The organism is Foliimonas ilicis, from assembly GCF_039939195.1.
GTDB lineage: Bacteria > Pseudomonadota > Alphaproteobacteria > Rhizobiales > Rhizobiaceae > Foliimonas > Foliimonas ilicis.
This window is the reverse complement of record NZ_JBDUUH010000004.1, coordinates 1-56145: the sequence shown is the minus strand read 5'-3', so window position 1 is coordinate 56145 and position 56145 is coordinate 1. Positions and strand designations below refer to the sequence as shown.

54 protein-coding genes and 1 tRNA gene (1 of these 55 only partly in view) are annotated in these 56145 nt (G+C 58.4%); 31 read left to right on the top strand and 24 right to left on the bottom strand.

All coding sequences use genetic code 11. From position 1 onward, the window contains the following. The 6 genes from ABFT80_RS10645 to dusA all read left to right on the top strand — a co-directional run. Nucleotides 1–528, top strand: partial view of an alpha-hydroxy-acid oxidizing protein gene (locus ABFT80_RS10645; RefSeq protein ID WP_347971889.1) — the final stretch only. 756 nt of this gene lie to the left of the window's left edge; only the last 528 of its 1284 coding nucleotides appear in the window; its start codon lies off the left edge, out of view; the stop codon is at nt 526–528. A 60-nt stretch (nt 529–588) separates the two neighbouring features. Beyond that, nucleotides 589–1080 carry a MaoC family dehydratase gene (locus ABFT80_RS10640; protein ID WP_347971888.1) on the top strand — a complete coding sequence of 164 codons (492 nt, stop codon included), beginning with the start codon at nt 589–591 and terminating at the stop codon, nt 1078–1080. Nucleotides 1081–1256: 176 nt separating this feature from the next. Further along, nucleotides 1257–1766 (top strand): (2Fe-2S)-binding protein, encoded by a 510-nt coding sequence (locus tag ABFT80_RS10635; protein WP_347971887.1) that lies wholly within the window; start codon nt 1257–1259, stop codon nt 1764–1766. A 142-nt stretch (nt 1767–1908) separates the two neighbouring features. Next, on the top strand, nt 1909–4260 hold the full coding sequence (locus ABFT80_RS10630; protein ID WP_347971886.1) for a xanthine dehydrogenase family protein molybdopterin-binding subunit: 2352 nt from the start codon (nt 1909–1911) through the stop codon (nt 4258–4260). Nucleotides 4261–4272: 12 nt separating this feature from the next. Next, on the top strand, nt 4273–5070 hold the full coding sequence (locus ABFT80_RS10625; protein WP_347971885.1) for an FAD binding domain-containing protein: 798 nt from the start codon (nt 4273–4275) through the stop codon (nt 5068–5070). A 266-nt stretch (nt 5071–5336) separates the two neighbouring features. Next, a complete protein-coding gene (gene dusA, locus ABFT80_RS10620; protein WP_347971884.1) occupies nt 5337–6329 on the top strand; it encodes a tRNA dihydrouridine(20/20a) synthase DusA in 993 nt (330 codons plus the stop codon). Here the strand turns inward: dusA and ABFT80_RS10615 are convergent. Together ABFT80_RS10615 and ABFT80_RS10610 are read right to left on the bottom strand one after the other, a co-directional pair. Continuing rightward, nucleotides 6326–7030, bottom strand: coding sequence for a TIGR02281 family clan AA aspartic protease (locus tag ABFT80_RS10615; RefSeq protein ID WP_347971883.1), 705 nt, complete (start codon nt 7028–7030; stop codon nt 6326–6328). The two genes, dusA and ABFT80_RS10615, sit on opposite strands and share 4 nt — an antisense overlap. 16 nt (nt 7031–7046) lie before the next feature. Then, nucleotides 7047–7280: a DUF1289 domain-containing protein gene (locus ABFT80_RS10610; protein WP_347971882.1), complete on the bottom strand. Its 234-nt coding sequence runs from the start codon at nt 7278–7280 to the stop codon at nt 7047–7049. 156 nt (nt 7281–7436) lie between these two features. On the opposite strand from ABFT80_RS10610, the gene ABFT80_RS10605 reads away from it, so the two are divergent. Then, nucleotides 7437–8432, top strand: a complete 996-nt coding sequence (locus ABFT80_RS10605; protein WP_347971881.1) for a nicotinate-nucleotide--dimethylbenzimidazole phosphoribosyltransferase — start codon at nt 7437–7439, stop codon at nt 8430–8432. Here the strand turns inward: ABFT80_RS10605 and ABFT80_RS10600 are convergent, their stop codons facing one another. Beyond that, nucleotides 8433–9950 carry a sensor histidine kinase gene (locus ABFT80_RS10600; RefSeq protein WP_347971880.1) on the bottom strand — a complete coding sequence of 506 codons (1518 nt, stop codon included), beginning with the start codon at nt 9948–9950 and terminating at the stop codon, nt 8433–8435. Nucleotides 9951–10090: 140 nt separating this feature from the next. Between ABFT80_RS10600 and ABFT80_RS10595 the strand changes: the two genes are divergently transcribed. The 4 genes from ABFT80_RS10595 (at nt 10091) to ABFT80_RS10580 (ending at nt 12497) form a co-directional block, all read left to right on the top strand. Then, a complete protein-coding gene (locus ABFT80_RS10595; RefSeq protein WP_347971879.1) occupies nt 10091–10648 on the top strand; it encodes a thermonuclease family protein in 558 nt (185 codons plus the stop codon). Between the two features lie 35 nt (nt 10649–10683). After that, nucleotides 10684–11295, top strand: a complete 612-nt coding sequence (locus ABFT80_RS10590; protein WP_347971878.1) for a glutathione S-transferase family protein — start codon at nt 10684–10686, stop codon at nt 11293–11295. After that, nucleotides 11264–11905, top strand: coding sequence for a uracil-DNA glycosylase family protein (locus ABFT80_RS10585; protein WP_347971877.1), 642 nt, complete (start codon nt 11264–11266; stop codon nt 11903–11905). Before ABFT80_RS10590 ends, ABFT80_RS10585 begins: the two co-directional genes overlap by 32 nt. Nucleotides 11906–12005: 100 nt before the next feature. Further along, entirely contained in the window at nt 12006–12497 is a 492-nt protein-coding gene (locus ABFT80_RS10580) for an Lrp/AsnC family transcriptional regulator (RefSeq protein WP_347971876.1), read from the top strand. A gap of 38 nt (nt 12498–12535) precedes the next feature. Here the strand turns inward: ABFT80_RS10580 and ABFT80_RS10575 are convergent, their stop codons facing one another. The 11 genes from ABFT80_RS10575 to moaA all read right to left on the bottom strand — a co-directional run bounded on the left by ABFT80_RS10575 (nt 12536) and on the right by moaA (nt 21408). Continuing rightward, nucleotides 12536–12919: a hypothetical protein gene (locus ABFT80_RS10575; protein ID WP_347971875.1), complete on the bottom strand. Its 384-nt coding sequence runs from the start codon at nt 12917–12919 to the stop codon at nt 12536–12538. 120 nt (nt 12920–13039) lie between these two features. Continuing rightward, a complete protein-coding gene (locus ABFT80_RS10570; protein ID WP_347971874.1) occupies nt 13040–13909 on the bottom strand; it encodes an NAD(P)-dependent oxidoreductase in 870 nt (289 codons plus the stop codon). Between the two features lie 75 nt (nt 13910–13984). Continuing rightward, entirely contained in the window at nt 13985–14812 is an 828-nt protein-coding gene (locus tag ABFT80_RS10565; protein WP_347971873.1) for an ABC transporter permease, read from the bottom strand. Continuing rightward, on the bottom strand, nt 14809–15522 hold the full coding sequence (locus ABFT80_RS10560) for an ABC transporter permease (protein WP_347971872.1): 714 nt from the start codon (nt 15520–15522) through the stop codon (nt 14809–14811). The genes ABFT80_RS10565 and ABFT80_RS10560 overlap by 4 nt, the downstream gene beginning before the upstream one ends. A 96-nt stretch (nt 15523–15618) precedes the next feature. Further along, nucleotides 15619–16395: an ABC transporter substrate-binding protein gene (locus ABFT80_RS10555; RefSeq protein ID WP_347971871.1), complete on the bottom strand. Its 777-nt coding sequence runs from the start codon at nt 16393–16395 to the stop codon at nt 15619–15621. A 168-nt stretch (nt 16396–16563) separates the two neighbouring features. Further along, nucleotides 16564–17076: a molybdopterin-guanine dinucleotide biosynthesis protein B gene (gene mobB, locus ABFT80_RS10550; protein ID WP_347971870.1), complete on the bottom strand. Its 513-nt coding sequence runs from the start codon at nt 17074–17076 to the stop codon at nt 16564–16566. Beyond that, nucleotides 17073–17705: a molybdenum cofactor guanylyltransferase MobA gene (gene mobA / locus ABFT80_RS10545; RefSeq protein WP_347971869.1), complete on the bottom strand. Its 633-nt coding sequence runs from the start codon at nt 17703–17705 to the stop codon at nt 17073–17075. The genes mobB and mobA overlap by 4 nt, the downstream gene beginning before the upstream one ends. A 3-nt stretch (nt 17706–17708) precedes the next feature. After that, nucleotides 17709–18917, bottom strand: a complete 1209-nt coding sequence (locus ABFT80_RS10540; RefSeq protein ID WP_347971868.1) for a multidrug effflux MFS transporter — start codon at nt 18915–18917, stop codon at nt 17709–17711. Continuing rightward, the gene (locus ABFT80_RS10535) at nt 18917–19837 is read right to left on the bottom strand and encodes a DMT family transporter (RefSeq protein ID WP_347972204.1); all 921 of its coding nucleotides are present in this window, start codon (nt 19835–19837) and stop codon (nt 18917–18919) included. The genes ABFT80_RS10540 and ABFT80_RS10535 overlap by 1 nt, the downstream gene beginning before the upstream one ends. A gap of 84 nt (nt 19838–19921) precedes the next feature. After that, entirely contained in the window at nt 19922–20416 is a 495-nt protein-coding gene (locus ABFT80_RS10530) for a hypothetical protein (protein ID WP_347971867.1), read from the bottom strand. Beyond that, nucleotides 20413–21408 carry a GTP 3',8-cyclase MoaA gene (moaA, locus tag ABFT80_RS10525; RefSeq protein WP_347971866.1) on the bottom strand — a complete coding sequence of 332 codons (996 nt, stop codon included), beginning with the start codon at nt 21406–21408 and terminating at the stop codon, nt 20413–20415. Before moaA ends, ABFT80_RS10530 begins: the two co-directional genes overlap by 4 nt. Nucleotides 21409–21611: 203 nt before the next feature. Between moaA and ABFT80_RS10520 the strand changes: the two genes are divergently transcribed. From ABFT80_RS10520 to ABFT80_RS10510, 3 genes are all read left to right on the top strand, one after another. Beyond that, nucleotides 21612–21965 carry a DUF971 domain-containing protein gene (locus tag ABFT80_RS10520; protein ID WP_347971865.1) on the top strand — a complete coding sequence of 118 codons (354 nt, stop codon included), beginning with the start codon at nt 21612–21614 and terminating at the stop codon, nt 21963–21965. 76 nt (nt 21966–22041) lie between these two features. Continuing rightward, nucleotides 22042–22905 (top strand): protein-methionine-sulfoxide reductase heme-binding subunit MsrQ, encoded by an 864-nt coding sequence (locus ABFT80_RS10515; RefSeq protein WP_347971864.1) that lies wholly within the window; start codon nt 22042–22044, stop codon nt 22903–22905. A 162-nt stretch (nt 22906–23067) separates the two neighbouring features. Next, the gene (locus ABFT80_RS10510; RefSeq protein ID WP_347971863.1) at nt 23068–24996 is read left to right on the top strand and encodes a L,D-transpeptidase family protein; all 1929 of its coding nucleotides are present in this window, start codon (nt 23068–23070) and stop codon (nt 24994–24996) included. On the opposite strand, the gene ABFT80_RS10505 is transcribed toward ABFT80_RS10510, so the two are convergent. Both ABFT80_RS10505 and ABFT80_RS10500 read right to left on the bottom strand, forming a co-directional pair. Next, nucleotides 24975–25049 (bottom strand) — tRNA-Val (locus tag ABFT80_RS10505). The genes ABFT80_RS10510 and ABFT80_RS10505 overlap by 22 nt on opposite strands. Nucleotides 25050–25124: 75 nt before the next feature. Beyond that, entirely contained in the window at nt 25125–25808 is a 684-nt protein-coding gene (locus tag ABFT80_RS10500) for a phosphoglycolate phosphatase (RefSeq protein ID WP_347971862.1), read from the bottom strand. A gap of 130 nt (nt 25809–25938) precedes the next feature. Here ABFT80_RS10500 and rpiA point away from each other — a divergent pair, with 130 nt between their 5' ends. From rpiA to ABFT80_RS10480, 4 genes are all read left to right on the top strand, one after another. Continuing rightward, a complete protein-coding gene (gene rpiA / locus ABFT80_RS10495; RefSeq protein ID WP_347971861.1) occupies nt 25939–26637 on the top strand; it encodes a ribose-5-phosphate isomerase RpiA in 699 nt (232 codons plus the stop codon). Between the two features lie 19 nt (nt 26638–26656). Continuing rightward, nucleotides 26657–27217 (top strand): DUF2059 domain-containing protein, encoded by a 561-nt coding sequence (locus ABFT80_RS10490; RefSeq protein ID WP_347971860.1) that lies wholly within the window; start codon nt 26657–26659, stop codon nt 27215–27217. Nucleotides 27218–27325: 108 nt separating this feature from the next. Continuing rightward, nucleotides 27326–28723, top strand: coding sequence for a glutathione-disulfide reductase (gene gor / locus ABFT80_RS10485; protein WP_347971859.1), 1398 nt, complete (start codon nt 27326–27328; stop codon nt 28721–28723). 110 nt (nt 28724–28833) lie between these two features. Continuing rightward, nucleotides 28834–30207: a class II 3-deoxy-7-phosphoheptulonate synthase gene (locus ABFT80_RS10480; protein WP_347971858.1), complete on the top strand. Its 1374-nt coding sequence runs from the start codon at nt 28834–28836 to the stop codon at nt 30205–30207. An 89-nt stretch (nt 30208–30296) separates the two neighbouring features. Here the strand turns inward: ABFT80_RS10480 and ABFT80_RS10475 are convergent, their stop codons facing one another. After that, a complete protein-coding gene (locus tag ABFT80_RS10475) occupies nt 30297–31364 on the bottom strand; it encodes a GGDEF domain-containing protein (protein WP_347971857.1) in 1068 nt (355 codons plus the stop codon). 306 nt (nt 31365–31670) lie between these two features. Here ABFT80_RS10475 and ABFT80_RS10470 point away from each other — a divergent pair, with 306 nt between their 5' ends. Together ABFT80_RS10470 and ABFT80_RS10465 are read left to right on the top strand one after the other, a co-directional pair. Next, complete coding sequence (locus ABFT80_RS10470; RefSeq protein ID WP_347971856.1) at nt 31671–32090, top strand: GFA family protein; 420 nt, start codon at nt 31671–31673, stop codon at nt 32088–32090. Nucleotides 32091–32172: 82 nt separating this feature from the next. Next, nucleotides 32173–32532: a diacylglycerol kinase gene (locus ABFT80_RS10465; RefSeq protein WP_347971855.1), complete on the top strand. Its 360-nt coding sequence runs from the start codon at nt 32173–32175 to the stop codon at nt 32530–32532. Nucleotides 32533–32535: 3 nt separating this feature from the next. On the opposite strand, the gene ABFT80_RS10460 is transcribed toward ABFT80_RS10465, so the two are convergent. After that, the gene (locus ABFT80_RS10460) at nt 32536–33114 is read right to left on the bottom strand and encodes a DedA family protein (RefSeq protein WP_347971854.1); all 579 of its coding nucleotides are present in this window, start codon (nt 33112–33114) and stop codon (nt 32536–32538) included. Further along, nucleotides 33111–33674 (bottom strand): DUF1003 domain-containing protein, encoded by a 564-nt coding sequence (locus ABFT80_RS10455; RefSeq protein ID WP_455189924.1) that lies wholly within the window; start codon nt 33672–33674, stop codon nt 33111–33113. Before ABFT80_RS10455 ends, ABFT80_RS10460 begins: the two co-directional genes overlap by 4 nt. 155 nt (nt 33675–33829) lie before the next feature. Here ABFT80_RS10455 and ABFT80_RS10450 point away from each other — a divergent pair, with 155 nt between their 5' ends. The 4 genes from ABFT80_RS10450 to gltX all read left to right on the top strand — a co-directional run bounded on the left by ABFT80_RS10450 (nt 33830) and on the right by gltX (nt 38621). Continuing rightward, entirely contained in the window at nt 33830–35515 is a 1686-nt protein-coding gene (locus tag ABFT80_RS10450; RefSeq protein ID WP_347971852.1) for an NAD+ synthase, read from the top strand. Between the two features lie 20 nt (nt 35516–35535). Continuing rightward, complete coding sequence (locus ABFT80_RS10445) at nt 35536–35949, top strand: GNAT family N-acetyltransferase (protein WP_347971851.1); 414 nt, start codon at nt 35536–35538, stop codon at nt 35947–35949. After that, nucleotides 35946–37181 (top strand): MFS transporter, encoded by a 1236-nt coding sequence (locus tag ABFT80_RS10440; RefSeq protein WP_347971850.1) that lies wholly within the window; start codon nt 35946–35948, stop codon nt 37179–37181. The genes ABFT80_RS10445 and ABFT80_RS10440 overlap by 4 nt, the downstream gene beginning before the upstream one ends. A 66-nt stretch (nt 37182–37247) precedes the next feature. Next, on the top strand, nt 37248–38621 hold the full coding sequence (gene gltX / locus ABFT80_RS10435) for a glutamate--tRNA ligase (protein ID WP_347971849.1): 1374 nt from the start codon (nt 37248–37250) through the stop codon (nt 38619–38621). Between the two features lie 17 nt (nt 38622–38638). Here the strand turns inward: gltX and ABFT80_RS10430 are convergent, their stop codons facing one another. From ABFT80_RS10430 to ABFT80_RS10420, 3 genes are all read right to left on the bottom strand, one after another. Next, nucleotides 38639–39316, bottom strand: coding sequence for a hypothetical protein (locus tag ABFT80_RS10430; protein WP_347971848.1), 678 nt, complete (start codon nt 39314–39316; stop codon nt 38639–38641). An 84-nt stretch (nt 39317–39400) separates the two neighbouring features. After that, nucleotides 39401–41740 carry an NADP-dependent malic enzyme gene (locus ABFT80_RS10425; RefSeq protein WP_347971847.1) on the bottom strand — a complete coding sequence of 780 codons (2340 nt, stop codon included), beginning with the start codon at nt 41738–41740 and terminating at the stop codon, nt 39401–39403. A gap of 108 nt (nt 41741–41848) precedes the next feature. Next, nucleotides 41849–42613 (bottom strand): SDR family oxidoreductase, encoded by a 765-nt coding sequence (locus ABFT80_RS10420; RefSeq protein WP_347971846.1) that lies wholly within the window; start codon nt 42611–42613, stop codon nt 41849–41851. Between the two features lie 118 nt (nt 42614–42731). Here ABFT80_RS10420 and ABFT80_RS10415 point away from each other — a divergent pair, with 118 nt between their 5' ends. Further along, nucleotides 42732–43553, top strand: coding sequence for a UDP-2,3-diacylglucosamine diphosphatase (locus ABFT80_RS10415; protein ID WP_347971845.1), 822 nt, complete (start codon nt 42732–42734; stop codon nt 43551–43553). On the opposite strand, the gene dgcA is transcribed toward ABFT80_RS10415, so the two are convergent. Then, nucleotides 43550–44530, bottom strand: coding sequence for an N-acetyl-D-Glu racemase DgcA (gene dgcA, locus ABFT80_RS10410; RefSeq protein ID WP_347971844.1), 981 nt, complete (start codon nt 44528–44530; stop codon nt 43550–43552). The two genes, ABFT80_RS10415 and dgcA, sit on opposite strands and share 4 nt — an antisense overlap. A 78-nt stretch (nt 44531–44608) precedes the next feature. On the opposite strand from dgcA, the gene ABFT80_RS10405 reads away from it, so the two are divergent. The 4 genes from ABFT80_RS10405 to ABFT80_RS10390 all read left to right on the top strand — a co-directional run bounded on the left by ABFT80_RS10405 (nt 44609) and on the right by ABFT80_RS10390 (nt 48679). Beyond that, nucleotides 44609–45796 carry an ABC transporter permease gene (locus ABFT80_RS10405; RefSeq protein WP_347971843.1) on the top strand — a complete coding sequence of 396 codons (1188 nt, stop codon included), beginning with the start codon at nt 44609–44611 and terminating at the stop codon, nt 45794–45796. A gap of 1 nt (nt 45797) precedes the next feature. Beyond that, a complete protein-coding gene (locus tag ABFT80_RS10400; protein WP_347971842.1) occupies nt 45798–46619 on the top strand; it encodes an ABC transporter ATP-binding protein in 822 nt (273 codons plus the stop codon). Between the two features lie 13 nt (nt 46620–46632). Continuing rightward, a complete protein-coding gene (locus ABFT80_RS10395; protein WP_347971841.1) occupies nt 46633–48006 on the top strand; it encodes an MlaD family protein in 1374 nt (457 codons plus the stop codon). Between the two features lie 112 nt (nt 48007–48118). Continuing rightward, nucleotides 48119–48679 (top strand): ABC-type transport auxiliary lipoprotein family protein, encoded by a 561-nt coding sequence (locus ABFT80_RS10390; protein ID WP_347972203.1) that lies wholly within the window; start codon nt 48119–48121, stop codon nt 48677–48679. 175 nt (nt 48680–48854) lie between these two features. Here the strand turns inward: ABFT80_RS10390 and ABFT80_RS10385 are convergent, their stop codons facing one another. After that, the gene (locus tag ABFT80_RS10385) at nt 48855–54962 is read right to left on the bottom strand and encodes a kinesin (RefSeq protein WP_347971840.1); all 6108 of its coding nucleotides are present in this window, start codon (nt 54960–54962) and stop codon (nt 48855–48857) included. A 286-nt stretch (nt 54963–55248) separates the two neighbouring features. Between ABFT80_RS10385 and ABFT80_RS10380 the strand changes: the two genes are divergently transcribed. Next, nucleotides 55249–55620 carry an Hpt domain-containing protein gene (locus tag ABFT80_RS10380; RefSeq protein ID WP_347972202.1) on the top strand — a complete coding sequence of 124 codons (372 nt, stop codon included), beginning with the start codon at nt 55249–55251 and terminating at the stop codon, nt 55618–55620. A 174-nt stretch (nt 55621–55794) separates the two neighbouring features. Continuing rightward, nucleotides 55795–56115: a 2Fe-2S iron-sulfur cluster-binding protein gene (locus ABFT80_RS10375; RefSeq protein ID WP_347971839.1), complete on the top strand. Its 321-nt coding sequence runs from the start codon at nt 55795–55797 to the stop codon at nt 56113–56115. Nucleotides 56116–56145 lie beyond the last annotated feature (30 nt).

Genomic DNA, 56145 nt, shown 5'->3' with positions numbered 1-56145 from the left:
TTCGGCCTGTCGCTGAATCAGATGCGCGCAGCGGTTGCCCATTTCACCGCGACCTATTCGCGGCCCGATCTGAACTGGACGGACATTGAGCGGCTTCGAACGATGACCAAGCTGCCGATACTGCTGAAAGGTATAAGGCACCCGGACGATGCGAAGCTGGCGCATTCGCACGGCGTCGATGGCATCGTCGTTTCAAACCATGGCGGACGTCAGGTGGATGGAGAGGCAGCCACGCTCGACATGCTGCCGTCGATCGTTGCTGCGGCGGGCGACATGCCGGTGCTGCTGGATTCGGGAGTTCGTGGCGGCAGCGATGTTTTCAAGGCGCTGGCGCTCGGTGCGAAAGCGGTGCTGATCGGACGGCCTTACGTTTATGGGCTGACGATTGCGGGAGAGGCAGGCGTTCGCGAGGTCATCCGCAACATCGTGGCTGAATTCGATCTGACATTGGCGCTTGCGGGGCTGGGTCGCTCTACCGAAATCGGCCAAGGTTGCCTCATGGCGCAAGACCGGGTTAGACCATTGTAACCGGGGTGAATATTTCGTGATCCGTTTCCCCGTATTCCATTATTTTCGGAGATCATGCGCATGGCCGATCCGGGTCTTACATTCGAAGGGCTAAAAGCCAAGGTCGGGCAGGAACTTGGTGTGTCTCGCTGGCTGACTGTCGATCAGGAGCGCATCGACCGGTTTGCCGAATGCACCGAAGATCACCAGTGGATTCACGTCGACATCGAGCGGACGAAGAAGGAAAGCCCGTTCAGGGCGCCGATCGCACATGGTTGTCTCACGCTGTCGCTGGTTCCGGCGCTGGCGCTTGAACTCGATGTTTTGCCGGAGAACACCAAGGCGGCATTCAACTACGGGCTGGACCGTGTGCGCTTCGTAACACCGGTCATAGTCGGCGCACGGGTGAGGTTGCGTGCTACGCTTACCGAACTCGATGAGGTCGGCCCCGGCCAGTATATGATGAAGGCCTCCAACACGATCGAGATCGAGGGCGTGGAAAAACCGGCGCTCGTCGCCGACACGCTCATCATGATCTACGAAGACCGAAAGAAGCGATGCAAGGAAGCCTGACCGCGTTCGTGGCGAGCGGCATTCGGCCTGTCGCAACATGGCCTTTCGGATGATCCAACCAAAAGGACACTATACACCGGCAAAACTCGACGGCATTATCCCGGTGGTCGCGTTCGGAATGGTCGCTTCGATATTGACCGATGACCCGGACGGCCTGACGCGAAAAGGGAGGTTTCATGTCGGACGTATCGCTTGTCGTGAATGGACGCAAAGTCAGTGGCTCGGTCGAGGACCGCACGCTGCTGGTGCAATTTCTACGAGAAAATCTCGGACTTACCGGTACGCATGTCGGCTGCGACACGTCCCAGTGCGGGGCTTGCGTCGTTCATGTGAACGGACAGGCGGTAAAATCCTGCACCATGCTGGCCGTGCAAGCGTCCGGCTCGACGGTCGTCACGATCGAAGGTCTGGCCAATGGCACCGATCTGCATCCGGTGCAGGCGGCATTCAAGGAACATCACGGTCTACAATGCGGCTTCTGTACGCCAGGCATGATCATGGCGGCGACCGATATCATCAACCGCCACCCGGAAGGGCTGGATGAAAAGACGGTTCGCGCCGAGCTCGACGGAAACATCTGCCGCTGCACCGGCTATCACAACATCGTGAAAGCCGTTCTTGCTGCGTCCAAGACGATGTCGAAGAGCAAGGGCAAAATTGCTGGCAAGACGAAGAAGGCCGCGTGAGAAGAGAGCGAATAGGGAGTAGCGAATAGCGAATAGGGGGTTCGTATTCGCCGCTGCTCTGGTCGGTTTTTTCTATTCGCTATTCGCTATTCGCTATTCGCTAAAACTTTCGCTTCTGGAAATTCGTGGAGGAGTTTCTGCAATGGGCATTGAAGGCATCGGCGCAAGTGTAGTGCGCAAGGAAGACAAAAGATTCATCACCGGCGCCGGACGCTATGTCGACGACATGGTCGTGCCGGGTATGAAACACGCTTTTTTCGTGCGCTCGCCCTATGCCCACGCAGACATCAAGAAGATCGACGTGAAGGCCGCACTTGCGATGCCGGGCGTCATCGATGTTCTGAGCGGCAAGCAGTTGAAGGCTGACGGCATCGGCAATTTGATCTGCGGATGGATGGTCCATTCCAAGGACGGCTCACCGATGAAGATGGGCGCATGGTCGCCGCTGGCGGTGGACCGGGTGCGCTATGTGGGCGATGCGGTGGCAATCGTCGTGGCCGATACGAAAGGCCAGGCGCGCGACGCCGCCGAGGCTGTCGAGATCACCTATAAGGAGCGCAAGGCCGTCACCAGCGCCGTCGATGCGGTGAAAAAGGGCGCGCCGCAGATTCATCCCGAAGCCGACAACAATCTGATTTTCGACTGGGACCTGGGCGACGAAGCCGCAACCGACAAGGCTTTCTCGAAAGCCGCCCATGTCGTGAAGCTCGACATTGTGAACAACCGGCTGGTTCCCAACGCGATGGAGCCACGCGCCGCACTTGGCCATTACGACAAGGCCGAGGACCATTACACCTGCTGGACCACCAGCCAGAACCCGCATGTCGCGCGTCTGGTGATGAGCGCGTTCTACAATGTCGCGCCGGAAAACAAGCTGCGTGTCATTGCGCCAGATGTCGGCGGCGGCTTCGGCTCAAAAATCTACATCTACCCGGAAGAGATCGTCTGCCTGTGGGCGTCGAAGAAGACCGGCGTGCCGGTCAAATGGGTCGGCGATCGCACGGAAAGCTTCCTGACGGATGCGCATGGCCGTGATCACGATACGCATGCGGAAATGGCTTTCGACAAGAACCACAAGATCATCGGCCTCAAGGTTCAGACCAAGGCCAATCTCGGCGCATATATGTCGCTGTTTTCATCCGCGACGCCGACCTATCTCTATGCCACGCTGCTTTCCGGGCAGTATGACATTCCAGCCATCCACGCCAATGTGAAGGCGATCTATACCAATACTGCGCCGGTCGACGCATATCGCGGTGCAGGACGGCCGGAAGCGACCTTCGTGATGGAGCGCCTGATGGAGACGGCGGCGCGCGAATTCGGCGTTTCGCCTGCCGAACTCCGGCGCAAGAATTTCATCAAATCCTTCCCGCATCAGACACCGGTCATCATGTGCTACGACGCGGGCGATTTTGCGGTGTCGCTCGATGCAGCGCTTAAAGCCTCCGACTATGCAGGCTTTGAAAAGCGTCGAACCAAGGCGAAGAAAGCCGGCAAGCTGCGCGGCATCGGCATGAGCTGTTACATCGAAGCGTGCGGCATCGCACCGTCCGCTGCTGTTGGCTCGCTGGGCGCAGGCGTCGGCCTTTGGGAATCTGCCGAGGTGCGGGTCAATGCAGTCGGCACGATCGAAGTTCTGACCGGTTCGCACAGCCACGGGCAGGGCCACGAAACCACGTTCGCCCAGCTTGTCTCGGGCCGTTTCGGTCTGCCGATGGAGCAGATTTCCATCATTCATGGCGATACCGACAAGGTGCAGATGGGCATGGGAACCTACGGATCGCGCTCCGGTGCGGTCGGCATGAGCGCCATCGTGAAGGCGCTCGACAAGGTCGAGGCCAAGGCGAAAAAAATCGCCGCGCATGTTCTCGAAGCCGACGAAAAAGATATCGTCATCGAAAACGGCACGCTGAAAGTCGCGGGCACCGATAAGACAGTTCCGTGGTTCCAGATGGCGCTGGCCGCCTACACTGCGCACAATCTTCCGGCGGGAATGGAGCCGGGTCTGAAGGAAGGCGCATTCTACGATCCTGCCAACTTCACCTTCCCCGCAGGCTGCTACATCTGCGAGGTCGAGGTCGATCCGGAAACCGGCCACACCAGCATCGTGCAATTCGTTGCAGCAGATGATTTCGGCAACATCATCAATCCGATGATCGTCGAGGGGCAGGTGCATGGCGGTGTTGCGCAGGGTATCGGCCAGGCGCTGCTGGAAGGCGCGTTCTACGATCCCGATACGGGGCAGCTTCTGACTGCGAGCTATATGGATTACACCATGCCGCGCGCCGAAGATCTGCCGTCGTTCCAGATATCGACCAGCGTCACGCCGAGCCCATCCAACCCGCTCGGCATCAAGGGCTGCGGCGAGGCAGGTGCGATCGGATCACCGCCCGCCGTCATCAACGCAATCACGGACGCTATCGGAACCAACGAACTGACCATGCCCGCCACGCCGCAAAAGGTGTGGGCGGCGTGCCGGTCGGTCAAGAATTGAAGGAGACGCGATATGTACTCGGTCAATTATCACCGCGCCACATCGGTTGCCGATGCAGTCAAACTGGCGAAGCAGGGTGATGCGAAGTTCCTGTCGGGCGGGATGACGCTCATTCCGGCCATGAAGACGCGGCTCGCAGCCCCTTCCGATCTGGTCGATCTCGGGCACATCAAAGAGCTCAAGGGCGTCAAGATTTCGGGAAAGACGGTCACGATCGGAGCCGGAACCACGCATTATGAGATCGCAAACGACGAGAAACTGAAAAAGGCGTTTCCGGCCTTTGCCTATCTCGCCGGACATATCGGCGATCCGCATGTGCGCTACAAGGGCACGATCGGCGGCTCCGTTGCCAACAACGATCCGGCGGCGGATTACCCGGCAGCACTTCTGGCGCTCGGCGCGACCATCGTGACCAACAAGCGTGAGCTCGCGGCAGAGAAATTCTTCACCGGGCTTTTTGAGACCGCGCTGAAGGACGGCGAAATCGTAACCGGCGTTTCCTTCACCGTCCCTGCAAAATCCGGCTACGACAAATTCCGCAATCCGGCTTCGCGTTACGCCATGACGGGCGTTTTCGTGGTGCAGGGCAAGGATGGCGTGAAAGTCGGTGTGACAGGTGCAGGCGACGATGGCGTGTTCCGCTCGAAGGAAATCGAGGCAGCATTGGCGAAGTCGTTCAATGCCGCTGCACTTGAGGGCGTGACGGTGCCGTCCGGGGCTTTGATGAGCGACATGCACGCCTCGTCGGAGTATCGCGCAAATCTGGTTGTGGTTATGGCGAAGAGGGCAGTGACTGCGGCGAACGGCTGAGGTGTTTGTTGGGTTGTGCGTCCTTCGAGGCTCACTACGTTCGCACCTCAGGATGAGGGATGTCGCGATTGGATATGAGATCACTGGGGCTCGAAATTCGGTTCCAGCCGGCCTTTCTCGCTCTGAATTGGCTTCACCTCCCTCATCCTGAGGTGCGAGTGAAGCGAGCCTCGAAGGACGCACAATCTACCTCGCCCCAAAAGCCAGACTTTGACTTAAAAGGCGGTCATCGCTAAATAACCGCCTTTCAAGCAATTGGCCGAACCGTGAGCGCTTACGAATCAAAATTCGCCGTCGCACCTATGATCGACTGGACTGACCGGCATTGCCGCTTCTTCCATCGGCAGCTAAGCGCGCGCGCTTTGCTCTATACGGAGATGGTGGTTGCGGATGCGATTATTCATGGCCCGCGCGATCGGTTGCTTGGCTTCGACGCCGTTGAACATCCCGTAGCCCTGCAATTAGGCGGCTCGGACCCTGCCAAGCTGGCGGAGGCGGCGCGCATCGGCGCGGGCTTCGGCTATGGCGAAATCAATCTGAATGTCGGCTGTCCGTCGGATCGCGTGCAATCGGGTACGTTCGGCGCCTGCTTGATGAAGATGCCGGATGTTGTCGCCAATTGCGTTGCTGCGATGAAGGAAGTGGTTTCGGTTCCTGTGACGGTGAAATGCCGCATCGGCGTGGACGAGCAGGACACGCAGATCGCGCTCGATACGCTGTCCCAAGCCGTGTTTTCGGCTGGTGCCGATGCGCTGTGGGTTCATGCGCGCAAGGCATGGCTGCAAGGGCTGAGCCCGAAGGAAAACCGCGATATTCCGCCTCTGGATTACGACCGCGTTTATCGGCTCAAATCCGAAAACCAGAATCGATTCATAGGTATCAATGGCGGCATTCAGACATTGGACGAGGCATCGGCGCATCTTGTCCATGTCGATGGGGTGATGCTCGGACGCGTGGCCTATCAAACGCCCGCAATTCTCGCCGAGGTCGATGCCGCATTCTATGGTGACGAAAAGCGCGATGCCGACTGGAGCGCCTTAATCGACACGATGGCCGACTATGCCGCGCGCCACATTGCGAATGGCGGGCGCCTGCCGCATGTCACGCGGCATATGGTCGGGCTGTTTCACGGATTGCCGGGTGCGCGGCGCTATCGCCAGATTTTGTCCACGGATGCCGCGCGTCCGGGTGCCGGCCCGGAAGTTCTCCGGCAGGCATTCGAGGCAGTCGATCTGTCCGAAGGTAGCCGCGCGGCTTAATCCCTCAATATCATCCGGTCGCCGCGCACGTCGAAGCCCGACAGCGTGCCGATGAAATTCATGCCCAGAAGGCTTTCCTGAAGCATGCCGTCATTGGCAACCAGCAAAGGCACATTCCGGCGCGTGATGTTGCCGACGCTCAGCTCCGTGGCTGTTGCGCGGGCTGCCTGCGCGATGCCATTGGCGGTGGAAATGGGGATGTTGAAATTCAGATCGGCCGGGTCGAAGCCAACGCGTATCGCATCGGCGCGGCTGAGAACCGTGCTGGTCGCGCCCGTATCGACCATCGCGTTGACCTGGGTTCCATTGACGACCATGCGCGTGCCGAAATGGCCGTTGGACAGTTTTTCGAGCGTAACGGTGGTGCGGCCATCGCTGTCCGTCAGCGATAGCGGGCTGCCAGGCACAAGGCCGACCGTGACGCGGCTCGCGACGTCCTGCAACTCGTAGCGGTACTGATAGCCAGCGACCAGCACCAGAATAATAAGCGCCCAGAATGCCAGATTGCGCGCGACATCACCGAAGCGGTGGCCTGAGCCCAATATGCCTGCCGCCACGACCGCGCCGAATATGCCGAGATAGAGCGTGCGCCCGAACATATCGTTTTCGATGCCGAATGTTTCGCCGCTGTCATTGTTCACGAAGAGGAAAATCAGCCCGACGCCCATCACGGCGAGGACGATCCAGTAAAGCCGGCTCATCGATGTGCCCCCGTTCTCAAAGGGCAGTGCCCCGCTCTCGCGCCATGCGCGTTCGCCGCGTTTCGCGGCGTGGCCTGCGTTCCATCGTTTCCAGTCGCGCAGGCAGTTCTGCCATGACGTTGCGGCGCGTTTCCGGCGTCATGCCGATCCAGCCGCCGATCTCTTCTCGCGTGCGCCCGCAACCGAAGCAATAGCCGGTTTTCATGTCCATCGAGCAGACGAGAATGCAGGGCGATTCGATTGCCGTCATGGTCCTTTCCGTTCACCTTTTCCAGATGGGACAAGCTGCGTGGCATTGCAAGCCTAGGCTTGCCCGCCCCACGCGGATTTGATGCCAGCCCATTGTGCCATGAGCCTATCGCGTTTATGCCGCTGCGAAACGACCTTTGCGGCAGGCTTTAACGACATGATGAATATGCTTCCCTTCGATGATTTCAGAAATCTTCTGAACCAGCTTCCGGATGGCGACGAACAGGCCGACGCACGCGTGCGCACATTGTTCGCGAAGGCGCAGAAACCTGCCCATTCGCTGGGACGCATCGAAAACATTGCAGCCTGGCTTGCGACTTGGAGTGGGCGTGCGCCGCCTGCAATCAACCGTCCGCTGCTGGCGATCTTTGCGGGCAATCACGGCGTCGCCACCTCGCATAAGATTTCGCCGCGCACGCAAAGCGCCACGGCGCAGGAAGTCGAAATGACGGCTGCGGGCGGGGCGGCGATCAACCAGATTTGCCTTGCCTATGATCTCGGCCTGAAAGCCTTCGATCTGGCGCTTCATCTTCCGACGGAAGATATTACGCGCGACGCGGCGCTCGACGAGCGCGGATGCGCGGCAACCATCGCCTTCGGCATGGAAGCGATTGCGGATGGCACAGACCTTTTGTGCATCGGTGATCTCGGCGTTGGAAACTCCACCATCGCGGCGGTGATTTCCGCTGCGCTGTTTGGCGGTACGGGCGCGGATTGGGTCGGTCCCGGTTCCGGCGCAAATGCGCAGATGATTGCCGCTAAAGCCGCAGCCGTCGATGAGGCGCTGGCGTTTCATGCGGGCAATCTGAAAGACCCGCTGGAAGTGCTGCGGCGCGTCGGCGGGCGTGAGTTTGCGGCGATTGCGGGCGCAATCATCGCTGCGCGCATGGAGAAAATTCCGGTCATCATCGACGGTTTCGCGGCAACCGCATCGGCGGCTGTTCTTTATGCGATGAACCCCAGCGCGCTCGACCATTGCCTGTTGGCGCAAGTCTCGCCTGAACCGGGTCATGCCAAGCTCGTCGCGAAACTTGGCCTCAATCCGGTGCTCGATCTCGGCATGAGCCATGCAGAAGGTGTAGGGGCAGGGCTTGCCGCAGGACTTGTGAAAGCTGCGGCCCTTTGCAGCTCAGGTATGGCGAAGGCGGTCTGATTAAGCGTACAGCGCAACCTTATCGACGGGCAGGGCGGGCAATTCTTCCATAACGCGGCTGACCGGGAATATTGCGATCGCCTCGGTGCCTTCGCGAAGCTTCGAATGCAGTTCGAATTCGCCATCGTGCAGCGAAAGCAGGTTCTGGACGATCGGCAGGCCAAGCCCGGTGCCTTGTTCTGCGCTTTTGATGGCGATGGAACCCTGACCGAATGCCGAAAGCACGACCGGGATTTCGTCTTCAGGGATGCCCGGCCCGTTGTCCTTGATCGAAAGATACTGCCCGCCACCCGCAGTCCAGCCGACGCGGACGAGTATTTCGCCGCCGCTTCCTGTGAATTTTATCGCGTTCGACAGCAGATTGAGCGCGATCTGCCGCACCGCGCGCTGATCGGCCAGCAGGCGGGGCAGAACGCTTTCGAAATTCTGGATGATGCGAATGTTCCGGTGCCGGGCCTTCAACTCCATCAGATGGCAGCATTCCTCCACGATCTGCAGAAGGTAGACCGGCTCGTCCTGAAGCTCGTAGCGGCCCGCCTCGATGCGCGACAGGTCGAGTATCTCGTTGATGAGTTCGAGCAGATGCTGGCCGGAATCATGGATGTCGCGCGAATATTCGCGGTATGTCTCGTTGCGGATCGGTCCGAGAACCTCTTTTGACATGACTTCGGAAAAGCCGAGAATGGCATTCAAGGGCGTACGCAATTCGTGGCTCATCGAGGCCAGAAAGCGTGATTTTGCCAGATTTGCCTCTTCGGCGCGCCGTCTTGCCTCGTCCGACATGGATTTGGCCGTTTCGAGTTCGACGATCAGCCCTTCCTTTTCGCTTCTAAACGACAGCAGCATGATGGAGGATTTGTTCAGATGGCTGGCGACATAGGTGAAGAATGGCAGTGAAGCGGCCAGCAATCCCGTCATTATCGCTTCGGTCGAGGTCCATTCGCCGCTGCCGACTATGCCATAGGTCAAAACCGGAATGGCGAAAGTCGCGACCAATGCACCCTGCAATGAGGACGTGATGATCGCGGTCGCCGCAATCGCCATCAGCAACGCCAGGGCCTTTATGATCGGGAATTGCGAAATGCCGCATTGGGTGCATTCCAGAGCGGCGAAATAGGCCCAGCCCAGCCCGCTGATCAGATGCGCGATGAAGAATGCGCGCCGTGTTTTGCCAATGTTGATTTTTCCGGTCGGTGTTTTTTCGATACGCCGCGCGGTCACAAGGAGGGTGGCGTAACAGGCAATCGTCACACAGGCCCAGATCAGCATATGGCCGCCGATGCCGGTGAAAATTGCGGCTATTGCGACCAGAAGCACAAGGAATGGAATGACCGCAGCGCTGCCCAGCATCGCATGCGCGTGCAGCGTGAGCATTTCACGGTCGAATACGACATTGCCGGATTGCTGCGACAAGCGCTCACGCGTTTTGCGCACCGCGCGCGCCACATCGGTATTGCGATGCGGTTTTCTGCGGTCCACAATAATCTTGTCAGTCGTGCTTTCGCCTTGAAACCGCATCCACTAATTCAATTCGAACGTCTAGTCGCAACTTCCTCTCAAGCCTAACCGCCAAACTTTAAGAGATCGTTTGCCATATGAGGAGAAATCCGCGTCCGGCTCCCTACAGACGACGGTATGCCAGGCGAAGGGTTTCGACGGTGCGCAAAATCCTGGATTACGGGCTTGCATTCGCCATTCTCGGCCTGCTCCTTCTCGTTGTGGCACGGCTGGATCAGGTGGAAACGCGCGAGCAAAAAGGCATCGCGGTGGTCAATGATGGCGATACGATCACGCTTGGCGAACAGCGAATACGGCTGCGCGGCATCGATGCGCCCGAATACACTCAAATCTGCCAGCGAAACGGCCAGAACTACGAATGCGGAAAACAATCGCGAACAGCGCTTGTGCGTCTCATCGGCGGTAAGCCAATATCCTGCAGCGGCTGGGAAAAGGACAAATACGACCGGCTTCTCGCCGTCTGCAAATCCGGCGATGTCGATCTCAATGGTGCATTGGTCGCGGCAGGCTGGGCTATCTCATACGGCGATTACCGGCGCGAGGAGGCGGCGGCCAGAGAGGCCGGTGTCGGGCTTTGGGCCGGCACATTCGACCGGCCGCGCGATTGGCGTGTCAACCATGGTGAAATGATCGATAGCACGCATGATTATCTCGGAAGCCTGTGGAACTGGCTTCGTGAAATTTTTCGTATTTCGTGAGTTTGGCTCTATTTTCAGGTGAGGAGAAAATCGGAATGAAGCTTTATGACGGGGGCCGCGCGCCCAATCCGCGTCGTGTACGCGTGTTTCTCGCGGAAAAAGGCATCGAGGTTCCGCTCGTGCCTGTCGATATGGGAAAAATGGAACATAAGAGCGATGCGGTCGGCGCGCTGAACCCGTTGAAGCGGCTTCCCGTTCTCGAACTGGATGACGGCACGGTCATTACCGAAACTGTCGCGATTTGCCGCTATTTCGAAGAATTGCATCCCGAACCGGCTTTGTTTGGACGAACAGCGCTCGAAAAAGCGTTGGTCGAGATGTGGCAGAGACGGGTCGAGCTATCCTTTATGTATGCGGTTCAGCAGGCGTTCCGGCATCTGCATCCGGCGATGAAGGAGTGGGAAACTCCGCAGGTTCCCGAATGGGGCGAGGTCAACAAGCCAAAGGCCGTGGAATTCATTCGTTTTCTCGATGGGGAGCTTGCCGGGCGCCCATTCATTGCCGGGCAGAATTACTCGATTGCCGACATTACATGCATGATCACGGTCGATTTCATGAAGCCTTCCCGGATCGAAATGCCTGCCGATCTCGTAAACCTTCGGCGGTGGCACGGTGATGTCTCGGCGCGGCCAAGTGCTTCTGCCTGAGGCGGTCGCCGGCGAAATACGCGCTTGCCGCATCTGCGTCGAGCGCCCGGTCGGCAAACCCTTGCCGCATGAGCCGCGCCCGGTCGTCGTTGCTTCAAATACAGCCCGAATATTGATTGCAGGGCAGGCGCCTGGAACGAAGGTTCACGCGACCGGCATACCCTTCAATGATGCGTCGGGCGACCGCTTGCGCGATTGGCTCGGCGTCTCGCGAGAGCAGTTTTACGATTCCGATCTGTTTGCCATCGCACCTATGGGGTTCTGTTTTCCGGGGCAGGATTCCAAGGGCGGGGATTTGCCGCCACGCAGGGAATGCGCACCCGCCTGGCGCGAGCGCCTTATGGAGTCCATGCCGCAGATCAATCTGGTCCTGACGATCGGGATTTACGCGCAGGCCTGGCATCTCGGCCGTTTGCGCGCAAAGAGCCTGACCGAAACCGTAATGGGGTGGCGCGGATATGCAGAGGCAGTCACAAACGGGCCGATGATCCTCCCGCTGCCGCATCCTTCATGGCGCAATACGGGATGGATCAAAAAGAATCCGTGGTTCGAAACAGATTTGCTCCCTTTCCTGAAAGCGGAAATCCACAAACGTATCGATCCGAATTAGAAGAAATTGTTACCCTGTTAAGTGGGTTTTCGAAGAATTTCTTTCTTGAAAACCCCCATATTTGCGTGACAATAGCGAAACTTTTCTAACGGAGAACATCATGGATCGTCTGGACCGCAAGATCCTTCGCCTGCTTCAGGAGGATGCAACGCTGGCTGTGGCCGATGTTGCAAAGAAGGTGGGCCTTTCGACGACGCCGTGCTGGCGCCGTATTCAGAAGCTTGAGGAAGAGGGCGTCATTCGCCGCCGCGTAGCCGTTCTCGATCCGGTCAAGATCAATGCGCGCGTGACGGTGTTCGTCTCGATCCGCACGAATTCGCACAGCCACGAATGGCTGCGCCGCTTCTCGGAAGTCATTCAGGAATTCCCGGAAGTCATTGAATTCTATCGCATGAGCGGCGATGTCGATTATCTTCTGCGCGTGGTCGTTCCGGATATTGCGGCTTACGATGCGTTCTACAAGCGCCTCATTGCCAAGATCGAAATCCGCGATGTTTCGTCTTCATTCGCCATGGAGCAGATCAAATACACGACGGAATTGCCGCTCGATTACATGACGCTGGACAAGGAATCGAATTCCAACGCGGCGTAAAACTTTCGTGGGTCAGGCTGCAAACGGTGTCCTGGATGTTATCGGTGCTGTCTCCAGACATCGCGGGCTCGTAGAACAGCCCAAGCCTGACTGACGAAGCAAAGGGCCGCCGCTGCCGCTATGCCAAGCAGCGCAATCGAATGGATGCCTACCCCCTCCATTCCCGGTTCGCCCCAAGTACCAGCTAGAGCAAACAAGCCACCGAACCCGGTAAATAAACCGAAAAGCAGCATGAAACCGACCATGGGGCCGGCCAGTATTGCAGCGGCGATAACCAAACTAACGACCAGTCCGGCAATACATCGATTCCGAACTCTCAAGGCGATCAAAGAGGCGAGAAAACCAAAGGTCATGCCGAGCGTTGGGCCGTTCTCGAATTCAAGATTAAGGCCACGCGATCCCAATACCAGCATAGAGACCATGGCTAGAACGCAGAGTAGGAAAATAGTCAGAGGAAATTCGGGGCGGGACAAACGCAAAGGCCCAATTTCTCGTTGATCTCGATCGTTGTTACAGCCTGACGCGAATTTGGCGTAGCGAAACTACTTCTCCAACCTCGCAAGCAGCGAGGACGTATCCCAGCGTTGCCCGCCCATGCGCTGCACATCCTTGTAGAATTGATCGACCAGGGCGGTGACGGGCAGGGAAGCGCCGTTGCGGTCTGCTTCGGAGAGGCAGATTTCGAGGTCTTTGCGCATCCAGTCGACGGCGAAGCCGAAATCATACTTGCTGGCATTCATCGTCTTGTGACGGTTTTCCATCTGCCAGGAGCCTGCGGCGCCCTTTGAAATCACGTCGATGACTTTTTCGATGTCGAGCCCGGCTTTCTTGCCGAAATGGACGCCTTCCGCGAGGCCCTGAACCAGACCTGCGATGCAGATCTGGTTGATCATCTTGGTAAGCTGGCCTGCGCCGGATTCGCCCATATGGCCGACCATGCGCGCGAAGGAATCGATGACGGGCTTGGCCGTCTCGAACGCTTTTTCATCGCCGCCGGCCATGACGGTCAGCACACCGTTTTCCGCGCCTGCCTGACCGCCCGATACTGGTGCGTCGAGGAAGGAAAACCCCTTGGACTGGGCTTCCTTCGACAGTTCGCGCGCGACTTCGGCTGATGCCGTCGTGTTGTCGATGAAGATCGCGCCCTTTTTCATGGATTGGAATGCGCCATCCTCGCCAATGGTCACGGAGCGCAGATCGTCGTCATTTCCCACGCACGCGAAGACGAAATCCTTGTCTTTAGCGGCGTCCGCAGGCGTTGACGCATGGCTTCCGCCGAATTCGGAAACCCATTTCTGCGCCTTGGCGGCAGTGCGGTTGTAGACGGTGACATCGTGGCCACCCTTTTTCGCCAGATGGCCAGCCATTGGATAGCCCATCACGCCAAGACCCAGAAACGCTACTTTCGCCATTCTTTTCTCCATCCGCATTCTGCTTTGCAGCCGGTTTAGCCTATCTCGTCTTCCTGGTGAACCGGCACAGTGAAATCAGCGTTTGAGATGGCGCGTAATCCGGCGTTCGATCCATTCGACGCCGTGCCGAAGCGTCTCCACAAGCGCCAGATAGATGATTGCCGCCCAGAGATAAGTCTGGAAGTCGAAGGTGCGCGAATAAGCACGCCGCGTCTCGCCCATCAAATCATAGACCGTAATGATCGCAACGATGGCCGAGCCCTTGATCATCAGGATGATTTCATTGCCATAGGGGCGCAGCGCGACGATGAGGGCCTGCGGCAGGATGATCTTGCGCAGCGTGGCATATTTCGACAGGCCGAGTGCGGCTGCACCCTCCCATTGGCCGCGCCCGACGCTCTGGATTGCGCCGCGCAGGATTTCGGCCTGATAGGCGGCGGTGTTCAACGCGAAGGCAAACAGGGCGCAGTTCCACGCATCGCGGAAAAAGGTCCAGAGACCGACAGATTCAAGCTGCGGACGAAACGAGCCAAGGCCGTAATAGATCAGGAACGTCTGCGCCAGAAGCGGTGTACCACGGAAGAAATAGACATAGGCATAGGCGAACGCGCCCAGAATCCTGCTTTTCGACATACGCGCATAGGCGATGGGGATCGAAAGCACCGCACCAATGACAATGGAGCAGCCGACCAGCGTAATGGTGACGCCGAGGCCCGAAAGGTAGGACGGCGCATAACGCGCGAAGAGTTCGGGATCCCACGCATTGATGAGGAAAAGCGCCAGCACAAGGCCGAGAAGCGACCACAGGACCAGAAGCACGGTGCCGATGATGCGATCACGCGGCCAGCCGCGCGCGGCATCCGGCGGGCGCTCTACATGCGTCTGGTCGGACGCGATACTCATCGGCGCACTTCCTGACGGTTAACACTGCGCTCGATCATTCCAATGCCGAAGGAGGAGATGATCGCCAGCACAAGATAGATCAGGCAGGCGGTGCCGAAGAACAGGAATGCCTCTTTCGTGACGCGCGCTGCAATTCCGGTCTGCCGCAGAATGTCCGACAGGCCGATCGCCGAGACGAGGGCGGTGTCTTTCAGAAGGATCAGCCAGAGATTGGAGAGTCCGGGCAGGGCGATGCGCACAAGCTGCGGCAGGACGACGAGGCGCATCGTCTGGCCGTTGGAAAGGCCGATCGAATAGCCGCCCTCATACTGCCCGTGCGGGATCGCGCGGAATGCCGAGAGAAACACCTCGCTGGCATAGGAGGAGAAAACGGCGCCCAAGGCCACCATACCGGCGACGAAGCTGTTGATCTCGATAGTGGTGCCGGGGCTGATCGTCTGGACGAGTTTTTGTATGCCGATCTGCGCGCCGTAAAATACCAGAAACAGCGTCAGGAGTTCAGGCAGGCCGCGAAAGATCGTCGTGTAGATGTTGCCGGCGAGGCGGAGTGTCCTGTCTTCCGAGCGCTTTGCGAGTGCGACCAGAAAGCCGACGAACAGACCGAGCGGCAGGGTGGCAAGCGCCAGCGACACGGTGATGAAGACGCCATTGGCGATGCTGCCTCCCCAGCCGCCGGAACCGAAACTCAATAATGTCCAGTATTTTTCCATCGGTCAGACCGCTATCCGAGGAACTCGAAGACGATTAAACGAACGGCGGGAATCGCTCCCGCCGTTCGTTTTCTCAGCTCTTCGAAGGGGCTGGCATCAGCCACCATACACGTCGAATTTGAAGTACTTGTCGTTGATTTCCTTGTACTTTCCGTTGGCGCGGATAGCGTCGATGGCGGCATTGAACTTTTCAGCCAGTTCTGTGTCGCCCTTGCGGATCGCGACGCCTGCGCCCGGACCGTGGATCGATTCGACAGGCTCGATCGTGCCGACCAGCTTGCAGCATTCGCCTTCTGCCGAATCCAGCCACTGCTGAAGCACCACGACGTCGTCATTGACTGCGTCGAGACGGCCATTCTGGATATCCAGCTTGTATTCGTCAGCCGTCGGGTAAAGCTTCACGGTGCTGTCGGTGTAGGTCGCTTCGGAATAGTTCGAATGCGTGGTCGAGCCCTGAACGCCGATCGTCTTGCCGGCGAGGTCTTCCTTGGTCACGCCCTTGATGTCGGAATCCTTCGGCACGGCGATGCCGGGCGGGGTATTGTAATATTTGTTGGTGAAATCGACCTGCTTCTTGCGTTCGTCGGTGATCGACATGGATGCGATGATCGCATCGAACTTGCTGGCCTGAAGAGCAGGGATGATGCCATCCCAATCCTGGGTAATGAATTCGCACTTCACTTTCATTTCGTCGCAGAGTGCGTTTGCGATGTCGATGTCGAAGCCTTCCAGCTTTCCATCGGCGGTCAGATTGTTGAAGGGGGGATAAGCGCCTTCAGTTCCGATCTTCAACGTGGCTTCCTGTGCCTGGGCAGCGCCCATGGCCAAAGCAAAGATCGAACCGGCAAGCCCCAGCCGTGTCAAAATACGCATTAAAGTTCCTCTCTGTTTTCAATCGGCCGCCCTGTTACCCGAACGCGCCATCTGAGGACATCTCCCGTCCCGCAGCTAGAGGGATATTCCCATTGTTTGAAACGAAAAAGCAACCGCAAAACCAAGCCGGGAAATGACCATACGTCACATCCCGAATGCGACTATAGGCTAGGGTTTTGCAAGATTCGTGGTCTTTTCGACGAAATCGGCGATGGCCGAAATGTCGTCGATGGCAAAAAACGGCAGGTGGTTTTGCGAAATTTCATGGTCGGCTGCGATGGCAACGATCCTGTCGTCATCGTCCGAAAGCGGGGCCGTATCCCTGGCTTGAATGCGCCTTACTTCCAGTTTCAGGTGATCGTTACGTTTGTAACCTTCGACCAGAACGAGATCGCAGGGCGACAATCGCGCGAGTATCGCTTCCAAGGAAGGCTCGTTTTCCTCGCGCAATTCGTGGATGACGGCCCAGCGCCGGTCCGAGACGATTGCGACCTCGCTGGCGCCCGCCGCGCGGTGGCGAAAACTGTCGGTGCCTTCCTTGTCTATATCGAAGTCGTGATGGGCATGTTTGACGGTCGAAATTTTCCAGCCGCGCTTCGTGAGTTCGGTCACGAGCCGCTCTGTCATCGTGGTTTTGCCGGAATTCTTCCATCCGGTAATGCCGAATACGCGCTGCTTCATTGCTCAAGCGCCTTTGCATATCGTTCGGCTGTCGCCAGATCGTCCGGCGTGTTCACGTTGAAGAACGGGTCCATCGTTTCTCCGGCCAGGCCCAGATCGGGGAAACTGCACTCGACCATGCCGTGACGCTTGATAAAAGCCATAACGCTTAGCGATTTCCCTTCGTTCATGAAGGTTTTGAGGTCGTGTCTGAGATCGATGTCCCAAAGCGCAAAGACCGGATGCAGCCTGCCTCGCGAACTGGCAACCGCGATTTTTCTCTCACTGCCGGTCAGCTCTTGTGAAAGGACTGCGACAAGATCCTTCGGGAAGAACGGAGTGTCGACGGCAACGCTGGCGATGCGGTTTCCGCTGCCGGTGCGGGCCGCCCATTCCATGCAGGCGAGGATGCCGGCCAGCGGCGCGGCGGGCTGTTCGCATAAATCCGGTATCACCGGAAAATCGAAGGATGAAAAAAGGGCAGGGTGGCTGTTGGCGCTGATTGCGATCGTGTCCACCTGCGGCAAGAGACGTGCGAGCACGCGCGAAAGCATCGAGCGGCCCGCAAGCTGCAACAGGCCCTTGTCGCCTCCGCCCATTCTCGACGAAAGTCCGCCCGATAAAACGATGCCGGCAATTCCCTGCTTCATATTCTAGCGAACCGCGCCAACCTCTCTGGACACACGCATAACATAGGCCGTGCAGAGCAACGCTGCACTGGAAGAAAGCAGCATGACCCATAGCAGCGGATAAGGTCCAGTATCGGGGCCAAGAAGATGCCCTGCAACCACCGAAAGGATCGCTCCGCCGCCGATCTGCATTGCACCGCCAAGGCCGGAAGCCGAGCCTGCAAGGTCGGACCTCACACTGACAATGCCCGCGATCGCGTTGGGCAGCGTTACACCGTTTCCGATGCCGGTAAATGCGGCAGGTCCGAACAATGCCAGCGGGTGATTGTAGCCCAGCGTGAACAGCACGATCGAAAGCACCATGCCGACGCTGCTTATGATGTTTCCCATAAGCATCATGCGATTGATGCCTATGCGATAGGAAAGCTGGCCGGAGCAGAAGTTTCCGATGAGATAGCCGACGGAAAGGAGTCCGAAGTAGAATCCATATTGAGAGGGGCTTAATCCCAGCAATTCGGTCGCGACATAGGGGCCACCGCCGAGAAACGCGAAAAACGCGCCGGAAGTAAAAGCTGCGGTCAGCGTGTAGCCCCAGAAACGGCGCGATGTGAGCAGTTTCGGATAGGCTTTGAACTGCTCTGAAAAGCTGGAAGAGGTAGCGCGATTTGTTTCTCCGAGATCGAGATAGATCACGAGAAACGCCAAAAGACCGAATGCCAGCATCAGCAGGAATGTCGATTGCCATCCGAACCATTCGTCGAGGAAACCGCCGATCACCGGGCCGATCATCGGCACGATGCTCATGCCCATTGTGACGTAGCCGATCTTGCTGGCCGAATGCACGGCATCCGTGGTGTCGCGAATGACGGCGCGGGAAAGCACCATGCCGGCTGCCGCGAATGACTGGAATGTTCGGCAGACGAGCAACATCTCGATCGTCGGGGCATAGACCGCTGCAACCGTGCCGCCAAGGAAGATGGCGAAGCAGGCGAGCATGACGGGTCGGCGACCGAAGCGATCCGATGCCGGGCCGATGAATATCTGCAACAGAGCTGTCGAGACGAGATAGAGCGACACCGTCAACTGCACGGTGGCGTAGTCCGTCTCGAAGAATTTCGCCATGCCGGGCAGCGAAGGCAGGAAGATGTTCATTGGCAGCGCACTGAGCGAGGCTGCCAGAACCAGCGTCATTATGTGTGGCGGCGTCTTTTTATTGAGAAAGCGTCGTGACATCAGATCCCGTCCGGCGCCATGTTCGGGCCAGTGCTTTCCGATGCGGCCTTGCTGCGGCCGACGACCCGGTCGCGGTAGAGCGTGTAGAGGCCCGAGCCGACGATGATGATGGAGCCGATGATCATGGCCGCGTCTGGAAGGTCTCCGAAAATCAGGTATCCGAGGAAAATCGCCCACAGCAGCGCGGTGTATCGAAACGGTGCGACCGCGGATATTTCACCCACCCGCATCGCCATGATGATGAACTGATAGCCAACGACTACGAGTACCGCAGCCATCGCATTGAGGCCAACGGCTTCGGTGTTCATCGGCACCCAGCCGCCCAGCGGTATAATCAGGAAGGCACCGGCTATCGTCACCATGATCGCAGTCACGGCTGAAACCAGAAGCGAGGGAATGTGATCGGGAATACGTTTTGTCGCCAGATCGCGAATTGCGCAAAAGACTACCGATATCAGAACCAGAAGTGCGAAAACGTTGAAGCCTTCGGCACCGGGCCGCACGATAATCATGACGCCGGTGAAGCCCGCAGCGATCGCCAGCCATCGCCGCCAGCCGACCGTTTCACCGAAAAACAGTGCTGCCGCCATCGTCACCGCAAGCGGCAGCGCCTGCAGGATCGCTGAAACATTGGCCAGCGGCAGACGGGAAAGGGCTGCGAGGAAGAAAAGTGTCGCGCCGAGCTCGCCGATAATGCGCAGGCCAACTATCGGATGCATTATGTCTCGCCAATTGGCGAAAGCGCTATGATACCAGCCCAGAAGTCCGATCAGTACAGTCGCGAACATGCCGCGCACGAACATCACCTGTCCGAAGCTCATATGCTCCGTGGCCAGCTTCACCAATGCGTCATTGGTCGTGAAGCCGATCATCGACACCACCATGAACAGTGAGCCGCGCAGATTTGGCGAGAGAGGCAACAGGCGTTTCCGATTCATGCTTTTTATTCGGTGTATCACCGAAAAGCGCAACTGCAACGAGAAAGGGTAGGACCAGTCGAGTGCTTATGGGCCATCCAAGCTTGCTGCGATTTTGCTGACAAGCGGGTCGTAAGTGCTGTGTCGCCATGAGGGATAGCGCATCACGAGGCCGTGGATCACACCATCGGCGCCAAACTGATAGCGCATGTAGAAGAACTGCTCCTTCTCCACGCCGGAGATGACCAGCCAGTCCTCGGCGATGCGCTTGTAGGTTATACGCTTGCCAGGCTCGTCCTCGATGCGCTTGGCATAGCCGGCTGGCGTGTCGTCCAGTGCGTTGTTGCTGCCGAAAACGGAAAGCACCGCGCCATCCTTCGAGCTCCAGCTCATGCCGTCACCATTGGCGGGCGGTTCCATGCTGCGGATGAATATGTCGGCAGGAAAGGTGACTGACGTTCCGAAGCGCGGATTTTTGTAGGTTTTCTGCTCGGCAATTGCCGAATTCACCGCAAAGGTGAGCAAAATTGCCGAAAGAAGCGCGCTGCTAAGCAGGTTCGGGCGAAAAACGCGCCAGATCATCCGCCGGTAACACTCATATGGCGTGAGACGGACGGCCTGCTGGTGCGGCGGTCGATGATGAAATCGTGGCCCTTAGGCTTGCGGCCAATGGCTTCGTCTATTGCGTTCGACAAAAGCTCATTGCCTTCCGATGCGCGAAGCGGTGCACGCAGATCGGCCGCGTCTTCCTGACCAAGGCACATATATAGCGTGCCGGTGCAGGTGAGGCGGACGCGATTGCAGCTCTCGCAGAAATTATGCGTCATCGGGGTGATGAAGCCGAGCCTGCCGCCGGTTTCCGCGACATCGACATAGCGGGCAGGACCGCCAGTCTTGTAGGGAATGTCGGTCAGGGTGAACTGGCGCTCCAGATCGGCGCGCAGCAGCGAAAGCGGCAGATACTGATCGGTGCGATCCGCATCGATTTCGCCCATCGGCATGGTTTCGATGACCGTCATATCCATGCCGCGGCCATTGGCCCAGCGCAGCATTTCGGGGATTTCGCAGTCGTTGAAGCCTTTCAGCGCAACCGCATTGATCTTGACGTGGATGCCTGCGGCCTGTGCCGCATCTATGCCTGCCATGACCTTGTCGATATGGCCCCAGCGCGTGATCGTATGGAATTTTTCAGGATCGAGCGTGTCCATCGAAACGTTGATGCGCCTGACACCGCAATCGGCAAGCTCGTCGGCGAAGCGCGCGAGCTGTGAGCCGTTCGTCGTCAGTGTCAGCTCTTCCAGAGCGCCGCTTTCGAGATGCCGCGAAATCTGGCGCACGAGATGCATGATGTTCTTGCGCACCAGCGGCTCGCCGCCGGTGAGGCGCAGCTTTTTGACGCCCTTCTCTATGAAGACGGTGCAGAGCCGGTCCAGCTCTTCAAGCGAAAGAAGATCCTTGCGGGGCAGAAAGGTCATGTCTTCCGCCATGCAATATGTGCAGCGGAAATCGCAGCGATCGGTCACCGATACGCGCAGATAGCTGATCGCTCTTCCAAATGGGTCGATCATTTCCATGACGTTTCCGCGTTCCCTTTGGCTCGTTCTTTTTATCGCTTCCTTCTTATGTCGTGGGAAGCGAACAAAGGTTCAAGCCCTTAGTATTCTTATGCTTTGGTAACACCCTACTTTGCCTTCGAGCAATGGCCAGCGCTTTCGGCGCTTTTATGACAGCGAAAACAGGCGTAGGTGATATTCGATTGCAGATTGAGGCTTAACGCATGACCGCTCCAAAAGAACTACGTGTATCAAAAGACCGCAAGCTGCTGACGGTGACTTTTCCGAACCATGCGCCGTTTGAATTGCCATCCGAATTCCTGCGCGTCGTTTCCCCTTCGGCGGAAGTGCAGGGCCATTCGCCCGAACAGCGCGTGACGGTACCGGGAAAGCGCGAGGTAACGATTTCGCGGATAGAGCCGGTCGGAAACTACGCGGTCCGCATCATATTCGATGATTCTCACGACACCGGCATATTCACATGGAATTATCTCCACGCGCTCGGCCATGAGAAAACGGATCGCTGGAACGCCTATCTGGCAGAGCTTTCGGAAAAGGGCATGTCGCGGGATCGTTAGGTCACCGCTTCGTGATTGCGAAAACTCTAGCGCGGCATGAACCGTATGTATGGCAGACAATGGAGTTATCTCTGTAATGATGCCATGGACCGACCGAGCCGGTAAATTCTCACCCTTCAAAACGGCGGTTCTGGCCGTTTTGCTTATTCCGGCGCTGCTGCTCACCTATTATTTTGCCGCCGGGCTTCTCGGCCCACGGCCTATCACCGAAGCGATCCATGAGACGGGTGATTGGGCGATACGCTTCCTGTGGCTGTCGCTTGCCATCACGCCGCTGCGGCGCATAGGGCAATGGCCCAAATTCATCATCGTGCGGCGCATGATAGGCGTTGCGGCCTTCTTCTATGCGCTGACGCATTTCCTTCTCTACATCACCGACCAGAAGTGGGATTTGTGGCGGGTATCCAGCGAGATCGTGCTGCGCTTCTATCTGACGATCGGCTTCGTCTCGCTTCTCGGGCTGGCTGCGTTGGCGGCGACCTCCACCGATGCCGCGGTCAAAAGACTTGGCAAGAAGTGGAACCAGCTTCACAAAATCGTGTACGCGATCGCCATTCTCACCGGCTTGCATTTCTTCCTGCAAACCAAGGCGGACGTATTCGAAGCCACGATCATGGCCGGTCTTTTCATGTTGCTGATGAGCTATCGCATCGCGCATTGGCGCGGGTTCTCCCTGTCGTCGCCATGGGTGCTGGCGGGGCTGGCCGTGTTTGCCGGACTGGCGACCGCAGGCGTGGAATATGCCTGGTATGCGCTGGCTACAGGCGTTCCGCCGGAGCGGGTTCTCGCGGCAAACTTGCAATTTTCATACATGATACGCCCGGCATGGTGGGTGCTCGCAATCGGTCTATCGGTCGCGCTTGCTGCCTTCATCCGCGGCTTCTTCGTCAAGGCGGACGCACCGCGAGGGAGGAGGGCGGCATCGACATTGAAGGCCTGAGCGCGTCTTCGAGGCAGTTGTGCAACAGTTCCGCAGGATTAATGGAACCTTAATGGAATCGGTATGAATCGTTACGCTCACGCCATACATTCGCCTTGCGCGAAGAGGCATCCCGAATACACGTTCAGGATGTTGGCGTATTCTGGCCAAAGAGGGTGACCGATGACGATCCGCAAGAATGCAACCGCCCTCACTCTGCTTGCTCTCGCAGCTTCGCTGACGCTCGGTGTTCCTTCTGCCAATGCGCAGGGCCTGTTCGAAGGGCTTTTCGGCGGCGGCGTGAAACGCGCGCAACGCGCTGAATTTCCGCCACCGCCAGCGGCGCCGACACGCAAGCAGAAGACTGCTGTGCGTAGTAGTGCTGCCGCGCCGATAAAGAAAATATCCGCACCAGCCTACTACACCTACAAGGCCGATGCCTTGCAGCGCGTGGATTTCACGGTGCTGACCGACAGGCCGCAGAACGCGGCATTCGGCCCGCCGATGAACGGTATTAATTTTCCCGATGCGCTCGCCGGTCTCGACGGGTTCGAGCTTCTCGCGGAGAAGGATCTGGGCAAGGCGCTGACCGATTATTATGCGGCTGAGCCGGGATTCATCTGGGTAACGGACGGTGTGCCCAATGCGCGCGCCGCCGATGCCATCGAAGCGCTTTCACAAGCGGCCAGCCACGGGCTGAACCCTGCCGATTACAGCGTATCCATACCCGAACTGGCAGCTAACGATCAGGACGACACGGCCAAGCGCAATGCCGCCATCCGTTTCGAGATGATCCTGTCGGCGAAAATATTGCGCTATGTCCGTGACATCGAGGGTGGCCGGATCGATCCGAACCGCATCTCCGGCTATTACGACTTTCCCGCCAAGAAGATCGATTTTCCGGCTGTCCTGAAGGCGGTCTCGGGTGCTGACGACGTTGCGGCGTTCCTCGATTCACGCGCGCCGCAGAATGACGCCTACAAGGCCTTGCATCGCGAATTCGATGCGCTTCGCAAAAGTGCGGAGAACGACATCATCGTCGATGCGAAGCTGCTTCTGAAGCCCGGCCAGACGAGTGCGGAGCTTCCCAAACTCCTGCAATTGATCTCGCGCGATCTCGACGAGACCGAGCGTCAGGAATTCAGCGATACGCTGACCCGTTTCGGAACCAGCGAACTCTACGCGGACGAACTGATCCCGCTGATCAAGGCGGTTCAGAAAAAAGAAGGCTTGAAGGCCGATGGCGTGATCGGCCCGCGCACCGTTTCCGAGGTTGCGGGAACCTCCAAGGCTGACAAGCTTCTGAAAGTCTCCAATGCGATGGAGCAGCTTCGCTGGATGCCTTCGGATCTGGGCGCGACACATGTCTTCATCAATCAGCCGGCATTCACGGCCAGCTATATCGAGGACGGCCAGGAAAAGCTGAAGACGCGCACGGTCATTGGCAAGACATCCAACCAGACCAGCTTCTTCTACGACGAGATCGACCGGGTGGAATACAACCCGTATTGGGGCGTGCCGCAGTCGATCATCGTCAACGAAATGCTGCCGCGCCTGCGCAACGATCCCGGTTATCTTGACCGTTCGGGCTATGAAGTCACGGATTCGAAGGGCAAGCGCATTCCGTCTTCGGCGATCAACTGGAGCCAGTATGGCGGCAGGGTGCCGTTCAATGTGCGCCAGGCGCCGAGCGAGGCGAATGCGCTGGGCGAGTTGAAGATCATGTTCCCCAACAAGCATGCGATCTATATGCACGACACGCCGCAGAAGGCGCTGTTCGATCGCGATTCACGCGCCTTCAGCCATGGCTGCGTGCGCCTTCAGGACCCGCGCGGCATGGCGGCTGCCGTTCTGGGCTCGACGGTCGAGCATGTTGCGCAGAAGCTGAAGCAGGGGCATTCGGGCGAGAAGGTTACACGCAAGATACCCGTCTATATCGCTTACTTCACCGCATGGCCGAATGCGGCGGGACAGGTCGAATATTTCGGCGATGTCTATGACCGCGACACGAAGCTGAGCGACGCCATTGTGCGGGTCGAGGCGACACGGGCGCCTGCGGAAAAGGTAGAACAGCAAGTATCGTTGGAAAATGGTGGGCGCGACAGGGATTGAACCTGTGACCCTTCGCGTGTGAAGCGAATGCTCTCCCGCTGAGCTACGCGCCCGCTTGAAACTGGAGGTCAAGCGAGCCGCGATATAATGGTCCGCCCTTGGCCAAGTCAAGCCGTGGTTTGGGTGTTTTACGCTGCCGCCGAGCGGATGAGACTTTCAGCAAGTTCCAGCGTCAGTTCATCGAAATGCGAAATGACTTTCGACGGCTCGAATTCCCGCACATGACGGTCCGTATAGCCAAAATCGACGGCAACGACCGGAATGCCCGCAGCCTTTGCCGTGTCGATGTCTGTCTGGGAATCGCCGACCATGACAGCGCGCGACGGATCGCCATTGGCCATTTTGATCGTTTCCAGCAGATGGCGCGGGTCGGGCTTGCGGAAATCGAACGTGTCCGCCCCGCAAATCGCTGCGAAATAATGGTTCATTCCCAACGCGTCGATAATCAGGCGCGACAGCGCTTCGGTCTTGTTCGTACAGACGGCCATCAGATAGCCGGCCTTTTCGAAATTCTCCAAAGCGTCGAGTACGCCCGGATAGGGCAGCGATTTTCCGGGGATGTTCGCGCCATAATGTTCGATGAAAAGATCAAAGAGCCGGTCATGCTCGGCCTTTTCCAGCGCCTTGTTCTGTGCTGCATAGGCCCGTTCGATCATAACGCGTCCGCCATGGCCGACGAAGCGTTGAAAGCCGGCAGATTCGGCAGGGACCAGCCCGCCTGATTCCAGAATGTGGTTGAGGCTGTCCAGCAAATCGGGCGCCGTGTTGACGAGCGTTCCGTCCAGATCGAACACGATGATGGGTCTTTGCATGGTTTCTCCCGCAACTGGTTTCGCCCCTGATTAAAGGCGTAAAGCCTCGCAAGCAATGCATAAGGTCTATGCCAGTGCCCGCAAAAATGTTAGGAGCGCATCCGTTTCAAAAGGGCAGATCAAGAATTTCATGGACCCAAAAGCATTGAAGGTCGAGGCAGCGCGGGCGGCACTCGACCATGTGTCGAGCGGAATGCGGCTCGGCATCGGCACCGGATCGACAGCGGAAGAGTTCGTAAAACTGTTGGCCGAAAAGATCGCGACCGGCATGAAGATCATCGGCGTTCCGACGTCCGAGCGCACGGCAGCCTTGTGCATGCAGCTTGGCGTTCCGCTTTCGTCGCTGGACGATCTGCCAGAACTCGACCTGACGATTGACGGAGCCGACGAGGTCGATCCGCATTTGACGCTGGTCAAGGGCGGAGGCGGGGCATTGCTGCGCGAAAAGATCGTTGCCGCGGCATCCGAGCGTATGATCGTCATTGCCGACAAATCCAAGCTGGTGCAGACGATCGGGCAGTTTCCGCTTCCCATCGAGGTCAATCGGTTCGGCCTGAAATCCACCGAAATCGCCATCGCGCGCGCCGCCGATTCGCTTGGACTTTCCGGTCCGCTCACATTGAGGATGACGGAGGGCCAGCCATTTGTTACAGACGGCGGTCATTTCATTGTCGATGCATCTTTTGGCCGCATTCCAGATACAAGAGCGCTTTCGGATGCTCTTCACGCCATACCGGGAGTTGTCGAGCACGGTCTATTTCTGGGTCTTGCAAATGTCGCGATCGTGGCAGGCGAGAACGGTATAGAAACCGTTTACGCCGCCGAATAAACAGGGAGTTCAATCCATCATGACGCTGGTCTATCGCGCAAATCGTCTCGCTGCAGCATTCGCTGCTACGGCAATCATTGCGCTGTCTTCGCCCGCCTTTTCGCAGGAAATCGCGCCAGATCATCTTCAGGCCGCACGTCAAGCCGTCGATGCAATCAACGCAACCGACTTCTATGATGGCGTTCTTCCGCAGGCTGCAGCCGCACTGAAGAGCCAGTTGATCCAGAAGAACCCGGACATGCAGGCGCTGGTCACCTCGACGGTCGACGAGAAAACACTTGCGCTGGCAGCGCGCCGCTCGGACCTCGAGCGCGAAGCAGCCCTCGCTTATGCGCGCGTTTTCCCGATCGACGATCTGAAGGCAATCGCGGCGTTCTACAACTCCGAGCCGGGCAAGAAGCTTATCGCTGACGGCCCAATCGTCTCGCGCGAAGTTCAAAAGGCTGCCGAAATCTGGCAGCGCGGCGTTGCACGCGATCTGGCCGAAGAAGTTGGCAAGACGCTGTCGGCGGCAGGCGGTCAGTCCGTTCCTGCTCCGGAAATGCCAACTCCGGCTGCGCCAACGGCTCCGCAGCAGTAATCGCGCTTTCGCTATATGCCTTTTCAAAGCCCGGCCAAGTGCCGGGCTTTTCTTCTTGCAGCGACTTGCATAAATGCGGTGCGTACGCACCAACCCTTGGAGACTGATATGGCCGAGTACGATTACGATCTTTTCGTCATTGGCGGCGGTTCCGGCGGCGTTCGCGCAGCAAGGGTAAGTGCTGCATTGGGCAAGCGGGTCGCGATAGCCGAAGAGTTCCGTTTCGGTGGCACATGCGTCATTCGCGGCTGCGTACCGAAAAAGTTCTACGTCTACGCCTCACAGTTTGCCGAGCATTTCGAGGATGCGGCGGGCTATGGCTGGGAAGTCGGACCTTCGATATTCGACTGGAAGACGCTCGTCGCCAACAAGGATCGCGAGATCGCGCGGCTTGAAGGGCTTTATCAGGGCGGTGTTCAGGGGGCAGGCGGCACGGTGTTCCGCACACGCGCCGTATTGGTGGACAGTCACACGATCAGGCTCGAAGCCGAAAACCGCACTGTCACCGCGGATCAGATATTGATCGCGACCGGCGGTTGGCCGAGCGAGCACAAATCGCTGCCAGGCCATGAGCATTGCATTTCCTCCAACGAGGCGTTCGATCTGCAGGAACTTCCGCGCGCGATCAGCATCGAGGGCGGCGGCTACATCGCCGTCGAATTCGCCAATATTTTTCATGGATTGGGCGTCAAGACGACGCTGATCTATCGCGGACTTGAGATTCTCGGCCGCTTCGACATGGACCTTCGCAAATCGCTTCATGAAGCGATGGAGAAGAAGGGCATACGCATCATCTGCCAGTCCGTCGCCAAGAAGGTTGAAAAGCGCGACGATGGCCGCCTCGACGTGACGATCACCGGAGGCGAGGTGCTGACGGTTGGCCAGCATATGCTGGCGATCGGGCGTGCGCCCAACACCAGCAATCTGGGCCTGGAAGATGTCGGTGTGAAAACCGATGTAACCGGTGCGATCGAGGTCGATGAGTTTTCGCGCACGAATGTCGATAACATATGGGCGGTCGGCGACGTCACGAACCGTGTGCAGCTTACGCCGGTAGCGATCCATGAAGCCATGTGCTTCGTCGAAACCGCTTTCAGGAACAATCCGACCAAGCCGGACCATGACTGCATTCCGACGGCGGTGTTTTCGCAGCCGGAAATCGGCACTGTTGGCCTTTCGGAAGACGATGCGGCAAAGAAATACGACGCACTGGAAATCTATCGCGCGTCCTTCAAGCCGATGCGCAACACGCTGGCCGGACGCGATGAGCGAATGCTGATGAAACTCGTCGTGGATGCGGCGAGCCGGCGCGTCGTCGGTGCGCATATTCTCGGACCCGATGCAGGGGAAATGGCGCAGCTTTTGGGCATTTCGCTGAAAGCGAAACTGACCAAGGAGGACTTCGACGCGACGATGGCGGTTCACCCGACGGCTGCCGAAGAACTCGTGACGATGTATAAGCCGACCTACACGGTGAAAAACGGCAAACGGGTCGAGCAGTCCTGAAACTGCCTTCGCGGGGTGGAATAGTCGGGTCGCTTGCGGTATAGAGCCGCGTTCCCGTCCATGTTGGGCGGTTGGGGCGAAGTGCCCGTTGCTAGAAATTGGGTGTTGCGATGACGAAATGGTCGCCGAATTCTTGGAGAGCCAAGCCAATCCAGCAGGTTCCGGCTTATCCCAGCGAAGCTGCTTTGCGGGAAACGGAAGCGCGTCTTGCAACGTTTCCGCCGCTCGTTTTTGCAGGTGAGGCGCGCAAGCTAAAGAAACAATTGGCTCAGGTCGCGAACGGCGAAGCTTTCCTGCTTCAGGGCGGCGATTGCGCCGAAAGCTTTGCGGAACATGGCGCGGACAATATCCGCGACTTTTTCCGCGTGTTCCTCCAGATGTCCGTCGTTCTCACCTTCGCAGGCTCACAGCCTGTCGTTAAGGTTGGTCGCATTGCGGGCCAGTTCGCCAAGCCGCGCTCTTCGGACAACGAAACCAAGGGCGACGTGACGCTTCCGAGCTATCGTGGCGACATCATCAACGGCATCGAGTTCGACGAGAAGTCGCGCGTGCCGGACCCGGCGCGCCAGGAAATGGCTTACCGCCAGTCGGCTGCGACGCTCAACCTTCTGCGCGCTTTCGCGCAGGGCGGTTATGCCAATCTGGAAAACGTCCACCAGTGGATGCTCGGCTTCGTGTCGGACAGCCCGCAGGGTGAAAAATATCAGGCGCTGGCAAATCGCATCACCGAAACCATGGATTTCATGCGCGCGGTGGGCATTACGTCGGAAAACAATTTCGCGCTTCGCGAGACGGATTTCTACACCAGCCACGAAGCGCTGCTGCTCGGCTACGAAGAGGCGCTGACCCGCGTCGATTCCACCTCGGGCGACTGGTATGCGACGTCGGGCCACATGATCTGGATCGGCGATCGTACACGTCAGGCCGACCATGCGCATATCGAATATTGCCGTGGCATCAAGAACCCGCTCGGCCTGAAATGCGGACCGTCGTTGACGCCGGATAATCTGATCGAACTGATCGACAAACTGAACCCGGAAAATGAGGCGGGCCGTCTTACGCTGATCGCCCGTTTCGGTGCAGACAAGGTGGACGATCATCTGCCAAAGCTCATTCGCGCCGTGCAGCGCGAAGGCCGCAAGGTCGTCTGGTCCTGCGATCCGATGCATGGCAACACGATCACCGCGGCCAACTTCAAGACGCGGCCTTTCGATCGCATTTTGAAGGAAGTTCAGACGTTCTTCGACGTTCATCGCGCAGAAGGCACCCATCCGGGCGGCATTCACATCGAGATGACGGGCAAGAATGTTACCGAATGCACCGGCGGCGCGCGCGCCATTACGGCCGAGGAGCTTCAGGATCGCTACCACACGCATTGCGATCCGCGCCTCAATGCCGATCAGGCGATCGAACTCGCTTTCCTCGTTTCCGACCTTCTGAAGAAGCAGGTCGGGGCAACGGAAAAGAAGGTCGTCAATCTGTAAGTTATGCTCAGGGAGCCTGAACGGCTTCCGCGACAAACAAAAAAGCGGCTGTCGAAAGGCAGCCGCTTTTTGCATTCAGAGGACTGCGTTCAGTCCTTTTTATAAAGAAGCCAGTTTTTCGGGCCTGAGCTGGGCAGGGTGGAGAAACGTGTCACCTTGTTGCGGCCAAGGACTTTCGAACGGTAGAGCGCACGGTCTGCCTGCGCATAAAGCTCGTCGGCGCCATTTGCCTCCGATGCCATGCAGACACCCATCGAAATAGTGACAGGGCCGTAATCGACCCCGGCTTGCGTATTGGTGAACGCCGTTTGCTCGATCAGCAGCCTGATGCGTTCTGCGATCTCGAAGGTCGCGTCTTCGCTCAAGCCTTCCGCGATGAGTGCGAATTCCTCGCCGCCGGTGCGCGCGACGAACATGTTTTTCAGAATGCTCGTGCGGAAGATTTCCGCGATCATCTGGATGATCCGGTCGCCGACCGGGTGGCCATAGCGATCGTTGATGTTCTTGAAACGGTCGATATCGGCCAGGATCAACGCCTTGAACATCACGTCCTTCTTGGAATCGTAGATGCGCGCTATCTCTTTGTCGAAGGCTCGTCTGTTTGGAATTTGGGTCAACGGGTCGGTATCGGCGAGCTTCTTGTATTCTTCCAGCTTCGATTTGACGCTTTCGAGTTCCGCAGACTTGTCGCTCAATGCGTTGGCGACCTGCCGGCCGTGATCGATCGTCGATGTCGTGGCGGCGGACATGGCGCCAGCTACCTTCTGCAGCAATTCCTGAGACATGCTGCGAGTGCCGAGGCCGGACGAGGTCTCGTCGAGTATCTTGCCGTATTTCTCGATATGGTTGCGCTCGGAGCGCAGCAGGCCGGCAATGTCCTCAAGCTCCTTGGCGAGAACTTCGCGCGCCTGATCGACCAGATTGTGCTGATGATGATGGGCGAAATATTTTTGGCCGATCGCGTCGATTTCCGCCTGGCTGGGCCGCGCGCTCAGAGACACGACATCCATGCTCAGCGCCGGGTTGGAGCCGGTGAGGGCTTCGTAGAAAATCTCGTAGTTTTGAGGAATTCCCATCACGCCGAGTTGACGCATGGCGGCGACGACGCTCGATGCAATGTCGGTCGGCTGATCGGTCTGGGGCTTTGCCGGTTGCATGAAGCCTCAATTCGCCATTACCGGGGGTTCTGCTCGCATAGCTTGCGGCAACCGAGCAATGCGGTGCCTTGCCGAGCAGAACAAAACGCGTGTTGCATCATACACAGTCACGAAGATCGAGCCCCCATATCTTCAACTGATCAAACGTATATCTTCTTACGCTAAAGTTTTCTTAATTGCTTGAGATCGAAAAAACTATAGCAATTCGTAGACTAGAAGCTTGAAGCGAAAGCTTTTCATCCCGCAGCTCAATTTGAAAAAATGTTTCAAGTTCAATGGGTTTTTAATTGCAGATAGGAGATAATTTTGAGCGCTTCAAATTCGGGATCCTGCAATTGCGGTTCTGTAAAATTCAAGACAAGCGGGAGTTTGCGGGGCATCGTTTACTGTCACTGTTCGCAATGCCGCAAGCAGACGGGGCTTTATTACGCTGCAACCGACATTGAAGACGAGAACATTCAGATTTCTGGTCTGGAAAAAGTCACCTGGTATGCCGCATCGGATTTTGCTCGTCGCGGATTCTGCTCGATTTGCGGATCAGCACTTTTCTGGAAACGCAATGACAGCTCCAAGATTTCCATTATGGCCGGTGCCTTCGAAAATCCGTCCGAATTGCGCAGCGAATGCCATATTTTCGTAGCGGACAAGGGGGATTTCTACGAAATATGCGATGGGTTGCCGCAATTCGACAGATCCACGCCAAACGTTCCTGTTGCGGAAGAATGAGCCGTCCTCTGGCAATTGTCACATAGTTGTTTCAAACGATCGGCAGGCGAGGAAAATCCTTGCCGTGATTCGGAGTGGCCTGATGGACCGGCTGATAAAAGCGTTTCAAAACTCGGTGCGGGCATTCATGAGATTGTCGCGCAGCGAAAAGGCCTTCCAGCAGGAAGTGATATTGCTTGCGCTTGCATTGCCTGTGGGCTGGTTTTTGTCGACCAGTTGGCGTGGCTATGCGTTGCTGATCGCGGCGATCCTGGTGGTGATTCTGGTCGAGGTGCTGAACACCGGCATCGAGGCCGCTTGCAACGCAGTCTCCCGCGAGTTCCACGTCGATATTCAGCTTGCCAAGGATTGCGGCTCGCTTGCGGTGCTGATTGCCGCCATTCTTGCCGCCGGCGTATGGAGTCTGGCGCTGGTAGAGCGCGTGCTGGGTTTCCCCATCTGATTATTATGCGCGCCTTTTCTTCGCGAAATGATGCGCGGCGAACCATCCTGTGCCAGCAGCGATAAGGCCGATTGCCAGACCGATCAGAAGCTTTTCATGTCTGAGCAGTGCCTGACCGACGATCTGTTCTGCGCCGAGCCCGAAAACATAGCCCAGACCGCAAAACAGCGAGGCCCATATGATGGAGCTTATGCCGTTGAGGATGACAAACCGGTAGATGGGTATGTTCGACAGTCCCGCGGCGACGCCGCCGACCGCGCGAAACCCGTAGACATAGCGATTTAGCAGGACGAACAGGTTCGGGTGCTTTTCAACCAGCGTGAAGGCGTGTTCGAAGCCCGGCGTGTCGCGCAATTTTCGGATGCGCGGATGATCGGCAAAGCGGCGGCCAGCCATAAACATCAGGAAATCGCCCAGAAAAGCTCCTCCTGCGGCACTGGCCCATGTCTGCCAGGGTATGAAGAGTTTCTGGTGAGCGAAAAAGCCGCCCAGTATCGCGACGCTCTCGCCTTCAGCGATACAGCCGAGGAAAACTGCGAACAGGCCGTATTTCTCGATCAGGAAATGGATCGTGTGCGTCATGCTTGTGACGTTTTGGCCGCAAGCAGCGTTTCCATGCGTTTCAGCGTCGATGTGAGTTCTTCGATCTGATTGCGCATCAGAAGGATTTCCTGAAAGCGGATTTCGTCGAATTTCTCGTGCAGCGCCATGATCTCGATTTCGGCCTTCAAATTCACCTCGTAATCATGGGCTGCATCCGTGCGGTCACGTTCGGCCTGACGGTTTTGCGACATCATGATGATCGGTGCCTGTATCGCCGCCAGCATCGACAGCAGAAGATTGAGGAAAATGAACGGGTAGGGGTCGAAAATCTCGCGGCCGAGAAGGATCGTGTTTCCGATCGTCCATACGACCAGAAACGCAAGAAAAGAGAGGATGAAGCCCCATGAACCGCCGATGCGCGCGATACCGTCCGCAGTCCGCGCGCCAAACGAGCGGGATGTTTCATGCGCCGTGAAAGCGTTTTTCGTCAACGAGCGCCGTTCCAGCGCGCTTTTCAAGACGCGGCTTTCCGATTCTGTCAGATCTTCCTCGGCCCGTCGCAGCCAGCGTTTGGCGAGATCTGCGACCGTTTTACTGATTTTCTGCTGCATGAACCTGCTCCGTTCAATTCTTGGTGCGGCAACTCCATAAGAGACACAGGATCGGGCGAATTTGAAGCAGGCTTTTACGGCAACCGTCAGTGGCACAAAGGATCACCATTGCCCGAAAAAGCGACCCGCGCTAAACCGATTTCATGACCAAAAAACCTGCCGCACCCGACGTCCTTCGCATTGCTGTCGCCCAGCTTAACCCGATAGTCGGTGACATCGCCGGCAATCTCGCCAAAGCGCGCGAGGCGAGGGCGGATGCCGCCCGCGCCGGTGCCGATCTGGTGCTGTTCACCGAGCTGTTCATCGCAGGCTACCCGCCGGAAGATCTGGTGCTGAAACCCGCGTTTCTTTCGGCCTGCGAAAAGGCCGTGCAGGAGTTTGCGGAAGAAACCGCCGATGGCGGGCCGGGCGTTATCATGGGAACGCCGCTGAAGCGCAAAAGCGGAGTGCACAATTCGATTGTCATCGCGGATGCGGGCAAGATCATCGCAGAGCGCTACAAGATCGATCTGCCGAATTATGGCGAATTCGACGAGAAGCGCGTCTTTCAGGCAGCACCCGAAATGCCGGGGCCGGTGAATTTTCGCGGCGTTCGGCTTGGTCTTCCGATCTGCGAGGACATTTGGGGCGAACTCGGCGTTTGCGAAACGCTGGCCGAGAGCGGCGCGGAAATCCTGCTCGTTCCCAATGGCTCGCCCTATTATCGCTGCAAGGTGGATGTGCGCCACCAGATCGCGATCAAGCAGGTCATCGAAACCGGCCTGCCGCTGCTTTATGCAAACCAGCTTGGCGGCCAGGACGAACTGATTTTCGACGGCGCATCCTTCGCGATTTCGGCGGACAAGACGCTGGCCTTCCAGATGAGCCAGTTCGAGGAAGCGGTCGTTGTAACGACTTGGAAACGTGGCCCTCAAGGCTGGGCATGCGTTGACGGCCCGATGTCGAAAATCCCGGAAAAGGAAGAGGCGGATTACCGCGCCTGCATGCTGGGGCTTCGCGACTACGTCAACAAAAACGGCTTCAAGAATGTCGTGCTTGGCCTTTCAGGTGGCATCGATTCGGCGATTTGCGCAGCACTTGCCGTCGATGCGCTGGGTGAAGAGCGTTTGCGCGCGGTCATGATGCCGTATCGCTATACGTCGAAGGATTCGCTGAAAGACGCCGAGGACTGCGCGCGTGCGCTGGGCTGCCGCTACGACATCGTGCCTATCCATGAGCCGGTCGAAGGTTTTTCACATGCGCTGACGCAGCTTTTCGAGGGCACCAAAGAAGGCATTACCGAGGAAAATCTGCAAAGCCGTGCGCGCGGCACGATCCTGATGGCGATTTCCAACAAATTCGGTTCGATGGTCGTGACGACCGGCAACAAGTCGGAAATGTCGGTTGGCTATGCGACGCTTTATGGCGACATGAATGGCGGGTTCAACCCGATCAAGGACCTCTACAAGATGCAGGTCTATGCGATCTCGCGCTGGCGCAATACGACCGTGCCGCCGGGCGCGCTTGGGCCTTCTGGCGAGGTGATCCCTGCAAACATCATCGACAAGGCGCCGTCCGCCGAGTTGCGCGAAAACCAGACCGATCAGGATTCGCTGCCGCCTTATCCGGTGCTTGACGACATTCTGGAATGCCTGGTCGAAAACGAGATGGGCGTCGATGACATCGTTGCACGCGGCCACAACCGCGAAACGGTGCATCGCATCGAGCACCTGCTTTACATAGCCGAATACAAAAGGCGTCAGGCAGCGCCGGGCGTGAAGATAACCAAGAAGAATTTTGGACGTGATCGCCGTTACCCGATCACAAACAGATTCAGGGACCGCACCTAAGTCATTGGCTTGAAAAGAAAATGAGCGAAATCGAAATCAGCCTTGATACGTCCCGCATCGACTTTCAGGCGACTTCGGAACAGCTCAAGGCGAGCTATTGGGGCGCAGATCGCACCGATGAGGGCCATGCCCGCGCGTTCAAGAACTCGGTTTGTGTCGCGGCTTTTCTCGATGGCAAGCAGGTCGGTTTCGGCCGTGCGATCACCGATCGCGCCTATTTCGCCTATCTCAGCGATGTGATCGTCTGGCCCGAACTGCGCGGCAAGGGCGTCGGCAAGAAACTGATCGCCGCGCTGCTCGACCATCCCGAACTTGCCGATGTTTCCTACTGGAGCCTGCGCACCGGCGACGCCCACAAGCTCTATGAGCAGTTCGGCTTCAAGACGTCCACCGACGGCATGTATATGCGTTTCGAGAGAACATCGCGCCGATGAAGGCTTTCTTTTCGTTCATCCGCGAGAACGCGCGCTGGCTCGGCGGCGGAATGCTGCTCACCTTCTTTTCGACGGTGGGGCAAACGTCATTCATCTCGCTTTCTGCCGGTCATATCCGCGAAGAATATGGCCTGACGCATGGCGGCTTCGGCTCGCTCTATATGGCTGCGACGCTTCTCAGCGCCCTGACGCTGCCGCGTCTCGGCCAGATCGTCGATCGGCACAGCGTCGGGCGGGTCACGCTTTTTATCGTGCCGATGCTGGCATTCGCAGCATGCCTGATGGCGTTTTCGCAAAACCTGTTCTTCCTTTTTGTCGCGATCTACCTCCTGCGTCTTTTCGGCCAGGGAATGATGACCCACAATGCCTATACGGCCATTGCCCGCTGGTTTGCGGCGCAGCGCGGGCGCGCGCTTTCGGTCGTCGTTCTTGGTCACAACGCAGGTGACGCGCTGTTTCCGATCTGCTTCGTCACGCTTGCCGGCATCATCGGCTGGCGCAATGGCTGGCTGGTCGCCGCGGCTGCATTGGTTCTCGTCGCGCTTCCGCTCACTTTCTTGCTTGTATCGGTCAATCGGGAGAGGCGTAACACTGACCCGTCGCCGCGCATTGTGGATGCGCGTGATTGGACGCGGGCCGAAGTGCTGCGCGACCCAATTTTCTATCTGGCGATGCTTGGCGTCATGGCGCCGGGCTTCATCGTCACCACCATCTTCTTCAATCAGGTCTATCTGGTCGAAATCAGAGGCTGGTCGCTGGAATTGTTCGCAGCGTCCTTTATCGTTTCGGCCTTGGTCAACACGGCTTTCACGCTTGTTTCCGGCCAGTTGATCGACAGATTTTCCGGGGTCAGCCTGCTGCCGATCGTTCTTCTGCCGCTTGGCCTTGCCTGCTTCGTGTTGGGCGGGTTTGAGGCGCAATGGAGCGTCTTTGCCTTTATGGCGCTGCTCGGCATCTCCAACGGGCTTTCCACGACGCTTTTCGGTGCCGTATGGCCCGAAATCTACGGGCTAGGCCATCTGGGTTCCATCCGCGCGCTGGTCGTTTCAGCCATGGTATTCGCGTCGGCTGCCGGGCCGGGTCTCACCGGCTTCCTGATCGATGCCGGGGTCAGCTATCCGGCTCAGATCATCGTCATGGGTTTTTATTGCCTCGCCATATCGGTCCTGATGATTCATGTGTCGAGGAAAGTCCGGTTGCGCAACGGGATCGCGGTGGCGGCACAGGCCTAGGAAATGAAGGCATTTCGGCGTTAAACTTGCCTTGCCAACGCCTTGTTCATCGGATACGCGGCAATCATGACTGTAACAGTTCGTTTTGCCCCTTCGCCGACCGGAAATATCCATATCGGAAATACACGCACAGCCCTGTTCAACTGGCTGTTTGCGGTAAAAAACGGCGGCCGTTTCATACAACGCTTCGACGATACCGATATTCTGCGCTCCAAGCAGGAATATGCCGACGCGATCCTCTACGATCTGCATTGGCTCGGCGTGTTTCCCGATGAGGTAGACTATCAGTCGCGCCGCTTCGACAAATACGATGCTGCCGTTGAAAAGCTCAAAGCAGCGGGCTTGCTTTACCCATGCTACGAGACGCTGGACGAGCTCGAACTGCGCCGCAAGGTGCGGCTTTCGCGCAAGCTGCCGCCGGTCTATGGCCGCGAGGCCCTGGCGCTGACAGATGATGAGAAGGCTGAGCTGGAAGCTGGCGGGCGCAAGCCGCATTGGCGCTTCCTGCTGCCCAATTTCACGTCCGACCCGATGGAGATGCAGCGCACCGAAGTCCATTGGAAAGATCTCGTTCGCGGCGATGAAATGGTCGATCTGGCGTCGCTGTCGGATCCTGTTCTGGTGCGCGAAGACGGCACTTATCTCTACACATTGCCTTCCGTCGTGGACGACATCGATTTCGGCGTCACCCACGTCATTCGCGGCGACGATCATGTCACCAATACGGGTGTGCAGATTGCGCTGTTCAAGGCGCTTGGCGCAGAGCCGCCGGTTTTCGGCCATCATAATCTTCTGACGACTGCTTCAGGCGAGGGGCTTTCCAAAAGAACAGGCGCGCTTTCGGTCAGCGGGCTTCGCGAAGCTGGCATCGAGCCGATGTCGGTCGCGTCACTGGCCGTGCTGATCGGCACTTCGGAGAATGTCGCAGCCGCCGCAAATCTGACGGCGCTTGCCGAAAAATTCGATCCGGCGGCGACGTCGAAATCAGCTTCGAAATTCGATCCCGCCGATCTGATCCTCCTGAACAAGACGATCCTTCACAATATGCCATTTGAGGAAGCGCGGGACCGGCTGATCGCGCATGGCATTTCGGGCGAGAGCGCCGAGCCATTCTGGCTGGCCGTTCGCGGCAATGTCGAAAAGCTTTCGGATGCCGCGCAGTGGTGGAAAATCCTGCGTGACGGCCCGGCGGAAAAGCCGGAATTCGACGAGGCGGATACAGAGTTCCTGAACACGGCCTTCGATCTTCTGCCAGAAGAGCCTTGGGGGGTGACTGTCTGGAAGGAATGGACGGACATTGTGAAGAGCGAAACCAAGCGCAAGGGCAAAGGTCTTTTCATGCCTTTGAGGCTGGCGCTTACCGGCCTGTCATCCGGGCCGGAGCTCGCGGATTTGCTGCCGCTTCTGGGGCGCGAAGCCGCGCTGGCACGCCGGCCTTAAAGATCGGCAAGGACGCCTTAATTGGTGCTTCTGGACGGGCCTTTTTCGATCATGCTTTCTGCAGGATCGGGAAGGAAAGTTGGCCCGACGATCCTGACAGGCCGGTCCGGGTCTATTGCGCGCAACGGACTTTGCGGCGCAGCTTCCTGAGGCGCGGCCTTTTGTTCACCTTCGGGATGAACGAATGACGGCGACGAAACAGCGCTCTGTTCCGGCATGATCTCGATGCTGCTTTTTGGCTTGGCGGACGTGTCTGCGGAAGCGTTCAGCACATGCATGACGCGACCGCTGCCGTTCTCCGGATTGTCGCCGAAGATTTCCTTGATCAGACGCTTGTTGTCGGTGCTGCCCGCTACGATCTGATCGGTGGAACGGCAATTATTTATCGCTGCCAGGGCATCGAGATCGGTTGCAGGCTGCGTGACCAGCGTTTCGATGCTGTTCTGGACTTCCGCAATTTGCGCATTCAAGCGTGCGCAGGTCGCCACGCGTTCGCCATACAACGCTTGGTCGCAGGATGCTTCACGCGCTGCTGCGCGCAGGCGCAGAAGATCGTTCTGCCGTGTGGAAGTCGTGTTTGCCGAGGTGAGCTGCACCTCGATCTGGCGGCAGTCCGTTCCGGCAGCACGCGATTCCACCGGAACGGCGAAGACCGCAGCCGAGATCGCAATTGTCGCCATCAGTTTCACAGACATACCTTCTCCCGCAGACTTTCAATTCGATTTCGAAAGCCTAGCGGGATGACGGTTAAGCCTTTGCTACGATGCGCAGCCTAGCTGTTAGTAACCCTTCCTTTCGGAAGGGAGTGCCGCGATCGCCTGCGCCTTGTTCGCAACTTCGACTACCGCAAGGGCGGTCATATTGACGATGCCGCGCGAGGTCACGGACGGCGTGAGGATGTGGGCAGGCTTGTCGGTGCCGAGCAGGATAGGGCCGACATGCAGCGCGTCCAGCATCTGCTTGGTGGTCGTCAGCGCGATGTTTGCGGAATCCAGATTCGGGAAAACCAGCAAATTCGCTTCGCCCTTGATCGCCGAATGCGGGAATACACGGTGCCGCAAGGTCTCGGAAAGAGCAGAATCACCATGCATTTCGCCATCGCTTTGCAGATCTGGCGCGATTTCTTTCAGCATTTCCGCAGCACGGCGCATTTTCATGGCGCTTGCGGAATCGCGCGATCCGAAATTCGAGTGCGAAAGCAGCGCTGCCTTTGGCTCGATGCCGAAGCGGGTGATTTCTTCTGCCGCAAGGATCGTCATTTCGACGATTTCCTCGGCTGTCGGATCGACGGTGACGTAGGTGTCGGTGAAGAACGTCACGCCGCGCGCTGAAATCAGCATCGACAACGCCGAAAGATCGCGATCCGAAACGCCGGCGCGACGGCCGATGATGAGCGCGACATTTCGCAGATGGCGCTCGAACCGGCCTTCCAACCCGCAGATCATCGCATCCGCATCGCCGCGCTTGACGGCGAGTGCAGCAATGACCGTGTTGTTGGTGCGGACCATTGTGCGCGCGGCTTCCTGCGTCACGCCGCGGCGACCGCCGAGCTCGATCAGCAGATCGACATAGTCGCGGTAGCGCGGATCGTCTTCCGGGTTGATGAGCTCGAAATCTTTGCCGATCTCAATCTTCAGGCCATGACGGCGCAGGCGCACGTCGATGACGTTCGGACGCCCGACGAGGATCGGCTTGGCGATGCCTTCCTCGATCACGACTTGTGCGGCGCGCATCACGCGCTCGTCTTCGCCATCCGCAAAGATGACGCGCTTGGCAGGCGCGATCCTTGCTGCTTCGAAGACCGGCTTCATGACAAGGCCGGAGCGGAACACGAAGCGGTTCAGCCGGTCGACATAGGCAGCCATGTCCTCGATGGGCCTTGTCGCAACGCCGGTATCGTGCGCTGCCTGCGCGACCGCTGGCGCGATGCGCAGGATGAGGCGCGGGTCGAAGGGGGAAGGGATCAGGAAATCAGGACCGAAAATCGGCGTTTCGCCCGAATAGGCGCGCGCCGCGACGTCCGATGGTTCTTCGCGGGCAAGTGCTGCGATGGCACGCACCGCGGCCATCTTCATTTCCTCGTTGATCGCGCTCGCGCCGCAGTCGAGTGCGCCACGGAAAATGTAAGGAAAGCACAGTACGTTGTTGACCTGATTGGGAAAATCGGAACGGCCTGTGCAGATCATGGCGTCGGCGCGGGCGGCGCGCGCGAGTTCCGGCATGATCTCGGGGTTAGGGTTGGCGAGCGCCAGAATGAGCGGCTTTTCGGCCATTTCCTTCAGGAGTTCCGGCTTCAGCACTCCTGCTGCCGACAGTCCCAGAAACACGTCCGCGCCGCCGATGACATCGGCCAGCGTGCGCGCTTCGGTGTCCTTCACATAAGGATCTTTCCAGCGGTCCATTTCATCGAGCCGGCCCTTATAGGCGACGCCGAAGCGGTCTGTGACCCAGATGTTTTCGCGCTGTGCACCGAGCGAAACGAGCAAATTGAGGCATGCAAGTGCTGCTGCACCGGCACCCGATGTGACGATCTTGACGTTCTCGATGGATTTTCCGGCCAGTTCCAGACCGTTCAGCACTGCGGCGGCGACGATGATCGCTGTTCCGTGCTGGTCGTCGTGGAAAACCGGGATTTTCATCTTGGCTTTGAGGCGTTCCTCTACCTCGAAGCATTCCGGGGCCTTGATATCTTCCAGATTGATGCCGCCGAATGTCGGCTCAAGTGCGGAGATCGTATCGACCATCCGGTCGATTTCCGGTGCGTCGATCTCGATGTCGAATACATCGATGCCCGCGAATTTCTTGAACAGGACGGCCTTGCCTTCCATGACGGGCTTGGAGGCGAGCGGGCCGATATTGCCGAGGCCGAGAACGGCAGTGCCGTTGGAGATCACCGCAACCAGATTGGCGCGGCCGGTATAGTCGGCGGCAGTTGCCGGGTCTTCAAAGATTTCGAGGCAGGGCGCCGCGACGCCCGGCGAATAGGCCAGCGCCAGATCGCGCTGGTTGCCGAGCGGCTTGGTCGCTTGGATTTCCAGTTTCCCCGGAACGGGGTATTTGTGAAAAAACAGGGCCGCTTCGTCGAGATCGGACCGGGTCGGCTTCGTTTTCTTGGTCATATCATCAACTTTCCCGGTTTTTTCTCGATGTTTTCGGCTGATGCATGCCTAGCCCGAATTGAAATGATTTCAACCGGTTTGCGCATCAAAATTACGAAAAGCCCTGCGTTAAAACGCGCTTACGTAAAGTCCGCCGTCGACCGGGATGTTTTGCCCCGTGAGATAGCCTGCATGAACCGAGCAAAGGAATGCGCAAATCTTGCCGAATTCCTCCGGTGTTCCGAGGCGTTTTGCAGGAATATTCGCGATGAGCCGCGCGCGGCGCTGCTCTTCAGTCTCGCCTTCCGCGACCAGTCCGCGCAGCCTGTCCGTATCCAGCTTGCCGGGCAAGAGGCTGTTGATCGTCACGTTGCGCGCGGCGACTGTCGGAGCGACGCCTGCAAGAAATGATGTCAGACCGGCGCGCGCGCCCGATGAGAGTTCGAGATTCGGGATCGGCACATAGACCGAAAGCGACGTGATGTTGACGATGCGCCCAAAACCGCGCTCGGCCATGCCGTCGATCACTGCCTGGATAAGCTCGATCGGCGTGACCATGTTTTTCGTGACGCCAGCGAGAATTGCCTCCCGGTCGAGCGCGCGGAACGGCTTCGGGGGCGGTCCGCCATTGTTGTTGACCAGAATGTCGGGCGCGGAAAAGGCGGCAATCAATTCGGCCTGAACATCGGGCAGGGAGACATCGCCTGCGATTTCCTTGACCTCGACGCCATAGCGCTGACGGATCGCATCGGCGGTTTTCGCAAGCGTTTCCTTATCGCGGCCGTTCAGCGCGAGGTCGCAGCCTGCCTCAGCCAGAGCTTCCGCGCATCCGCGGCCCAATCCTTTGCTCGAGGCGCAAACAATCGCCTTCTTGCCCTTCAACCCCAGATCCATATCGAACTCCATTCCAGATGCGCGGACCGTAAACATGACGTCTAAAGACCGCAACCGTCATACGCCTGTTGCATGAATCGGGGAATACGCTCGAAAAGCTGCAACGGTTCGAGATGCCATGACCGCTGACCCAACCCGCAAGTTCCGCACGCTGTTCATCTCGGATGTTCATCTGGGCTCAAAAGCCGCGAAGGCCGAGTTTCTGGTGGACTTCCTGCGATTTCACGATGCGGAAACGATCTATCTCGTCGGAGACATTGTCGATGGCTGGCGGCTGCGCCGCGCCTGGCATTGGCCGCAAAGCCATAATGATGTCGTGCAGAAGCTTTTGCGAAAGGCGCGCAAGGGCACGAAAATCATCTATATCGCGGGCAATCACGACGAATTCCTGCGCATGTTCCAGGGCGTGCATTTCGGCGGGATTCTTGTCGCAGACCGCATCGTGCATGAAGCCGCAGACGGCAAACGCTATCTCGTCATTCATGGCGACCAGTTCGATGCGGTTGTCCACAATGCCCGCTGGCTCGCCTATGTCGGCGACCACGCCTACGATATGGCGATCGTCATCAACCGCGCGGTTTCGTTTGTGCGGCGCATGTTCGGCTGGCCTTACTGGTCGTTTTCATCATGGGCGAAGCAGAATGTGAAAAAGGCGGTGAATTTCATCGGCGCATTCCAGAATGCGGTGGTCGATGAAGCCAAGCGCTCCGATGTGGATGGCGTCGTGTGCGGCCATATCCATCATGCTGTGATCGAGGATATGGGCGACGTGCGCTATGTGAACAGCGGCGATTGGGTCGAAAGCTGCACCGCCGTCGTGGAGCATTTCGACGGGCGCATGGAAATCATCCATTGGCCGCATATGCTGGCGGAACGTCCTTTCAAAGGCGACATTGTTCTTCCGGCACCGATCAAGGCCGCACTCGAGAAAGCAGCTTAACCCCAGAGCGACGGATCGGGCGGGGAAACAAGCGATCCGTTATAGGTCAGGCCGGGTTCTCGATCTTGCGCGAGCAGGAGCGGGCCGTCGAGATCTACGAATTCCGCACCCTGCGCCAGAAGCACGGCGGGTGCCATCGCCAGCGATGTGCCGACCATGCAGCCTACCATCACCGAAAGGCCGAGTTCGTTCGCGCGGTCGCGCAGTTCGATTGCGGCGGTCAAACCTCCGGCCTTATCGAGTTTGATGTTCACCGCGTCATAGAGGCCGAGCAGGGTTTCGAGGTCTGCCGCCTCGTGGACGCTTTCATCGGCGCAGATAGGCACCAGATGCGGAATGTCGCGCAAGATCGCGTCCTTTCCGACCGGCAGCGGCTGTTCGATCAGCGATACGCGCAATTCGGCAGCCACTTTCAGGTTTTCCAGAAGGTTCTCGTTGGTCCAACCTTCATTGGCGTCAAGGATCAGGCGGCTTTGCGGTGCCGCCTGCCGCACGGCGCGAATGGAGGCGATATCCTTGTCGCCGCCCAGTTTTATCTTGAGCAATGGCCGTGCTGCATTGGCACGGGCTTGGGCCGCCATCGCTTCGGGCTCATCAAGCGACAGCGTGTAAGCCGTTTCGAGCGGTTTTGGCTGTATCGAGAGCCTTTCCGCTACGGTTTTGCCGGATTTTTTCGATTCCAGGTCCCATAGCGCGCAATCAAGTGCGTTTCTCGCCGCGCCGGCTGGCATGGAATCCTGGAGCGTTTTCCGGTCCAGCCCGTTTTCGAGTGCCGGCCTGACGGTATCGATCTGAGCCAGTACGCTTTCGATCGTCTCGCCGTAACGGCGGTATGGAACGCATTCGCCGCGACCGGTGAAAGACCCGTCTTTGATGGTGCAAGTAACAATCTCTGCAACAGTCTTGGAACCGCGCGATATTCTAAACGTTCCGGCAATCGGGAAACGTTCTTCTTCGGCTAAAATGACACGTTTCATAAAATTCTCTTCCACGAGGGGCTGCCGGATGACGCTGAAAAGTGACAGTCACAGGGCGAGCGGGTAAAACGAATCGTAATGTTGAGCAAGGCCAAGTCAAAGGACGAACCCGCCACGGCGGAGGAAGCCTCCCGTCACCCGCGCGTCGAGGTGACAGAGGAAGGCGGCGCTTTGACCTGCGCTCTTTCGGGCATCTGGACGACAAGAACCGTTGCTCTCGTCGACGATGAAATGCGCAAGATCGGCGGTCGTCAAGGCGTTGAAAGCTTCAATCTCGACCTCTCCGGTGTTCAGAAGATCGATACTGCGGGCGCCTGGCTTATCGAGCGGCTGGTCACCGCCAATCGCGAAAGCAACATCGAGACGAAGATTTCCGGCGAGAGCGAAGTCGCTTCGATCCTGATCGGTGCAGTTAACGAAGCTTTGAAGCGCGAAGACGATTCCCAGCAATCCGTTCGGCCGAACTTCGTAATCCGGTTTTTCGAAGCTGTCGGCAGGCAGGTTTACCTGATGCGCGATGATTTCATCGCTTCGATGGGCATTCTGGGCGCGACCGTCCGCGGCGCGCAGATGAAGCTCGGTCGAGGCCATGCGATCAACCTCGCGGCGATCTTCAACCAGATCGACAAGATGGGCGTCGGCGCCATTCCCGTTGTGGTCCTCATGTCGGGCATCGTTGGCGCGATCGTTGCGCAGCAGGGTGCTTTCCAGCTTCGCTACTTTGGCGCGGACATCTTCGTAGTCGATCTGGTCGGCATTCTTGTGCTGCGCGAACTCGGCGTGCTGATGACGGCGATCATGATCGCCGGCCGCTCCGGAAGTGCGATCACGGCCGAAATCGGCTCCATGAAGATGCGCGAGGAAGTCGACGCGCTGACCGTCATCGGGCTCAATCCGGTCGGCGTTCTGGTGTTTCCGCGTCTGGTCGCGCTGGTTATCGCGCTGCCATGCCTGACGATTGCCGCCAATTTCGCCGCAATCGGCGGGGCGATCCTCGTGACCTGGGTTTATTCCGACATTACCCCTGCGGCCTTCATTGACCGGTTGCGTGTTAGCATCGACGTCAGCACGATCTTTGCGGGGCTCATCAAGGCGCCTTTCATGGCGCTAATCATCGGAATTATCGCCTCGGTCGAAGGGCTGAAAGTGGGCGGCAGTGCCGAATCGCTGGGCGCGCGCGTTACGGCATCCGTGGTGAAGTCGATTTTCATCGTCGTCATTCTCGACGGCATGTTCGCCATCTTCTTCGCGCAGATCGGTTTCTAAGATGGTTGCTGTGGTCGAAGACGAAGTGAGAACGGAAGAGCAGACGGGCGACGACCGCGAGATCGTGCTTTCGGCGAAGGGCGTTACCGTCGGTTTCGGCGATACGGTGGTGCTGGAAAACCTCGACCTCGACATTCGGCGTGGCGAAATTCTCGGCTTTGTCGGCGCTTCGGGTGCGGGCAAGTCCGTTCTGCTGCGCACCATTCTTGGACTGAACAAGAAGCGTTCCGGCACGATCAAGCTTTTTGGCGTCGATATCGACAAGGAAAGCGACGCGGACCGCATGAAGATTGATATGCGGCTTGGCGTTCTGTTTCAGCATGGAGCGCTGTTTTCGGCGCTGACCGTGCTCGAAAACGTTCAGGTGCCGATGCGTGAATATCTCGATCTGCCCAAAAAGCTGATGGACGAGCTGGCCTTGCTGAAAATCGAGCTGGTCGGGCTGTCCCGAAGTGCCGCCTATAAATTCCCTTCGGAGCTTTCGGGCGGCATGATCAAGCGCGCAGCGCTTGCGCGCGCCTTGGCGCTCGATCCCGACATCGTGTTTCTGGACGAGCCGACATCCGGTCTCGACCCGATTGGTGCGGCCGAGTTCGATGAGCTTGTCGCCAAGCTTCGCGATACGATGGGGCTGACCGTCTATATGGTGACGCACGATCTCGATAGCCTATTCTCCGTCTGCGACAGGGTGGCTGTGCTCGGCAAGAAGCGTGTTCTGGTGGAAGGCACCATCGCGGACATGCTCAAAAGCGATGAGCCGTGGGTGAAATCCTACTTCCGAGGCAAGAGGGCGAGGCAGCTCGACCTTTCCGCGAGAGTATGAACAAGGGCTACTGATGGAAACCAGAGCAAATTACGTCATTGTCGGAATATTCACGGTCGCAGCGCTGCTGGCAGCGTTTGGCTTTGTCTATTGGACAGCGGCAATCGGCGACCGGGGCGAAACCGGCATGTTGCGCGTACGCATACCGGGATCGGCTTCCGGTCTTGGTCGCGGCAGCGCGGTGCTGTTCAACGGCGTGAAGGTGGGCGACGTGCGCCGCGTCTACATCGATGTGGACAATCCGACTGTTGCAATCGCCGACACTGAAATCGACCGTTTGACGCCTATCACCCGCTCGACGCAGGCCGATATCGGTTTGGCCGGTCTGACAGGGCAGGCGAATATCGAATTGAAGGGCGTTGCGGTCAAAGAGCCGAAGCTGCTGGATGAGGCGGATGCTGCCAATCAGATGGCTGAAATTACTGCCAATCCATCGGCAGTGACGAATTTGCTGCAGACGGCGCAGGACATTTTCAAGCGCGCCGACGAAGTGCTTTCGCAGCTTGAAGGCTTTACCAAGGACGTGCGCGGGCCGCTGACGCAGACGGCGCAGAACGTCCAGAAATTCTCCGACGCGCTTGCCGCCAATTCCGATGGAATCAACAAGTTCCTTGAAAGCGTGAGTGCGCTTTCGGTGGAGCTTGCGGGTGTTTCCGGCAAGCTTGAGGGCACGCTGAACGCTGCCGAAGGCCTGCTGAATTCGGTCGATCGCGAAAAAATCCAGACGATCGTTTCCAATTTCGAGGTTTTCACCGGAAGTCTTAGCGAAAGCAGCAAGCAGTTCGACGAGATCATTCGCAGCGTCGAAACGGCGGTCGGCTCGATCAATGATTTCGCGCAGAAGACTCAAGTTACGCTCGGCAAGGTCGATAGCGTTCTGGAAGGCGTGGATGCCGATGCCGTTCGCACGACCATGTCGAATATCGCTTCCGCCTCGGATAACGCAAAAACGGCGGCTTCCGACATTGCGAAAGTGACCGAGAAGTTCAGCGACCGGTCGAGCGACATCGACAAGATGATTTCGGATGCGGCAGAGCTGACACAGCGCCTCAATGCGGCTTCCGTACGGGTCGATGGCGTGCTCGTGAAGGTCGACAATCTGCTTGGCTCCGGCGAAGCGGAAGGCGTGATGGCCGATGCCAGCGAGACGCTGAAATCCTTCAGGCAGGTTGCCGATACACTCAATAGCCGCCTTGGTGTGATCACCGACGGGCTGGCACGCTTTTCCGGACAGGGCCTGCGCGACGTGGAATCGCTGGTTCGTGACAGCCGCCGCTCGATCGATCGCATCGAGCGCGCCGTTACCGATCTGGAGCGTAATCCGCAGCGTATCATAACCGGCGGCGACGGTGCCGTGCGCCAGTATGACGGGCGGGCGCGTCGCTGATGAGCTTTTGCATTTACTCCAGAATGGAGCTGCCGTTTTGATCGACACAATTGCATTGCAGGCGGGAGGCAAGCCGTTGAAATCAGTGAAATCACTAACGATCGGTGCCGCTATGGCCGTCTTCCTTTCCGGTTGCGCGCTGTTTCCCGGTGGCGGCCCGGCTCCGCTCGATACCTATGATCTGTCCGCGCCTGCGGCCAGTGGCGGCGCTCGCAGCCGTGCACAGATACTCATTGCCGAGCCTTCCGCGCTCAAGGCGCTGGATGGCGAGAACATCGTCATCAAGCCTTCCGCAGGCTCGATCCAGTATTTGAAGGGCGCACAGTGGGCCGACAGGCTCCCGCGCATCGTGCAGGCAAAGCTGGCCGAAACCTTCCAGGCATCCGGCGGGTTCGCAGGCGTCGGCAAGCCCGGCGAGGGTCTTGCCATCGACTACCAGATCATCGCTGAGCTGCGTGCCTTCGAAATCAGGCTCGACGGCGGTGCGCGCGCCGATGTCGAAATCTTCGTCCGCATCCTGAACGACAAGAACGGCGTCGTTCGTGCGGCGCAAACCTTCAGGGCCAGTGCGCCGATTGCAGGTACAGGCAATGATGCCTATGTCGCAGGTCTCGATGCGGCGTTCGGCAGGGCAGCGGCTGAGATCGTCCAATGGACCGGGTCGTCCATTTAGAGAGCTTTATTTTTAGATAGAACGAACGCTGGCGGGACAGCGTTTCTATCTAAAAATGAAGGACTCTAGCTTTTGAATTTGGCGTGAAACTCACGAGTTTTCACGACAAGCAGACGCTAAGAACAACAAAAAAGGCGGGAAATTTCCCGCCTTTTTTAATGCCTGAACTCAGTCTTTACCGAAGCCTGCCGCCTGCATGGGCGAGCATCGTGTAGACCTTGCCCGTATCCGAACTGAGATAGGTCTGCGTCATGATGTTGTCGCGGTCGTTGCGGGCGATGTCCTTCAGGAGCTTTTCGAAATCGTCGCAATAACGATCGACGGCTGCGCGGAACTCGCTGTCCGCCTGATATTTGCGGCGGATTTCATCGAATGTCTGCTGACCCTTGAGCGTGTAGAGACGACGCGTGAAGACGTCGCGCTCGCCGCGGCGGTAGCGATCCCAAAGCTCGATCGAGGCTTCGTGATCGATTGCGCGTGCAATATCGACCGAGAGCGAGTTTAGCGATTCAACGACATGAAGCGGCGAACGCGCACCCTGTTCCGACCGCGCAGCAGGCTCAGCAAGCACTGCGGCACTGTCATCACGTGACGCGCCTGTCAGCAGGTCACGGACCCAACCGCCAGGCTGCTTGGCATCGCGGCGCGTTTGTTCTGGCTCCACGGCGCCACGAAGGGCAGGTGCCTGTGGTGCGGCAGCAGCAGGGCGCGGTGCAGGTGCTGGCTGAGGAGCCGGTGCTGCTGCTGGCTTGCGCTGCTGAGGTGCCGTTTTTGCCGAACGCGATTCCGAAACATCGACGGAGCGGCCGGACTTGGCCACGATTTCCGACAGTTCCTTGAGCGCGTTGATCTGCTCGGAAACCGCACGACGGATTGCCGTGGTCGATTCCTTGGCCTCAAGCGGCATGTCGAGCACGCCCTTTTTCAGCTCTGCGCGGGTGCTTTCCAACTCGGATTTGATCGAGCCCGCGGTCTTGCGCATGTCCTCCGTGGCGTCCGCGAACTTCTTGGTTGCGGATTCCACGACTTCCGAGATCGCCGAACGAATCTTGTCGGCGGAAGCGAGCGTCTTGCCTTCGGCCTTTTCGAGCGTCTGCCCGACGAGGCTGTCGAAGGAGTGCATGACGCGCTCCAGTTCTTCCGACTTCTTTACGAGGCCGACCGCGAGATCTTCCAGCGACGACTGGCGTTCCAGCGTGTGTTCCAGATTGCTCTGGGCCGAGCTTAGAAGATCGGACGCACTGGAGAGCAGACGGCTGTGTTCGTCGAAGCGGCTTGCGATGGAAGCGACCTCACGCAGCGTGCCCGAAGACAGTTCGGTGAGGCGGGTGGTGTTGGAATCCACCAGACGGGCCGAGCTTGCAAAGGTTTGCGCTGCCTTTTCCGTGGTTGCCGCGAAGCTCTGCGTGCTTCCTGCAAGGCGTTCATCGACATTGGAAAGATTGGCGGATGCCTTCTCGATCAAGTCGTTGAGCTGCGTGCTGGAGGCTGCAAGGCGGTCGATCAGATCGGAGACGCCATCGGCCAGGCTGGAACGTGCACCAGCGACGGCTTCCAGCGTTTCGGTCGTGCGGTGGGCAAGAGCATTGACCAGGGCCGCGTTTTCGGAACGAAGACGCTCCGTTGCGCGCTCGGTTGCCAGTTCCATGCCGCGCTGCAACTCGTTGCCGCTTTCGACCATGCGATCTGCAAGCGGCTTTGCCGTTTCGTCCAGAATGCGGCTGATTTCCGCTGAACGCTCGGCGAGCATTGCATTGAGTTCACGCGTGTTGGTGCCGATTGCGCGTGCTGCGTCATTGGTGCTCTGGCCGATATGCTGGCCAACCGCCGTGAAGGTTTCGGCAATCGTATTGGCGCGTGTGACGAGCTGGGCTTCGGCCTGAGAAATCTGCTCGTTCAGCTTGTTGCCGACATTTTCCGCGCTGTAGGCGAGGCGGCCTTCAGCCTGGGAGACGTGTTCGGCAACGCGGGCTGCGGCTGCTTCGGCACCGGCGACGAGCTTTTCGTCTACACCCGACAGACGTTCCTCAATGGCGCGAGCGCCTGCTTCGAGTTCGATCGTGGTCTGGCGTGCACGGGCGACAACGCGCTGTTCGGTATCGGCGAACGCGTTGGCGATTTCGGCTGCATGCGAGCCGATGACGCTCGTGCTTTCGCTGACGCGGGCGGCAATGCGCTCGTCGGCAGTTTCGAACACGCGGCCGATTTCGGCTGCGCGGCCCGACAGGCTTTCAGCCGTATCGCTGACGCGGGCAGCAAGGCGGTTGTCCGCTTCCTCGAAGTTGCGGATGATTTCGCCTGCGCGGGTTCCGAGCGTTGCGGCGCTGTCGGCCACGCGGGAGGCGAGGCGTTCATCTGCATCGTCGAAGATCTTGCCGAGTTCGGAAGCGCGATCCGAGAGCTTGTCCGCACCTTCGGAAATGCGCGAGACGAGCTGTTGGTCGGCGGCGTCGAAAATGCGACCGAGTTCGGATGCACGGGCAGCCAGTGCATCTGCCGACTCGCTGATGCGTGTACCCATGCGCTGATCGGCCTGGTCGAAATTCTGGAGAATATCGCCAGCGCGAGCAGCAAGCGCGTTTGCGGTTTCGATGGCGCGGGCAACCAGCTTCTGGTCCGCATCGTCGAAGGAGCGGGTGATCTCGCCAACGCGGGCAGCAAGCGTGTCGGCCGTCTCGTCGGCACGCGCCGAAAGCAGGCTGGACGTTTCCTGAACGCGCGAGGCAAGACGCTGATCGGCATCCTCGAAGGCACGGGCGATGTCATCGGCACGCGACATGAGGGCGGCCGAGGTTTGTTCGGCGCGCTCGGCAATGCGGCGATCCGCATCCGTGAAGGCCTGTCCGGCCTGCTCGTTGAGCGCTGCGGTGACTTCCAGCACCTTTTCGCGCAGTGAGCCGGCAACGACCATCGCGCTGTTTTCCAAAACCTTGCGGACATTGTCCACGCCGATGGAAAGAGCGTGTTCCATCGTTCCGGTGCGTTCTTCGATAACGCCGGTCTGACGACGGAAGGCTTCCTCGATGCGCTCGACATCGCTTGCCAGCGCGTCGGTGATCTCGTTACGCCTGCTTGCGATCTGGTCGATGTGACCGGAGATGGCGTTGTCGATTTCCTTGCGGGCATCGACGAGCTTGTTCAGATCGTCATCCAGCGCGCGGCTGAGCATTTCGCGACCATCGACGAATTTGCTGATCTGGCCGGAAATGACTTCATCGACGCCCGAACGGCTTTCCGAAATCTTCTCAAGGTCGGATTCCAGGGCGCGCTTGAGGATGTTGCGGCCTTCGGCAAGGCGCTCGACCTGACCGGCGATGAGCCCGTCAATGCTGGAGCGGCTTTCGTTCAGCTTTGCGAGGTCATCTTCAAGGGCGCGGCTAAGGGTGTCGCGGCCATCAGTGAACTTCGCGATCTGAGCTTCAACGATGCCTTCCAGCCCTGAGCGGCTATCGGCAACCTTGGAAAGGTCTTCCTCAAGTGCGCGCTGAAGCACAGCGCGGCCTTCGGCAATCTTGTCCACCTGTGCGGCGACCAGATCGTCGATGCTTGCGCGGCTTTCGGCAAGACGCTGCAAATCCTTCTCGAGGGCCTTCTGCAGAATGTCGCGGCCATGCGACAGACGCTCGACCTGACCGGCCACAAGACCGTCGATGCCTGAGCGGCTTTCGGTGAGCTTTGCGAGATCGTCCTCGAGAGCCTTTTTCAGAATATCGCGGCCTTCGGCAAGTTTCTGAACCTGTCCGCTGACCAGACCGTCGATGTCGGCACGGCTTTCTGCGAGTTTCTGCAAATCCTCTTCAAGCGCCTGCTGAAGGACATTGCGGCCCTCTGCAAGGTGCTGAACCTGGCTGGCAACGAGGCTGTCGATATCGGAACGGGTGGCTGAAAGCTTGCCGAGATCGTCTTCGAGGGCCTTGCTCAGGATGTCGCGGCCTTCGGCCAGTCTCTCGACCTGACCGGCGACCAGACCGTCGATGTCGGCGCGCGTTGCGGACAGCTTTTCCAGGTCGGCTTCCAGAGCCCTTGTGAGCTGTTCGCGGCCTTCGGCGAGCTTCTCGACCTGTCCGGTAACGAGGCCGTCAATGTCGGCGCGCGTCGCGGAAAGCTTGTCGAGATCGGCTTCCAAGGCTTTGGCGAGCTGCTCGCGGCCTTCGGCAAGCTTTTCCACCTGACCTGTGACAAGACCTTCGATCGCTTCGCGGCTGTCGCCGATCTTGCCGAGGTCAGCTTCAAGAGCGCGTGAGAGCAGGCTGCGGCCTTCCGACAGCTTGGCGACGTGGCTTGCGACCATGTCGTCGATGCCAGCGCGGGTCTGCGTAAGCTTCTGGGAATCCTCCTGCAGGGAGCGCGCGAGATTTTCGCGGCTTTCTGCAAGCTTTTCCAGATGATTGCCGAGCGAGGCGTCGATGCCTGCGCGCTGCTCGTTGACCTTGCGCAAATCCTCTTCAAGGGCACGCGAGATGATGTTGCGGCCTTCGGCCAGCTTCTGAACCTGCGTGCTGATCGCATCGTCGATGCTTGCGCGACCGGCGGCGAATTCGGCCAGATCGGCCTTGAGCGCGGCTGCCATGCGGTCGCGGCCTTCGGCCAGCTTGCGGGTGTGTTCCTCGACAGCGGCTTCGATGCCACCGCGGGCTTCATGCAGCTTTTCGATATCCGCATCGAACGAACCGGAGATGATGTGGCGCGAAGCCTCCATACGCTCGGCGAAATCATTGGCGCGCGTTTCGAGCATGGTGGAGGTGGACAGTACGATGTCTGCCATATCCGAACCGATGCGCGACTTGCCTTCCTCGATCATACTGGACAGCGTCTTTTCGCCGTCCGTGAAGGCACCGGCGATTTCGCGGGCGCGTTCGACCAGCGTCTCGTTGATCTGGCGTGCGCGCGCTTCGAGAGCGGCATTGAGCTTCTGCGTGCCGGTGTCCAGCGCCTCGGCGCGGGTCTGGAACTCGCTGATGAGGCCCTGGCCACGCTCTGCCAATGTGCGCTCGATGCCCTTCAGATTGGCTTCGAGATCCTCATTGAGGGTGCGCGTTGCATTGCCGAGCAGGGAGACCATGCCCGTAGTGCGCTCGTCCAGAAGGTCGGAGAGCGAGCGGGTGATGTTGTCTGTGCTTTCCGACAGGCGCGCAATGCGCGTGTCGAGCAGGCTGGCGAATGCCTCGCCGGACGTTGTGATGCGGTTGCCCAGAGATTCCATGCGCGTATCCATGGAATCGAAGATGGAAAGGCCGCTTTCGTTGATGCGGTCGATGAGCGTGTCGCCCGTCGTGCTGATCGTCATCGACAGCTTGGTCGAGGCGTTCAGAATGCTGTCGCGGATGACGTCGCTGGCAGAGCCAAGCTCGTCGCGCAGCGTTTCATGCGCACCGGAAATAGAAGCGCGAACGCGCTCAGCGTGGCTGACAACGGCTTCGCGTTCATTGCCGAGGCCATCGACCAGCGAGCGGATGCGCGCCTCGTTTTCCGAATAGGAGCGCTCGATCTGGTTGACTTCGGTGTGGACCAACGTTTCGAGTTCGACGGCGCGAGCAAGGGTGCGTTCGATGCCTTCGCCCATGGCCGCGACTTCGCGGCGAACGGCTTGACCGACCATCATGACGCGGTCCTGCGCAAGATTCTCAGGTTCCGCAAGGCGGAACGCAACTTCGGTCATCGACTGTGCGGCAAGGCGCATTTCCTGCGCACGGCGGATCATCACGGCAAACGCCCAGAAAAGGACCATCGGTGTGATCGTCGCGACGGCCAGCAGGATTGCGTAAGGACGATCGATAAGCTGCTGGATCGAACGGATTTCCAGAACGCTCGGCGTGAACAGCACATGGCCGAGCATGACGCCGCCAGCAATCCACAGAAGCGAGAGAAGCCCGACAGTCCAGTAGATCGCATTCGAGCCGCGGCTGTTTAGGCCCTGCAGCAGCGTGCGGTAATCCTTCTGGCGGTCGTCGTTTGCCGGTGCGAGACCGGCGGGCTTGAAGCTCGGCTGCGTCTCGACCGGACGAAGGTCCTTGGCCGGTGCGGATTTCGTTTCAGCTTTTGCGGCTGGCTTTGGAGCCTGCGGGGGCGGGGCCTTCACCGTCTCCTTGGGAGCAGCAGCCTGCTCCTGCCTGCTTTCGCGCGCCAGCTCGTCTGCTGCCTGCGTGATCTGCGCTTCCAGATCTTCCATGGAAGCTGCGATATCCAGATCGTCGCTTCCCAACAGATCTATGTCGAGCGCGTCTTCAAGCTCTTTCGCAACGTCTATGTCGAGCGATTTTGCCGGTGTCGATTTCTTTGCCATGCCGCCTTACCCTGTACTCGTGGCACGTCCCCTACCGTTAACTCGGGTTACACATGGGGTCCGTACGCGTGGCTTATTATGACTTGCCGTATCGTACTGGCACACACTGGTAAAGAAAACATGCATTCGGCGAGATACGTAAAAGTTTAAACATAAGGTTAACGTAGCCATGAATTTGGCGGCTTTGCGCGCGATATGAGGGCGGGTCGCGTTAACGCGTTATCCACATGATTGACTTAGCATGGCCCGTCTCAAGACGGGAAGTACCGGAGTATCGAGTATGGTTATGAGTGCCGCCAACGCAATCGCATTCGCGATGCCAGGGGGCGAATCGTCTTCAGGTTCCATCAGAAGGCGTCCCATCGACCTCGTTCACCTCGCCAAGCAGACAATGGACGACCGTCTGGTCGAACAGGAAGTGCTGGCGCTCTTCGTTCAACAGGCAGCACTCGTGCGCGACGGCATGGTTCATGGCGACAGCCAGGAGCGTTTGCGGCTTGCGCATGGTCTTAAAGGATCGGCGCGGGGCATAGGTGCATTCGCGATTGCCGAGTGCATGGAAGCGATCGAGAAGAACCCGTTCGACGAGAAGGCTCTAAAGCGCCTGCCGGAGCTCGTTGACGAGGCGCGCGACTTCATCGCCGCAATCAGCAGGTAGCGCAATTTCGGCTGAAATGCCCGGAAGACGTCGCAATGTGGCGTTTTGCGCGGTGTTGACTCGCCCGCAGGAGTGATTATCTGCGCGGTACACAAGCATGTCTCCCGAAAGTGGGAACCGGTTTCGGAATAAAGACATGCGTGACAAAATCGCTTTCCGCATGCAGGGGCAATCATGACGAAACTCTCTTTCATTGCGTTCGACGGGACGCGCTTCGACGTTGAAGCGGAAAACGGCTCGACCGTAATGGAAAACGCTATCCGCAGCGCCGTTCCCGGCATTGAGGCCGAGTGCGGCGGCGCCTGCGCCTGCGCGACATGCCATGTCTATGTCGATGAAGAATGGACCGCAGAAGTCGGCGAGCCGGAGGCGATGGAAGAAGACATGCTCGACTTCGCCTATGAAGTGCAGCCGAATTCGCGCCTTTCGTGCCAGATAAGAGTGCGCGATGCGCTGGATGGGTTGGTTGTGCGTATCCCAGAGCGCCAGGGGTAGAGCCTTTCACTTTTAGATAGAAAAGCTGGC

What these genes read in the sequence shown, in the direction of transcription:
- ABFT80_RS10640 (WP_347971888.1), top strand. Translation starts at nt 589, where the DNA reads ATGGCCGATCCGGGTCTTACATTCGAAGGGCTAAAAGCCAAGGTCGGG.
- ABFT80_RS10635 (WP_347971887.1), top strand. Translation starts at nt 1,257, where the DNA reads ATGTCGGACGTATCGCTTGTCGTGAATGGACGCAAAGTCAGTGGCTCG.
- ABFT80_RS10630 (WP_347971886.1), top strand. Translation starts at nt 1,909, where the DNA reads ATGGGCATTGAAGGCATCGGCGCAAGTGTAGTGCGCAAGGAAGACAAA.
- ABFT80_RS10625 (WP_347971885.1), top strand. Translation starts at nt 4,273, where the DNA reads ATGTACTCGGTCAATTATCACCGCGCCACATCGGTTGCCGATGCAGTC.
- ABFT80_RS10615 (WP_347971883.1), bottom strand. Translation starts at nt 7,030, where the DNA reads ATGAGCCGGCTTTACTGGATCGTCCTCGCCGTGATGGGCGTCGGGCTG.
- ABFT80_RS10610 (WP_347971882.1), bottom strand. Translation starts at nt 7,280, where the DNA reads ATGACGGCAATCGAATCGCCCTGCATTCTCGTCTGCTCGATGGACATG.
- ABFT80_RS10605 (WP_347971881.1), top strand. Translation starts at nt 7,437, where the DNA reads ATGATGAATATGCTTCCCTTCGATGATTTCAGAAATCTTCTGAACCAG.
- ABFT80_RS10600 (WP_347971880.1), bottom strand. Translation starts at nt 9,950, where the DNA reads ATGCGGTTTCAAGGCGAAAGCACGACTGACAAGATTATTGTGGACCGC.
- ABFT80_RS10590 (WP_347971878.1), top strand. Translation starts at nt 10,684, where the DNA reads ATGAAGCTTTATGACGGGGGCCGCGCGCCCAATCCGCGTCGTGTACGC.
- ABFT80_RS10585 (WP_347971877.1), top strand. Translation starts at nt 11,264, where the DNA reads ATGTCTCGGCGCGGCCAAGTGCTTCTGCCTGAGGCGGTCGCCGGCGAA.
- ABFT80_RS10580 (WP_347971876.1), top strand. Translation starts at nt 12,006, where the DNA reads ATGGATCGTCTGGACCGCAAGATCCTTCGCCTGCTTCAGGAGGATGCA.
- ABFT80_RS10575 (WP_347971875.1), bottom strand. Translation starts at nt 12,919, where the DNA reads ATGGTCTCTATGCTGGTATTGGGATCGCGTGGCCTTAATCTTGAATTC.
- ABFT80_RS10570 (WP_347971874.1), bottom strand. Translation starts at nt 13,909, where the DNA reads ATGGCGAAAGTAGCGTTTCTGGGTCTTGGCGTGATGGGCTATCCAATG.
- ABFT80_RS10565 (WP_347971873.1), bottom strand. Translation starts at nt 14,812, where the DNA reads ATGAGTATCGCGTCCGACCAGACGCATGTAGAGCGCCCGCCGGATGCC.
- ABFT80_RS10560 (WP_347971872.1), bottom strand. Translation starts at nt 15,522, where the DNA reads ATGGAAAAATACTGGACATTATTGAGTTTCGGTTCCGGCGGCTGGGGA.
- ABFT80_RS10555 (WP_347971871.1), bottom strand. Translation starts at nt 16,395, where the DNA reads ATGCGTATTTTGACACGGCTGGGGCTTGCCGGTTCGATCTTTGCTTTG.
- mobB (WP_347971870.1), bottom strand. Translation starts at nt 17,076, where the DNA reads ATGAAGCAGCGCGTATTCGGCATTACCGGATGGAAGAATTCCGGCAAA.
- mobA (WP_347971869.1), bottom strand. Translation starts at nt 17,705, where the DNA reads ATGAAGCAGGGAATTGCCGGCATCGTTTTATCGGGCGGACTTTCGTCG.
- ABFT80_RS10540 (WP_347971868.1), bottom strand. Translation starts at nt 18,917, where the DNA reads ATGTCACGACGCTTTCTCAATAAAAAGACGCCGCCACACATAATGACG.
- ABFT80_RS10530 (WP_347971867.1), bottom strand. Translation starts at nt 20,416, where the DNA reads ATGATCTGGCGCGTTTTTCGCCCGAACCTGCTTAGCAGCGCGCTTCTT.
- moaA (WP_347971866.1), bottom strand. Translation starts at nt 21,408, where the DNA reads ATGGAAATGATCGACCCATTTGGAAGAGCGATCAGCTATCTGCGCGTA.
- ABFT80_RS10520 (WP_347971865.1), top strand. Translation starts at nt 21,612, where the DNA reads ATGACCGCTCCAAAAGAACTACGTGTATCAAAAGACCGCAAGCTGCTG.
- ABFT80_RS10515 (WP_347971864.1), top strand. Translation starts at nt 22,042, where the DNA reads ATGATGCCATGGACCGACCGAGCCGGTAAATTCTCACCCTTCAAAACG.
- ABFT80_RS10510 (WP_347971863.1), top strand. Translation starts at nt 23,068, where the DNA reads ATGACGATCCGCAAGAATGCAACCGCCCTCACTCTGCTTGCTCTCGCA.
- ABFT80_RS10500 (WP_347971862.1), bottom strand. Translation starts at nt 25,808, where the DNA reads ATGCAAAGACCCATCATCGTGTTCGATCTGGACGGAACGCTCGTCAAC.
- rpiA (WP_347971861.1), top strand. Translation starts at nt 25,939, where the DNA reads ATGGACCCAAAAGCATTGAAGGTCGAGGCAGCGCGGGCGGCACTCGAC.
- ABFT80_RS10490 (WP_347971860.1), top strand. Translation starts at nt 26,657, where the DNA reads ATGACGCTGGTCTATCGCGCAAATCGTCTCGCTGCAGCATTCGCTGCT.
- gor (WP_347971859.1), top strand. Translation starts at nt 27,326, where the DNA reads ATGGCCGAGTACGATTACGATCTTTTCGTCATTGGCGGCGGTTCCGGC.
- ABFT80_RS10480 (WP_347971858.1), top strand. Translation starts at nt 28,834, where the DNA reads ATGACGAAATGGTCGCCGAATTCTTGGAGAGCCAAGCCAATCCAGCAG.
- ABFT80_RS10475 (WP_347971857.1), bottom strand. Translation starts at nt 31,364, where the DNA reads ATGCAACCGGCAAAGCCCCAGACCGATCAGCCGACCGACATTGCATCG.
- ABFT80_RS10465 (WP_347971855.1), top strand. Translation starts at nt 32,173, where the DNA reads ATGGACCGGCTGATAAAAGCGTTTCAAAACTCGGTGCGGGCATTCATG.
- ABFT80_RS10460 (WP_347971854.1), bottom strand. Translation starts at nt 33,114, where the DNA reads ATGACGCACACGATCCATTTCCTGATCGAGAAATACGGCCTGTTCGCA.
- ABFT80_RS10450 (WP_347971852.1), top strand. Translation starts at nt 33,830, where the DNA reads ATGACCAAAAAACCTGCCGCACCCGACGTCCTTCGCATTGCTGTCGCC.
- ABFT80_RS10445 (WP_347971851.1), top strand. Translation starts at nt 35,536, where the DNA reads ATGAGCGAAATCGAAATCAGCCTTGATACGTCCCGCATCGACTTTCAG.
- ABFT80_RS10440 (WP_347971850.1), top strand. Translation starts at nt 35,946, where the DNA reads ATGAAGGCTTTCTTTTCGTTCATCCGCGAGAACGCGCGCTGGCTCGGC.
- gltX (WP_347971849.1), top strand. Translation starts at nt 37,248, where the DNA reads ATGACTGTAACAGTTCGTTTTGCCCCTTCGCCGACCGGAAATATCCAT.
- ABFT80_RS10430 (WP_347971848.1), bottom strand. Translation starts at nt 39,316, where the DNA reads ATGTCTGTGAAACTGATGGCGACAATTGCGATCTCGGCTGCGGTCTTC.
- ABFT80_RS10425 (WP_347971847.1), bottom strand. Translation starts at nt 41,740, where the DNA reads ATGACCAAGAAAACGAAGCCGACCCGGTCCGATCTCGACGAAGCGGCC.
- ABFT80_RS10420 (WP_347971846.1), bottom strand. Translation starts at nt 42,613, where the DNA reads ATGGATCTGGGGTTGAAGGGCAAGAAGGCGATTGTTTGCGCCTCGAGC.
- ABFT80_RS10415 (WP_347971845.1), top strand. Translation starts at nt 42,732, where the DNA reads ATGACCGCTGACCCAACCCGCAAGTTCCGCACGCTGTTCATCTCGGAT.
- dgcA (WP_347971844.1), bottom strand. Translation starts at nt 44,530, where the DNA reads ATGAAACGTGTCATTTTAGCCGAAGAAGAACGTTTCCCGATTGCCGGA.
- ABFT80_RS10405 (WP_347971843.1), top strand. Translation starts at nt 44,609, where the DNA reads ATGTTGAGCAAGGCCAAGTCAAAGGACGAACCCGCCACGGCGGAGGAA.
- ABFT80_RS10400 (WP_347971842.1), top strand. Translation starts at nt 45,798, where the DNA reads ATGGTTGCTGTGGTCGAAGACGAAGTGAGAACGGAAGAGCAGACGGGC.
- ABFT80_RS10395 (WP_347971841.1), top strand. Translation starts at nt 46,633, where the DNA reads ATGGAAACCAGAGCAAATTACGTCATTGTCGGAATATTCACGGTCGCA.
- ABFT80_RS10390 (WP_347972203.1), top strand. Translation starts at nt 48,119, where the DNA reads ATGGCCGTCTTCCTTTCCGGTTGCGCGCTGTTTCCCGGTGGCGGCCCG.
- ABFT80_RS10385 (WP_347971840.1), bottom strand. Translation starts at nt 54,962, where the DNA reads ATGGCAAAGAAATCGACACCGGCAAAATCGCTCGACATAGACGTTGCG.
- ABFT80_RS10380 (WP_347972202.1), top strand. Translation starts at nt 55,249, where the DNA reads ATGAGTGCCGCCAACGCAATCGCATTCGCGATGCCAGGGGGCGAATCG.
- ABFT80_RS10375 (WP_347971839.1), top strand. Translation starts at nt 55,795, where the DNA reads ATGACGAAACTCTCTTTCATTGCGTTCGACGGGACGCGCTTCGACGTT.